We start from the raw sequence: 41,441 nt of genomic DNA on the forward strand, positions 1-41,441 counted from the left end.
ATCTGCTGCCCTGGCTTCCCTTCCTGTTCGCCGTATTCCTGCTGGCCGGCGCGGTCAAAGGAATCAGCGGCATGGGCCTGCCAACCGTGGCGATGGCCCTGCTCGCGCTGCGCATGCCGCCCGCCCAGGCGGCGAGCCTTCTGCTGCTGCCTTCGCTGCTGACGAACCTTCAGCAGGCGCGCGGCGCGGGCGGCATGGGCCCGCTGCTGCGCCGGCTGTGGCCGATGCTGCTGGCCATCGCGGTGGCCACGGCGTGCAGCGGCGGGGTGCTTGCCCACGGTGGCCAGGCCGCCCGCCTCGGGCTCGGCGCGATGCTGTTGCTGTACGCGTTGTTCGGGCTGGCGCAATGGACGCTGCCCCCACCGGGGCGCCACGCGGCGTGGCTCGGCCCGCTATGCGGCGCGCTCACCGGCCTGGCCACCGGCGCCACCGGGGTGTTCGTGCTGCCGGCGGTGCCGTACCTGGTCTCGCTGCGCCTGCCCCGCGAATCGCTGATGCAGGCGCTGGGCCTGTGCTTCAGCGTCTCGACCATCGCGCTTGCCGCGGCCCTGGGTCGCCATGGCCTGCTCGATGCGCACTCGCTTTCCGCCGCGTTGCTCGTCCTGCCCCCTACCCTGCTCGGCCTGTGGCTCGGCACGCGGTTGCGCGCGCGCCTGCCGCCGCGGCTGTTCCGGCGCGTGTTCTTTGTCACCCTCGCCGGGCTGGGCGTGGAAATCCTCTGGCACGCGCTCGGCTGATCGCGGCGCGGCGGATAAAAAAAGCCCCGCTCGCGCGGGGCTTCTTCATGGCGACGGTCGAACCGCTCAGTCGGCCCAGCGGCCCGGGGCGCTCGACTGCGGCAGCACCTGCGCCGACAGCGGGCGGTCCTGCTCGAGCAGGTTCACCGCATCGGCCAGGATCGCGGCCGACTCGTGCAGCAGCGGATCCGGACGCTTCTCGGCGGCCTTCTCGCGCGCGGTGTCCTTGGCGATGTCGCGCTCGTTGCCGGTCAGGCCGTCGTCGCTGTCCTCGGCGAGCGGATCCAGCGGCATGCCGAGCTGCTTGCGCACCGCCTGGCGCTCCTTGCGCTGGTTGTCCTGCTTCTCGCGTTCGGCGCGACGCTCACCCTCGTTGAGGGAGACGTACTTCTTCGCCTTCTCCTCGCGGAACTGGTCCACGTCCTGCTCCCACCACTGGAATTCCTTGTCCTGCGCGATGCGCGAGGCATGCAGGCCTTCCAGCTTCGGCAGCAGCGGGCCGAAATTGCCGTACTGGGTGTGCGGCACCGAGGCGATGCGCGTCCACGGCAGCGCGTTGTCGTAGGTGCTTTCACCGAACTCGGTGGCATCCACGCTCGCCGGGAAGGCGATGTCCGGCACCACGCCCTTGTGCTGCGTGCTGCTGCCGCTGACGCGGAAGAACTGCGCGATGGTCAGCTTCACCTGGCCGAAGCGCTGTTCCTCGCTGGCCGGCCAGCGGTCGAGGTCGACGATGTTCTGCACCGTGCCCTTGCCGAAGGTGGTTTCACCGATGACCAGTCCACGGCCGTAATCCTGGATGGCGCCGGCGAAGATTTCCGAAGCCGACGCCGAGCCACGGTTGATCAGCACGGCCAGCGGGCCGTCCCACGCCACCTTCTCGCTGCGGTCGCCGTTGACGGTGACGCGGCCACCGGATTCGCGCACCTGCACCACCGGGCCCTGCTCGATGAACAGGCCGGTCAGTTCGACCGCCTCGTCCAGCGAACCGCCGCCGTTGTTGCGCAGGTCGAGCACGACGCCGTCGAGCTTGTCGTTCTTGAAGCCGGCCAGCAGCTTGGCGACGTCGCGCGTGGCCGAGGCGTAATCGGCGGCATTGCGGCGGCGGCCTTCGAAATCCTGGTAGAAGCCCGGCAGCTTGATGATGCCGATGCGGCGCTGCGGCTCGCCGTCCTTCGCCGGCAGGGTGATGGTCTCGCCCTTGGCGGCCTGTTCGGCCAGGCGCACCTTCTGGCGGGTCAGGGTGACGGTACGGTGGTTGCCGTCGATGCCCGACTCGGCCGGGATGTACTCGATGCGAACCTGGGTGTCCTTCTTGCCGCGGATCTTGGCCACTACATCGTCGATGCGCCAGCCGATCACGTCTTCCATCGCGCCCGACTTGTCCTGGCCGACGCCGACGATGCGGTCGCCCGGCTTGAGCGTGGCGTCGATGGCGGCCGGGCCGCCGGCGATGATCTCGCGGATCACCACCATGTCGTCCTGTTTCTGCAGCTGCGCGCCGATGCCTTCCAGCGACAGCGACATCTGCTGGTTGAAATTCTCGGCGGTGCGCGGGGTGAAGTAATCGGTGTGCGGGTCGACGGCGTTGGTGTACGCGCTCAGGAAGACCTGGAAGATGTCCTCGCCCTTGAGTTCGTTCACCGACTTGGCGAGGTTGGCGTAGCGCTTGTCCAGCGTCTTGCGGATGTCGGCCGGCTGCTTGCCGGCAAGCTTCAGGCGCAGCCAGTCGTTCATCACCTGCTGGCGCCACAGCTTGTCGAGCTCGGCGTCATTGGCGGCCCACGGCGACTTCTCGCGGTCGTACTCGAACTTCTCGTCGGTGCCGAAATCGAAATTCTGGTTCAGCAGCTTGCGCGCGTAGCCCACGCGCTGCCCCACGCGCTGCTTGTAGACGGCGAACACGTCGAAGGCCGGGTCGAGCTGGCCGCCGCGGATCGCGTCGCCCACCTTGGCCTGCAGCGGCGCGAAGCCGTCCACGTCGGCCTGGGTGAAGTACATCTTGCTGCCGTCGAGCGACTCCAGGTAACGCTTGAACACGTCCTTGGACATCGCCTCGTCGAGCACCCGCGGGCGGTACGCGTACCGGCTGTCGGACAGCAGGCCGTAGACCAGCTTGGTGGCGGTGGACTGGTCGGCCGTGGCCGCCGGCGGCAGCGCGGTATCGGCGCGCGCCATCAGCGCCAGCGGCGTGGTCAGCGCCAGGGCCAGCAGGCCGGCGGAGATCTTCGCGGGGGCTTTGAATTTCATGGGCTTACTCTCGGCACGAAGGCCGTCATGGGGCTGCGGAGAATCATCGGACAGCACGACAGTGCCCAAAGTTGCAGCGCTTGTCATCTGTGCATTCCAGCCTAACGCGCCCGCCCGGGGTCATGCCGTGAACGACGCCTGAGGGCGCCGCTTCCGGAGCATGCTGTTCAGCAGGCAGGCGGTGCTCAGGCGTGGACGCCGGCACCGGCGGCCTGGCGGTCGGCGTGGTACGAGGAGCGCACCATCGGGCCGGAGGCGACGTGGGCGAAGCCCAGGCTGTAGCCGTAGTCTTCCAGCGCCTTGTATTCCTCGGGCGTCCAGTAGCGCATCACCGGGTGGTGGTGCGGGGTCGGCTGCAGGTACTGGCCGATGGTCACCATGTCCACGTCGTGGGCGCGCAGGTCGCGCAGGGTGGCCTGCACCTGCTCCATGGTTTCGCCCAGGCCCAGCATGATGCCGGACTTGGTGCTGACGTTCGGGTGCTGCGCCTTGAACTTCTGCAGCAGGGTCAGCGACCACTGGTAATCCGCACCGGGGCGCACGTTCGGGTACAGGTCCGGCACGGTTTCGATGTTGTGGTTGAACACGTCCGGCGGGTTGGCCGCCAGGATCTCCAGCGCGCGGTCCATGCGGCCCTTGCCGCGGAAGTCCGGGGTGAGGATCTCGATGCGGGTCTTCGGCGCCTGCTCGCGGATGGCCGCGATGCAATCGACGAAGTGCTGGGCGCCGCCGTCGCGCAGGTCGTCGCGGTCCACGCTGGTGACCACCACGTACTTCAGGCCCATGTCGGCCACGGTGGTGGCCAGGCTCTGCGGTTCCTTCGGATCCGGCGGCTTGGGCCGGCCGTGGGCGACGTCGCAGAACGAGCAGCGGCGGGTGCAGACCTCGCCGAGGATCATGAAGGTCGCGGTGCCGTGGCTGAAGCACTCGTGGATGTTCGGGCAGCTGGCCTCTTCGCACACGGTGACCAGACGGTTTTCGCGCAGCTTCGCCTTGAGGTTCTGCACGGCGTTGCCGGAGGGAATCCGCACGCGGATCCACGACGGCTTGCGCAGCACCGGGGCATCGAGGAACTGCACCGGCGAGCGGTTGATCTTGTCGCCGCCCAGCTGCTTGGCGCCGGCCTGCAGGGGCGCGGCCGGAGCGCTGTCGGTCTGGACGACCTCCAGGGGGATGGTGCGGGCAGTAGGCTGGGTCATGGCGAGGCGATGCGGTCAGGCCGCTGAAGAAAGGTCGGGCAAGGTGGGCTCGGTGCGCAGTGCCAGGCCGAACTGGCGGGCCAGCTCGTCGAGCAGCACGCGCTGCACCGCTTCCATGCCGGAAGGACCGCCCAAGTCTAGCACCGAGGTCACCTGCAGGCCTTGGTAGCCACAGGGATTGATGCGCTGGAACGGTTCCAGGTTCATGTCCACGTTGAACGCCAGGCCGTGGAAAGTGCAGCCGCGGCGCACGCGGATGCCGAGCGCGGCGATCTTCGCATCGCCCACGTACACGCCCGGCGCGCCTTCGCGGCGCACGGCGATGATGTTCCATTCCAGCAGGGTGTCGATGATCGCCTGCTCGATGCGGCACACGTATTCGCGCACGCCGATGCCGACGCGGCGCAGGTCCAGCAGCGGGTAGACGACGATCTGGCCGGGGCCGTGGTAGGTCACCTGGCCGCCGCGGTCGACGTGGACCACGGGGATGTCGCCCGGCGCCAGGACGTGCTCGTCCTTGCCGGCCTGGCCAAGGGTGAACACCGGGTCGTGCTCGACCACCCACAGCTCATCGACGGTGGAATCGGTGCGGGCGTCGGTGAAGCGCTGCATCGCGCGCCAGACCGGCTCGTACGGCTGGCGGCCAAGGAAGCGCACCACCGCCGGTTGCAGCGCCGCCGGCGTGGCCGGGGCCACCTCGCAGGCGCTTACAGCGTCCACTTCACTTCCGGGTGGTCGCGCAGGGCGGCATGGGCGGCGTCGTACTGCTCGCGGCTCTCGGCACGGAAACCGATGCGCACGGACACGTACTTGCCGTTGCTCGAATGACGCCAGCTGATGCGCTCTTCGAGCACTTCCACGCCGCTGTCGGTGAGCAGGCGCGGCAGCTCGGTCTCCAGGCCCTTGTCGGCGGTGCCCATCGCGCTGAGCTCGAAGGTGCCGGGGAACTGGAAGCCGTGATCGGGGTTGTCGGACTTGATCTCCATGGGCGCCATTATTGGGCCCCGGGCGGGCAAACCCAACCCCGGGACCGGGATGCAGCGTCGCGCATGGAAGCCCCGCCCGGTGGCGGGCGGGGCGCGTGGCTTACTTGGACAGCTCCAGCAGGGTCGAGGAGACCCAGCCCTTGTTGCCCATCTCGTCCTCGACCTCCCACATCGCCCCCTCCTTGTTGCCGGTGGGGTACAGCATCATGCCCACGTCCAGGGTGCGCACGGCGGCGCCGGTGCCCTTGGCATTGGCGAGCAGGCGCGCCGGCTTGGCCACGGTCACCGCCTGCTGGGCGTTGCTGGCCGCGGCGTTGCCGGACAGGCCGCCGAGCTGGCTGACCATGTCGGTGTAGGCCTGCAGGTAGGCCAGCGTGATGACCTGGCCAATCTCGGTGTTGGCATAGCCGCTGGCGCCGGCCGCGCCGTAGTCGTAGCCGCTGAACAGCCGGCCGCTGCCGCCCCAGCCCAGGTCGGTCTTGGTGGCATTGCCCTCGGACATGGCGACCTGCTCGGTGGAGCGGGTGTCGGTCAGGGTGAGGACCACGTCGGCGGTCTTCTTCTTCATGTTGATGCCGCCGATCACCTGGCCGGCATTGCCACCCACCAGGCCGCCGAGCAGGCCGCTGATGGCGTTGCCGCCGGCGTTGCTGTTCTGCGAGACCAGGTCGGGCACCAGCACGTAGTCGGCGGCCTTCATCTGGCCCTTGCCGACATTGGAACGGTTGCGCAGTTCGCCACTGGCGGCGAGGTCGCGTTCGGCCTTGGCGGCGTTCAGGCCGGCACCGCGGTCCACCAGGGTGAAGCAGTGCGAGCGGTTGACGAACACCTTGATCAGCTTGGACGGCGCCGGCAGCTGCTGCCCGCTCCACCAGTTGGTCGCATCCTCCGGCTCCAGCACCGAGACCGTCCCCAACGGCTTGGCGCACACCGGAATGTCGGCTTCACCCTGTTTGCGCTGGTCCTGCGCGCTGCCCTTGAAGGCGTCCTTGAAACCCGCCGAGGCGGGCTGGCTGGTCACGGCCAGGCACAGGCCGAGCATTCCCGCGGCCATGGCGGCCGGGACAGACAAGTTCTTCATGCGTCACTTCCCTCTGCATGCATCCGTTCCGCGGATGCGGTCCAAACAGTGGGAGTCCCCAAGGGGACATCCCGTTCCCCGGGAATGCTGGGCATTCCCGTGTTCATGATACGCCCGGCGCACGTCAGCCGGATGACCGGATCTGGCGAAAAAATGCGCAACGCACCGGTGCGCCGGCGGTACTGGCACGGTTGCAGGTGAAAGCGTCTAATTTCACGCGACGCTGTCTCCCCATTCACATTCCTCAACGGCCGCGCTGGCTAGCGTCCGGCCATCACACCCCCACGGCCCACTGCATGCCCCCACTTCGTCCGCTGTCCCTCCTGCTGGCCGCGGCGCTGTCCACCGCCGGCCTTTCCGCCACCGCCCGTGCCGCCGACCAGTGCGAACAAAGCACGATGGACCAGACTCCCCCGGCGGTGAATTTCCGTGTCGACAACGACCTGTTCGGCGGCGCCGACCAGGACCAGGGCTACACCAACGGCGCGGTGATCACCCTGGTGTCGCCGAACCTGGTCGACTACACCGACGACCCCTGCCTGCCGCGCCTGGCGCGCTGGGTGAACAGCCATCTCGAACGCCTGCATCCGGGCGAATTCCAGCAGCAGAACATGGTCTTCTCGTTCGGCCAGGGCATCTTCACGCCCACCGATTTCACGCGGAAGGACGTGATCCCCGACGACCGCCCGTACGCCGGCATTCTGATGGCCAGCTTCGGCTACAACGCCCGCAACGACGACCACCTGCGTACCACCCAGCTGCAGCTGGGCGTGGTCGGCCCGTGGGCGCTGGGCAAGCAGGTGCAGAATGCGGTGCACGAGGTGCTCGGCGACGAGAAATTCCAGGGCTGGGACAACCAGCTGCACAACGAACCGCTGATCGGCATCGTGCACGAGCGCATGCGCCGCTGGCCGGCGGATGCGTCGATCAACGCCGGCGGCTGGGGCTGGGACGCGATCACCCATTGGGGTGGCACGCTCGGCAACCGCGCGACCTACGCCAACATGGGCGCGGAAGTGCGCTTCGGCTGGAAGCTGCCGGACGACTTCGGCAGCACGCCGATCCGCCCGGCCGGCGAGAACACCGCGCCGAGCCTGCACGGCCGCCCCACCGGCTGGTCGGGCCACCTGTTCGTGACCACCGATGCACGCTGGGTGCTGCGCGACATCACCCTGGACGGCAACACCTTCCGCGACAGCCACAGCGTGGACAAGCGCCCGGTGGTGGCCGACATCGGCTACGGCCTGGCGATCATGCGCGGGCGCTGGAAGTTCGCGCTGGCGCGTTACCACCGCACGCGCGAGTTCGATACGCAGAAGGAACTGCCGGTGTACGGCAGCTTCACCATCAGCCGCATGCTCTGAGCGCACGCGGGATGCTGCAATGAAAAAGCCGGCTTTCGCCGGCTTTTTCGTCAACGCTTATTCCGATTCCCACCACAGCCAGAAGGCGTCCCACAGGCGCTTGAAGAAGTTGCCCTCTTCCACCGCGTTGATCGCCACCAGCGGCGCTTCGGCCACGACCTTGCCGTCGAGCTGCACCTTCACCTTGCCGACCGCCTGGCCCTGCTTGATCGGCGCGACCAGGTTCTTGGCCACCTCGATGCTCGGCTTCAGGTCGTTGTAGCGGCCACGCGGCGCCATCACCAGCAGCGGCTGCGCGACGCCCAGCTGCACCTGGTCCTGCGCGCCCTTCCACACCTTCTGCTGGGCGACGACCTTGCCCGGCTCGTACAGGCGGTGCGTCTCGAAGAAGCGGAAGCCCCAGTTGAGCAGCGCCAGGCTGTCGTCGGCGCGCTGCTTCTCGGAGCTGTCGCCCATCACCACGGCGATCAGGCGCTGGTCGCCGCGCTTGGCCGAGCTCATCAGGCAGTAGCCCGCCTCGGAGGTGTGGCCGGTCTTGATGCCATCCACGCTCGCATCGCGCCACAACAGCAGGTTGCGGTTCGGCTGGGTGATGTTGTTGACCGTGAATTCCTTGACCTTGTTGTACGCGTAGGTCTCGGGATAGTCGCGCACCATCGCCCGGCCCAGCAGCGCCAGGTCATAGGCGGTGGTGTGGTGGCCCTCGGCGCTCAGGCCGTGCGCGTTGACGAAGTGCGAGTCCTTCATGCCGATCTTGGCGGCGTAGCTGTTCATCAGCGAGGCGAAGGCCTCTTCGCTGCCGGCCACGTGCTCGGCCAGGGCGATCGCGGCATCGTTGCCGGACTGGATCGCCATGCCTTTTTCCATGTCTTCCAGGCGCGCAGTCTGGTTGACCGGGAAGCCGCTGTAGCTGCCGTCGGTGCCGGCGCCGCCCTCGCGCCAGGCGCGCTCGCTCATCATGACCTGGTCGTCGCGGGTGATCTTGCCGTTCTTCAGTTCGGCGGCCACCACGTAGGACGTCATCACCTTGGTGATGCTCGCCGGCGCCAGCTGGGTATGGACGTTGTCGCCCGCCAGGACCTGGCCGGTGTCGTAGTCCATCAGCACCCAGGCCTTGGAGACCGCCGGGGCCGGGGCGGGCGGCGTCGGGACCGCGGCCGTGGCGGCGGCAGCGGCCGGTGCCGGCTGCGGCGTGGGGGTCTGCGCGGAAACCAGGCCGACGGCCAGCGTGGCCGCGACTGCGACGGCGAAGCGGAATTTCATCGAACAACGACTCCTGCAGCCCCGGGAGGGGGGCGATGGTGGCCCGGAGGCCGGTGGGGCCCTGCGCGGGCCGGAAAAACGCATTGTAGGCCGATCAACGCCCGTCACCGCCAATGCGGCGCGGGCGCGACCCGCGTCGGCTCAGTTGGCCACGACCTGCGGGCGGCCGAATCCCAGACCGGCGATGCGGGCGGCAAGTTCCGAAGCGCTGGCGTGGTCGGGCGCATTCACGCGCAACCGCCACAGCGTGCGGCCGCCACTGACGATGTCGCTGATGCTCGCGCCGGGAATGCCGGCGGTGGAGAGCTGGCTCAGCGCGCGGTCGGCGTTCTCGCGGCTGGCGAAGCTGGCGACCTGCAGCAGGATGTTGCCCAACGCGGCCTGCGCGGGCGTGGCCGGGCGCGATTCGGGCACGGCATCGGCGACCTTGCGCACGACCGCGCTGCCGACCGCGGCAGGCACCACGGTGGCGGCAGCCACGCCGGGGGTGGAGGCGGCGACGGCCGGGGTTTCGGCGTGCGACGGCGCGGCCGACGGCTTGCCGGTGGCCACGCGCACGCCCTTGGCCTTCATCCAGGCATCGAAGTTGTCGGCATTGCCGGGCTGCGGCGCGTCGGCCACCCGGTAACGCCAGCGTTCGGATTCACTGCCGGCCGTGGTGGCCCGCGCGACGGTCGCGACCGCGGCGGCGGGCGAGGCGGTGGTAGGCGCCGGCGCCGCGGGCGTGCCAGTGCCCTGCGGCAGGCGCTTGACCAGTTCGTCGATGCGGCTCGGCTCGACCGGCTTGGCCGCCGCCACCGCCGTGACCGGCGCGGAAGCCACCTTGCCGCCATTGCGACGCGCCAGCAGGCCGGCGTTGTCGGCTTCGGTCAGGCCACGCACTTCCACCCGGCCGGTGCCACGCTGGGTGATGCCCAGCTTCACCGCGGCCGCGTAGCTGAGGTCGATCACGCGGCCATCGTGGAACGGGCCGCGGTCGTTGACGCGCACCACCACCGAATCGCCGGTGTCCAGGTTGGTGACCAGCGCGAAGCTCGGCAGCGGCAGCGTCTTGTGCGCGGCGGTGAAGGCGTACATGTCGTACACCTCCTTGTTGGAGGTCAGCCGGCCATGGAACTTGTTGCCGTAGTACGAGGCGGTGCCGGTTTCGACATAGCCCTCGGCGTCGTCGCGCACCTTGTAGCTTTTGCCGAGCACTTCATAAGGCGAGCGATTGCCGACCGCCGAATGCGCTTCGTTGGTCACCAGTGGCTCGGGGATGCAGGCCACGTTGGGCACGTAGTCCGGCGTGGTGTCCTTGACGCCCGGCTTGTAGAGGCCGCCGGCGGTGTAGTCGCCCCGCGTGGAGGGGTCTTCCTTGGCCGCCGCGTAAGGCGAGGTCGCGGGGCAACCGGTGGCGACGCGCGCCGGCCCCTTGCCTTCGACCTTGACGCCCTTGCCGGCGGAGGCGGCGAAAGGCGACTTCTTCGGCGCGCTGCTGCAGGCCGCCAGGCCCATCACCAACAGCACGGGCAACCACCAGGTGCGATGCATGTTCATGCCGGGGGCAACTCCTTTCCGGCGATGGCCTCGGACAGCTGGAACACGGCCATCGCGTACATTTTCGAGATGTTGTAGCGGGTGATCGCGTAGTAGTTCTGGAAGCCCAGCCAGTACTGCGGGCCGGCGTCGGTGTTGAGTGTGATCGGCGTAGCGAGCGTGCCGGCTTTCACCGGCGCCGAGGCGTGATAGCCACGGCGCGCCAGGTCGGCCAGCGGATAGGTCGGCGTCCAGTCGTCCGGGTTGAATTCGGCGTGGCCGGGCGCGAGCGTCGCCGGCACGGCCACCTGGCCACCGCGCACCCAGCCGCCCTTGCCGACGAAGTAGTTGGCGATCGAGGCGAACACGTCTTCGTAGGTATTGAAGAGGTCGCGATGGCCGTCGCCATTGCCATCCACCGCGAACTGGCGATAGCTGGACGGCATGAACTGGCCCATGCCCATCGCGCCGGCATAGCTGCCGATCAGCGTGGTGATGTCCAGGTTTTCTTCCTTGCCCAGCGCGAACAGCTGGCCGAGTTCGTCGCGGAAGAACAGCTCGCGACGCACTTCGCGTTCGAGCTTGGCCGGGTCGCCGCTGCGCGGATAGCGGAACGCCAGCGTGTACAACGCATCGAGCACGCGGTACTTGCCGGTGTTGGCGCCATAGCTGGTTTCCACGCCGATGATCGCCACGATCACCTGCGCCGGCACGCCGGTGGCGGCCTCCACGCGCGACAGTTCGGCGCGGTGCTGTTCCAGGAACGCGCGACCGCCATCGATGCGCGCCTGGGTGATGAACATCGGCCGGTATTCGTTCCACGGCTTGACCCGCTCGGCCGGGCGCGACATCGCGGCGATGATCGGGTCGCGGAACTGCGCCTGCGCGAGCACCGCGTCGATCTGCTGCGGGTCGATGCCGTACTTCGCGGCGGTGTCGCGCACGAAGTTGGCGCGCGCGGTTTCGAACGGCACCGGCGTGAGATCCACCGGCGGCAGTGCGACGGTTTCCGGCTTGGCTTCACTGGGGACGGCGGACTTGTCCGGCGCGGGCGTGGTGGCCGCGCGCGGCGGTTGGGCCTGGGTGGCGCACGCCCCCAGGCAAACAAGCGTCAGACAGACCAGCGCGCTACGGATCATCGGCACATCGGCAGTTTCGGGATGAATTACTCCCAATAAGACCATGAAACAAAAGAACTTTGCCACCCGTCAAGTGCGGCGGGCATGGCGCGTATTCATATGAAGGACGCGCGAAGGCCCTTTCGACGCGGGAAAACGTCAGGCGCCGCCGTGTACCGGCCGGTGCGCCTTGACCGCCATCACCACGCCCAGGCCGGCCAGCAGCGACACCGCCGACGTGCCGCCGTAGCTCATCAACGGCATCGGCACGCCCACCACCGGCAGCAGGCCGGAGATCATGCCGCCGTTGACGATCACGTAGACGAAGAACGCCAGGCCCGTGGCGCCGGCCAGCAGGCGCGAATAGGTGTCGCGCGATTGCGAGGCGATCCACAGGCAACGGCCGATCACCACCAGGTACAGCGTCAGCACGGTGGCCACGCCAAGCCAGCCGAATTCCTCGCTCAACACCGAGAAGGCGAAGTCGGTGGTCTGTTCGGGGATGAAGTTCAGGTGCGACTGCGAGCCCAGGCCCCAGCCCTTGCCGCCCAGCCCGCCCGAGCCGATGGCGATCTTGGACTGGATGATGTTCCAGCCCGCGCCAAGCGCATCGCTCTCCGGGTTGAGGAACATCATGATGCGATCCTTCTGGTAGGGCCGCAGCAGCCAGAACCACGCCACCGGCGCGGCCGCGGCCACGCCGCCCACGCCCACGCCGACCCACCACCACGGCAGCCCGGCCAGCAGCAGCACGAATATGCCGCTGGCGGCGATCAGCACGCCGGTGCCGAAGTCCGGCTGCAGCATGATCAGCGCGGTCGGCACGCCGACGATCACCATGCTCACCAGCACGGTGGGAATGCGCGGCGGCAACGGCATGCGATGCAGGTACCAGGCCACCATCATCGGCAGGCTGATCTTCAACAACTCGGCCGGCTGCAGGTAGAACAGCTTCAGGTCCAGCCACTGGCGGCCGTACTTGCCGGTGCCGAGCACGAACACCGCCAGCAGCGGCAGCATCGACAGCGCGTAGATCACCGGCGTCCACGCGCGCAGGCGCAGCACCGAGATGCGCGAGATGCCCCACATCGCGCCCATGCCGATGACGAAGCGGATGCCCTGCGCCATCACCAGGTGGTCGCCGTTGGCGGCGCCGCCGGCGCTCTTGAGCACCGCCAGGCCGATCACCATCAGGCCGGCCAGCGCCAGGCACAGGATCCAGTCCAGCGTGCGGGTGAAGCGCACGCCCAGGTCGAACAGCCAGCGCAGGAAATCACTCACTGGTCGTCCTCCGGCACTTCGTCCGGCAGGGCCGGCGCATTGCTGGGCGGCGGCGGCAGGTGCGCCGGGTCGATCGCCAGCGCGCTGCCGGCCAGGCTGATCGCCGGCACGCCCTGCAGGGCCAGCGCGGCTTCGTCGCCCAGGCGGCGCGGCTCGGGCGATTCGGCATCGAAATGGGTCATGCCGATCGCCGTGCTGCCGCGCTCCACGTCCAGCGGCAGCATGCCCTCGGGCATCTTGCCGAGCATCCAGGCATCGAAGATCTTGCGCGCGATCGGGCCGGCGGTGCTGGCGCCGTAGCCGCCGCCCTCCACCGCGATGGCGACCACGAAGGTCGGGTTGTCGGCCGGGGCGAAACCGACGAACAGCGAACGATGGCGCAGGTGCATCGGCAGCGAGCGCGGATCGACCGCCGCCACGCCCTTGCGGCTGGCTACCTGCGCGGTGCCGGTCTTGCCGCCGATCTGGTACGGCGCGCTGGCGAACAGCGTGTAGCCGGTGCCGCCCGGGCGCATGGTGTCCATCATGCCCTGCCGCACCACTTCCACGTTCTGCGGCGAAGGGCTGATCGGCTTGGGCGCCGGCTGCACGGTCGGCTGCCAGTCGCCGTCGAAACCGCTGCGCTCGGCCACCACCAGGTGCGGCTGGCGCAGCTGGCCGCTGGCCAGGCCGGAGATGCCGCGCACCAGTTGCAACGGCGTGACTTTCCAGTCGCCCTGGCCGATGGAGATGTTCACCGTATCGCCCGGATACCAGCGCTCCTTGCGCGACTTCATCTTGTACGCCGGCGAGGGCAGGATGCCGCCGATCTCGCCGGAGAGGTCGATGCCGGTCGGCGCGCCCAGGCCGTAGCCGGCCATGTAGTGGTCGAAGCGCTCGATGCCCAGGTCCAGCGCCAGCCGGTAGTAGTAGGTGTTGACCGACTGGGCGATCGACTTGCGCAGGTCGGTCCAGCCATGGCCGCCGCGGTGCGAATCGCCCCAGCCGCGGCTGGTGCCCGGCAGGTAGAACATGCCCGTGGAGAGCACCTTGTCTTCCGGCCGGCGCACGCCGCTGTCCAGGCCGGCCAGCGCGATCAACGGCTTGATGGTCGAACCCGGCGCCACGCCGCCGAGTACCAGACGGTTGAACTGCGGGCGCGAGGGGTTGTCGTTGAGCGCCTTGAAGTCGGCATGCGAGATGCCGTTGACGAACAGGTTCGGGTCGTAGCTCGGCAGGCTGACCATGCCGAGGATCTCGCCGGTGCGCGGGTCCATCGCGATCGCCGAGCCTTCGTACTGGCCGAAGGCGGCGACCATGGCGCGCTGCAGGTCGGCGTCGATGGACAGGCGCAGGTCCGCGCCGGACTGCGCCGGCACGCGGCCGACGGTGCGGATCGCGCGGCCCTGCACGTTGGTCTCGACCTGCTCGTAGCCGACCTTGCCGCGCAGTTCCTGCTCGTAATAGCGCTCCAGCCCCGATTTGCCGATGTGGGTCAGCGCGGCGTTGCCTTCGCCGAGCACTTCCAGGTCCTTCTCATCGACCCGGCCGACGTAGCCGATGATGTGCGCGAACAGGTCGCCATAGGGATAGCGACGGGTCAGGTACGGCTCCAGCTCCACGCCCGGGAAGCGCCAGCGCTCCACCGCGAAGCGCGCCATCTCCTCCTCGCTCATGCGCAGGCGCAGCGTCACCGGCAGGAAACTGCGGCGCGACTTGCGCTCGCGGTTGAAGCGTTCGAGGTCTTCCGGCGAGAGGGCGATGACCTTGCCCAGCTCGGCCAGCATCGCGTCCATGTCGGCGACCTTGTCCGGCGTGACGTCCAGCCGGAACGCGGGCACGTTCTCGGCCAGCAGGCGGCCATTGCGGTCGTAGATCATCCCGCGCCCCGGCACTACCGGGCGCGGTTTGATGCGGTTGGCTTCCGAGCGGGTGGCGTAGATCTCGTGGTCCACCACCTGCAGCTTGAAGTACCACGCGCCCAGCCCGCCCAGGCACAGCACGACGACCAGGAAGCCGAGCACGGCGCGACGCCGGAACTGCTCGGCCTCGGCGTGCGGGTTCTTGGCCTGGCGGCGCTGGTACATCGCTCAGCGCCGCTTGCCCAGGCGCACCGCGTCCAGCAGCACGAACAGCAGCGGCCACAGCAGCATGCCCAGCAGCGGCGCCCACCAGTAGCTCCACGGCAGCGTGGCCTCGCCCAGCGCCAGGTGCAGCGCGGCGGTGACGATGCGGTCGTTGAGCAGCAGGCCGCCGATCGCCAGCGCCTGCTGGGACACCGGGAAGAAGCGCAGCCGCGCGCGGAAGCGCTGCAGGATGAAGGTCATGATGACCAGCCGCAGCGGCTGCTCGCCGAGCAGGCTGCCGTAGAGCAGGTCGGCGATGACGCCGGCGATGAACACGAAGCCCAGGCCGACGCGGTCCGGCTCCTCGATCACCCAGTAGGCCAGCACCAGCGCCAGCCAGTACGGGCGCAGCGGCTGGATCACCGGCGGCAACGGCAGCAGGCCCAGCAGCAGCGCGACGATGACGCTGACCGGCAGCACCCATTGGTTGCGGCGGATCATCGGCGCGTCTCCGTCGAGGCCGGCGCGGGGTTGGCGGGCGCGGCGGACGCCGGACGCGCCGGCTCGCGCGAATCCGGGCCGCTGTCGCCGGTGGCCGGTGCTTCGCCGGCCGGCGGCGGCGGCACGCGCCACGGGCGGCTCTTGAGCAGCAGCACGTCGCGGCCGCGGTCGAGCTGGGCGGCGGGCTTGAGCTGGCCGACCAGGAAGGCGTGGCTGTCGTCCGGATGCAGTTCGGCCACCGTGCCCACCGGGAAGCCGGCGGGGAAACGACCGCCCAGGCCGGAAGTGACGATCTCGTCGCCCACCACCAGCCCCGCGCTCAGCGGCACGTCGCGCAGCTCCAGGCGGTCGCCGCGGCCATAGGCGATCAGCCGCACGCCGTTGCGCGCCACGTTCACCGGCACGGCATGGTCGGGGTCGGTCAGCAGCAGCACGGTCGAATGCGCCGGCGTGGTCGAGATCACCTGGCCCATCAGGCCGCCGGCGTCGATCACCGCCTGGCCGACATGCACGTCGTCGTCGCTGCCGGCGTCGAGCACGACGCGCTGGCGGGTCGGGTCCAGGTCGATGTCCAGGATCGGCGCCAGCTGCACGTCCAGGCCGTTGCGCTCGGCTGCGTTGAGCAGCTCGCGCAGCTGCGCGTTGTCCAGCGCGGCGGTCTGCAGGCGGGTCAGGCGCGCGTTGGCGATCAGCAGGTCGTTGCGCAGCTGGCGGGTCTCGGCCACCAGCTGGGCGTGGGTGGCGGCGTTGTCCTTGACCTGCAGGCCGATGCGTCCGGGCAGGCCGGCCAGCGACCACACCGGCTGCACCAGCACGTTGGTGCGCTCGCGCAGCTGGGAAAGCCAGCCGCCGCGGCTGTCGAGCACGATCAGTACCGCCGCCAGCGCGAGATACGCGAGCAGCCGCACGGTACTGGCGGCATCACCGGGACGGGAGGCAATGGGAGGTCCGGCGTAGGGCGGCACGAGGGGTCAGCCGGGATTCGGGAAGTCAGTGTGCAAAGGGACCGGGGACGAGGCGGTACCCCGCCCCCGGGGTCGGTGGATCATCGGGCGGGCAAACGCACCGCCGATCCCCGCGCGCCTCATTCCGGCGCGAAGAACTCGTTGCCGTGCATGTCCACCAGCTCCAGCGCGCGACCGCCACCGCGGGCCACGCAGGTCAGCGGGTCGTCGGCGACCTGCACGTGCAGGCCGGTTTCCTCGGAGATCAGGCGGTCCAGGTCGCGCAGCAGGGCGCCACCGCCGGTCAGCACGATGCCGCGCTCGGCGACGTCGGCGCACAGTTCCGGCGGGGTCTGCTCCAGCGCCAGCTTCACCGCCGAGACGATGCCCGACAGCGGCTCGTGCAGCGCCTCGAGCACCTCGTTGGAGTTGATCTTGATCATCTTCGGCACGCCCTCGGCGAGGTTGCGGCCGGAGATTTCCATCTCCTGCACCTCGGCCTGCGGGTAGGCGCAGCCGATTTCCAGCTTGATGCGCTCGGCGGTGGCCTCGCCGATCAGCATGCCGTGGTTGCGGCGCACGTAGTTGGTGATCGACTCGTCGAAGCGGTCGCCGCCCACGCGCACGGACTGCGAGTAGACGATGCCGTTGAGCGAGATCACCGCCACCTCGGTGGTGCCGCCACCGATGTCGATGACCATCGAGCCGCGCGCCTCGGTCACCGGCATGCCGGCACCGATCGCCGCGGCCATCGGCTCTTCGATCAGGTAGACGTCGCGCGCGCCGGCCTCCTCGGCCGATTCCTTGATCGCGCGGCGCTCGACCTGGGTCGAACCGGCCGGCACGCACACCAGCACGCGCGGGCTCGGGCGCAGCACGCGCGACTTGTGCACCTTCTTGATGAAGTGCTTCAGCATCGCCTCGGTGTAGGTGAAGTCGGCGATGACGCCGTCCTTCATCGGGCGGATGGTGGTGATGTGGCCCGGGGTACGGCCGAGCATCTGCTTGGCCTCGGCGCCGACCGCGGCGACCGAACGGGTGCCGCCGATGGCGCGGTCCTGGCGGACGGCCACGACCGACGGCTCGTTGAGCACGATGCCCTGACCGCGGACGTAGATCAGCGTGTTGGCCGTGCCCAGGTCGATGGACAGGTCGTTGGAGAACATGCCGCGGAGTTTCTTGAACATCGGGGGAGTCGTTCCTGAGAGGGTCGTGCCCGGGCGCCGCGCTGGCGAAAAAATGGGCAGAAAACGAAGTCGGCTAGCCTAGCAATCCCCCCGGATGCGGGCAAGGAGGAAAGCCGGTTTGGCGGCGCTTTTTTCGCCTTGCGAAAACGTGCTGCCGCGCAGGGTTCTGGCCCTGAACGGCCGCAGCCGTTAACCTTTGCGCCGCGGCGCGCCTGCCGCCCCCCAGGCCCGTCCGGCGGCCGGCGGGTTTTTCCCCATGCAAAGGCCTCTATCCCGATGTCCGCCCTGATCTGTGGTTCCCTTGCCTACGACACCATCATGGTGTTCCCGGACCAGTTCAAGAACCACATCCTGCCGGACAAGGTGCACATCCTGAACGTCTCGTTCCTGGTGCCGCGCATGCGCCGCGAGTTCGGCGGTTGCGCCGGCAACATCGCGTACAACCTGCACCTGCTCGGCGGCAAGCCGATCCCGATGGGCACGGTCGGCCAGGACTTCGGCCCGTACCGGGAATATTTCGAAGGGCTGGGCATCGACCTGTCGCGGGTCAAGGTGATCGAGGAGCTGTTCACCCCGCAGGCGTTCATCACCACCGACCACGACAACAACCAGATCACCGCCTTCCACCCGGGCGCGATGATGCGCAGCTACGAGAACCACGTGAAGGACGTGCCGGGCGTGACCCTGGGCCTGGTCGGCCCGGACGGGCGCGAGGGCATGATCCAGAACGCCGTCGAGTTCCAGCAGATGGGCGTGCCGTTCATCTTCGACCCGGGCCAGGCGATGCCGCTGTTCAACGGCCCGGAGCTGCGCACCTTCATCGAGCAGGCGGACTACGTCGTGGTCAACGACTACGAGTCCAACCTGCTGCAGGAGCGCACCGGCTGGGACGAGAAGCAGATCGTCGCCAAGGTGAAGGCCTACATCACCACCCGCGGCCCGAAGGGCGCGGTGATCCACACCCCGGAACAGAGCTACGACATCCCGCCGGCGCACGAGCGCCGCGTGGTCGACCCGACCGGCTGTGGCGACGCCTTCCGCGCCGGCCTGATCTACGGCATCCAGGGCGGCTACGACTGGCTGACCATCGGCCGCATGGGCAACCTGATGGGCGCGCTGAAGGTCGAGCACCCGGGCACCCAGAACCAGCGCTTCGACTTCTCCGAGTTCAACGACCAGTTCAAGCAGCAGTTCGGCTACTCGCTCTGAGCCACGGGCGGGGCGACCGGCTCGCCCTACCCCACATCGAGAGATTCCCCGACGAGAACCGATGCCTTGCGCATCGGTTTTTCATGGGTCACCCATGTTACCTTGCCATTACGGTGTAACACATGGAGGCCGTCATGACGGACAGCACGCTGACCTTCCGGGTCGATGAAGCATTGAAGACCGCTTTCGCCGAGGCGGCCCGCTCGCAGGACCGCAACGCCGCCCAGTTGCTGCGCGAGTACATGCGCACCGTGGTCAGGGAAAGCCGCGACAAGCGTGAGCACGAGGCCTGGTTCCGCGAACAGGTGTCCATTGGACGTCGCGCCGCCGAAAACGGCGACGTACGCTCCAGTGAAGAAGTGGAACGCCAGTTCGCGCAGCTTCGGGATGCCGCTTCCTCGACATGAGGCCTAGCCGGCGGCCGTCGCTTCCGGCCAGCAGGCCTGCCGCAGCGCCTCGCAATCGGCATACGCATGGTCGGACAGCGCCGGCCACGCGTTGGTAGCGCCGACGAACACCGTCATCGCCCCGGCCGCGCGCCCGGCTTCCAGGTCGTAGCCGTGGTCACCGACCATCACCAGTTCGCCCGGCGCCACGCCCCAGCGCGCGGCGTGCAGCAACAGCCCGGCCGGATGGGGCTTGGGCACCGCCTCGTCGCGGCCGACGATGGCCTGCGGCGGGAACAGGTCCTGCACGCCGATCTCGGCCAGCGTGAGCTGCGCCAGCGCGTGATCGTTGCGGGTGAGGATGCCGAGCTGGCAACCGGCAGCGTGCAGCGCGCGTAGCAACGCCACCGCGCCCGGCGCCGGCACCGACGCGGCGGCCAGTTCGCGTTCGTGCGCCATCAGCCAGGCGCGTTTCGCCGCCGCTTGCGCAGCCGGAAGCGCGGCCATGTGGCCGAGGATGTCCTGTTCGGCGGGTATCGCCAGTTCGCGGCGGATCAACGCGAAGTCGTGCACCGCCCGCGTCAACGTGCCATCGAGGTCGAACACCCAGTGGCGGCGGGCGGAAAGGGACCGCACCCGGCTACTCCCAGCCTGGCAGCTGCGTGGCGTCCAGGCCGCCGGTCTCGAATACCGCCGTGCGCGTGCCGCCGGCCTTCACCGGGAACTCGATGGCCAGCGTCGCCTTGGACTGCTTGGCCAGCTTGAACAGCGCGTTCTGGTCGTCGATGAACATCGCGATGGCCTCATCGGTATCGGGGCGGTGCGCGGCCATCGCCTTCGGCTTGCCGCCGTCCATGCTCACCTGCACCTTGCAGCCGCTGTAGCACTTGAAGTCGCCGGCCCGCAGCACGAGGTAGGCATGGCGCTTCCACTGCGGGTGGTCGCGAAACACCAGCTGCACGTTCTTCGCGCCGCTGCCATCCACGTCCACGCGCTCCTTGGCATCGATCATCGCCGAGCGCTGCGTACCGCCCTTCACCGCGATCTGGTTGTATTGCCACAACGCCTGCAGGCGCCGTTGGTTGCGCGCCTCGTCGCCCTTGGCCTTCACCTGCGCATACCCGGGCTCGACCCGCTTGGCCGCCTCGCTTTGCGGATACGTCTGCAGCAGGTCGGCGCCGAACGCGCGCGCCATGTCCCAGTTGCTGGACTGCACGGCCTGCTCGTAGCGTTTTTCCAGCTCGGCCGCCTTCTGCTCGTTGGCCTGCGCCATCGCCGCGGCCTGCGCCTGGCGTTCGGCCTCGCGATCGGTGCAGCCGGCCAGGGCGAGCGCGCACACGGCGATCCAGGGCAGGTATTTCATCGGGAAGGCTCCGCGGAAAGAGAAGGCACAAAGATAGCGGAAACGAAAACGGCGAGCCCGCCCGGGGCCCGCCGTTCTCGATACCTCAAAAAGCAGGCGCGAACTTACTGCTTCGCCTGCCCCGCCTCGGCCTTGGTGAGCATGTCGGCCACCGACACCGTGGTGATCGGGTGGTAACCCGGCTTGGCCTTGGCGAACGCCTCCTTGGCGAACGCCAGCCCTTCCGGCGTCTTCACCAGTTCGGCGTAGATCGGCAGGATCAGCTTGCGACGGCCCACGCGCTCGATGAACTCACCGGCCGCCGGCCACGCTTCCTGGTAACCGCTGCGGATCGCCAGCGGGTACCAGCGCATCGCGATCTCGCCATTCGCCGTGCCGGTGAAGTGGTACGCCGCGTCCAGCTGCTTGAGCTGCTCCGGCTTCAGCGTCGCGCCCATGCCGGCCAGGAAATGCGTCCACGCCTGGGTGTTCCAGTCCGAGGTCACCTGGTTGGTCGGCAGCTTGCCGCTGCCCAGCCACGCGATGCGCGCCGTATCGACGATGCTGAAGCTGCGCGAACGCGCCTTCTGCGCGAACGCCGGGATGCCCGGCTGGTTCAACCACGCATCCAGCTCCGCCGGCGTCACCGCGTTCGGGTTCTTCGGCAGCAGGTTCTTCTTCAGGTATTCGACGAACTGGTCGGTCGTCGCGCTCTGGAACGCATGGTCGTCGAACCAGCCACGCAGGAACGGATCGAACGTCTCGCGGCCGAAGCGCTGCTCCAGGAACTGCAGGAACCACGAGCCCTTCACGTAAGCCACCTGGCTCAGCGCATCATCCGGATCACGCTCGGTCAGCGGCGGCAGCGCCAGCGCCTGGTCGGCCGGGCTCATGTCCTTGATCTCGGCCAGCAGGTCGGTCTGGTCGATCTCGCGCTCTTCCTCGGCCAGCTCCGCGCCATACAGCGCCTCGGTGATGCGGCCCTGCACGTAGGTGGTGAAGCCCTCGTTGAGCCAGATGTCCTTCCACGAGGCATTGGTCACCAGGTTGCCCGACCAGCTGTGCGCCAGCTCGTGGGCCACCAGCGACACCAGCGACTTGTCGCCCACGATCACGGTCGGCGTGGCGAAGGTCAGGCGCGGGTTCTCCATGCCACCGAACGGGAACGACGGCGGCAGCACCAGCATGTCGTAGCGGCCCCAGCGGTACGGGCCGTACAGGTGCTCGGCGGCGCCGATCATCTTCTCGGTGTCCTCGAACTCCTTGGCGGCCTTGTCGACCATCGCAGGCTCGGCCCACACGCCCGAGCGCTCGGAGATCGGCTTGAACACCAGGTCGCCGGCGGCGATCGCCAGCAGGTAGGACGGGATCGGCTCGGGCATCTTGAAGCTGTAGTCGCCGTCACGCGCCGCCTTCGGGTCGTTGTCGGCGCTCATCAGCACCATCACGTCCGGGCGCGAGGCCACGTGCGCGCTGTAGGTGAAACGCACGCTCGGGGTGTCCTGCAGCGGCACCCACGAGCGCGCGTGGATCGCCTGCGACTGGCTGAACATGAAGGGCAGCTGCTTGCCCTCGGTCATCGACGGCTCCAGCCACTGCAGGCCCGAGGCGGTCGGCGCGGTGTGGTAGTCGATGCGGATCTTCGCCGGCTGGTCCGGGGTCTGGATGGTCAGCTTGCTGCCGAAGGTCTTGTCGTTGGCGGCCAGTTCGAACGGCAGCGCGGTCAGCGCGCCATCGGCCCCGACGGCCTGCACCTTCTCGATGGTCAGCTCGCGGGTGTCGAGCACCAGCTGCTTGGCGGCCTTGTCCTTCCAGTCCAGCGTGTAGACCGCGTTGCCGCCGATCTGCCTGGCGTCGAAGTCGACCTTCAGGTCGAGCGCCAGGTCCTTGATGACGACCTTTTCCGGCTCGGCATAGGAGCTTTCATCGTGGCTGCGGGCGGCGGGTTTCACGGCGGCGGCGGCGGACTTGTCTGCGGGCGCCTGCGGCGCGGGAGTGGACTGCTGCGAGCAGCCGGCGGCCAGGACCGCGGCCAGGGACAGGGTCAGGAGCGAGGAACGCATGTACGAAAACCGGGTCGGGGAAACCCCCGATTCTAGCGCCGCCAGCCCCCGCGGACAGCCGGAGGCGTTCAGGCCGGCAGGGTCTGGGTGTCCGGATCCTCGAAACCGTCGCGCACCAGGCGCCGCCCGCCGGAGAACTTGGCCCGGTACATCGCCGCGTCCGCCCGCCGGTACAGGCTGGCCGCGTCCTCGCCCGGCTGGTGGGCGGCGCTGCCGGCACTGGCGTACACGGGGGCCTGGGCCTCGTCCTGGGTTTCGAGCATGGACAGCCACTGGTTGAGCTTGAGGGTGGCCTCGTCCTCGGGCGAATGGACGCCGATCAGGAATTCGTCGCCGCCCCAGCGGCCGATCCAGTCCTGCGGGCCCAGCCAGCCATAGGCGGTTTCGACCAGCCGCACCAGCACCGCGTCGCCGGCGGCATGCCCGTGGCGGTCGTTGATCGGCTTGAGATTGTCCATGTCGATGACGAACAACACGAACGGCCAGCCCTCGTGGCCAGCGGCGATCACCGAGTTGCCCAGCGCCTGCTCGCAGCCGCGGCGGTTGAGCGATTCGGTCAGCGGGTCGAGCAGCGCATGCCGGCGTGCGTCGCGCAGGCCGGCGTCGATGCCGCGCAGGCTGCGGTTGATGCCGCGCAGCAGCCGGCCGAGCTCGTCCTCGCCCTGCTCGGGCAGCAGCGGCAGGCGCTGCTCGGCGTAGTAGACATCCAGCGCGTCGGCGGCGGCGCGCAAGGGACCGAGCATGCGGTAGAGCACGGCCAGCGTGCCGGCGGTGCCGAGCAAGGTGGCGCACAGCACCACCGCGAAGACGGTCCAGCGCTCGCGCGGATCGAGTTCGGCCAGCCCCACCAGCCACAGGATCAGCAGCAGCAGCGGCACATGGATGCCGACGAAGGCCACGGCCAGGAGCTTGGCGCTGAACGAACGCGGGAACAGGCGGGACAGGACGGATTGCAGGCGCATGCGGTGCAGTAGTGGGCAACTGGTCGCAGTTTCGCCGAAACGCGCGAGGCGCCGCCCTGACGAACGTCGCAGAAAACGGCGCGCGGCGACGCGTCAGTAGCGGCCGAGGTCGTCCGGTTCGAGGGTCTCGCGGGGACTGAAGCACAGGCGCATCCCCTCGAAATCCAGCGCGAGACGCTCGAACTTGGCGAAGAACGCGCGGCCCAGGCGCGAGTCCGCGCGGCTCTCGTGCAGGACCAGGCCATCCAGGCGCTGCGTGCCCAGCAGAACGTGGCCAATCTGGGTCATCCGCAGCGGGCCCAGATCCGCGCCGCTCACGGGATCGAGGTGCAGCGCACGGCTGGGCGCGCTGGCGATGACGGCCCCGCGGTAGTCCAGGGCCTCGTGGTCCTGCGCCGAGAGACTGCCGCTGGCGTTGAGGTCGCCGGTATCCACGAGGAACGGCGCCGCATCGCCTTTCACGTCGAGCACCACCTGCGGAATGCCCTCCGCCGAGAACAGCGGCACGCATTGCAGGCCGGCGCGCGCGGCGTCGAAATCCGCCGCGCCGTACCCGTAGCCGCGCAGTTGCCGGGCGCGGTTGTCCCAGATCCAGTTCAGGCGCGACAGGTAGCGGGTTCCGATCAGCCCATCCACGCCCAGCACCCTGAGGTGCGACATGTCGACCGCATGGACCTGGCCACCGGTATCGGTCGTCCACCCGCCCAGCGCCAGCGTCGCCGGCGCGGCATAGGGTTCCAGGGCGATATCACCCTGCAACCCGGTCGCGGTGCGCTCGTCGGGGTCAGTGGAAGGCGGCAGGGCCGTGAGCGTGCGGCGCGCCTGGTCACGGTCCAGGTAGAGGTCGCTGGCGCCCGTGTCGACCAACAGGCGGTAGGCCTGCTTGCCCAGCCGGGCATTGGCGATGACCGGGGCGTGGGGGTCGGCCGGGATGTCGAGGACAACCCGCGGGGCTTCGGCGTGGGCGACGCCGGCCAGGCAGCAGGCGAGCAGGAAAGAGACGAGGCGCGACATGACGGGAACCTGGAAGCGAGGAAGGCTGCCACCCTCGCCCTCCGGCCTCCACCGTCAAAGTGGAAATTTCCCCCGGCATTCCCGGCCCGCGCCGACCGTTCAGCCGCGCCGCGGCACCGCGTTCGCTCAGATCTTGTAGCCGGAGTGGATCGCCACGATGCCGCCGGTCAGGTTCTTGTAATGGCAGCGCGCGAAGCCGGCCTCGGTCATCATCGCCTTGAGTTCTTCCTGCGGCGGGTGCTTGCGGATGCTCTCGGCCAGGTACTGGTAGCTGTCCGCATCGCGGGCGAACAGCTGGCCCAGCTTCGGCAGCACCTTGAACGAATGGAAGTCGTAGATCGGCTTGAACCAGTCGGCGGTGACTTCGGAAAACTCCAGCACGCGCGCCTGCCCGCCCACCTTCAGCACGCGGTACATCTCGCGCAGCGCGGCGTCCTTGTCGGTGACGTTGCGCAGGCCGAAGGCAATGGTCACCAGCTCGAAGCTCTGGTCCGGGAACGGCAACGCCTCGGCATTGCACTGCACGTAGTCCAGGCCGGCCACCAAGCCGCGGTCGGTGAGACGGTCGCGGCCCACCGAGAGCATGCCGGCGTTGATGTCGCCCAGCACGATGGTGCCTTCGTCGCCCACGCGGTCGCGCAGCAGCGCGGCGATGTCGCCGGTGCCGCCGGCCAGGTCGAGCACGCGGTCGCCCGGCTTCACCTGCGCGGTGGCGGTGAAATAGCGCTTCCACACCCGGTGGATGCCCAGGCTCATCAGGTCGTTCATCAGGTCGTAGCTGCGCGCGACCGAGGTGAAGACTTCGCCGACCAGCTTCTGCTTGTCCTTGGCGGCGACGTCGCGGAAGCCGAAATGGGTGGTGCCGGTCTTGTAGGGGGATTCGCTCATGCCCGCGATTATCGCACCGCGAACGCCATCGTGACGGCCCCGTGCCACAATCGGCCGCAGTCCAACCCGGGCCTGCCTGCCGATCCGTGAGCGACAAGTACGTCCCGCGCCAATGGCAACCGCACGAGCGCCCGACCCTGCCCGGCTCGGCCTCCACCCCGCTGCACCCTGCCGGTCGCCGCATCGCCTTTGCCGCGGTGGGCATCGTGGTGGCGCTTACCGGCGGGCTCAGCAATGCGCTGGTCACCGCCAACCTGGTGTACCTGCAGGGCACGCTGGGTGCCTATGCCGCCGAAATGGCCTGGCTGCCGGCCGCCTACGTGATGACCAACATGTCGGCCAACCTGGTGCTGGTGAAGTTCCGCCAGCAGTTCGGCCTGCGGCTGTTCACCGAGATTTTCCTGGCGCTGTACGCGCTGATCGCCTTCGCCCACCTCTTCGTGCACAGCCTGGGTTCGGCGATCAGCGTGCGCGCGGCGCATGGCCTGGTCGGCGCGGCGCTGAGCTCGCTGGGTCTGTACTACATGATCCAGGCCTTCCCGGCCAAGCATCGGCTCAAGGCGGTGGTCACCGGGCTGGGCCTGACCCAGCTCGCGCTGCCGCTGGCACGGGTGTTCTCCACCGAACTGCTGCAGTTCGGCGAATGGCGCGGCCTGTACCTGTTCGAGCTCGGCCTGGCGCTGTTCGCGCTGGCCTGCGTGCTGGTGCTCAAGCTGCCGCCGGGCGATCGCTACCGCGTGTTCGAGAAACTCGATGCGGCCACCTTCGTGCTGTTCGCCGGCGGCAGCGCCGGGCTGGCGGCGGTGCTCTCGCTGGGCCGCGTGCTGTGGTGGACGAGCACGCCGTGGCTGGGCGTCGTGCTGGCGCTGTCCATCGCCCTGCTGTGCGCGGCGGTGGCCATCGAACACAACCGCCGGCGGCCGATGCTCAACACGCGGTGGCTGGCCAGTGGCGACATCCTGCGCCTGGTGCTGGCGGTGCTGCTGATCCGCCTGGTGCTCTCCGAACAGGCCACCGGCGCGGTGGGCTTCTTCCAGAACATCGGGCTGGACAACACGCAGATGCACACGCTGTTCTGGCTGATGCTGCTCGGCGCCACCTGCGGCGTGGTGGCCAGCGCGCTGCTGATCGACCCGCAGCACATCACCGAACACCTGATCACCGCGGTGGCGGCGATCGCGATCGGCTGCTTCCTGGACGCGCGCGCCACCAGCCTCACCCGCCCCGAGCAGATGTACGCCAGCCAGTTCCTGCTGGCGTTCGGCAGCACGTTCTTCGTCGCCCCGGCGATGGTGGCCGGCATCGGCCGCGTGGCCACCCAGCCCGGCAACCTCATCAGCTTCGTGGTGATGTTCGGCATGGCGCAGAACATGGGCGGCCTGCTCGGCAGCGCGTTCCTGGGCACGTTGCAGGTGGTGCGCGAGAAATTCCATGCCAGCCAGTTGATGGACCACCTGGTGCTGACCGACCCGCAGGTCGCCGCGCGCCTGCAGGCCTATGCCTCGGCCTACGCCCGCGCGCTGCCCGACGCGGCCGCGCGGCAGACCCAGGCAATGCGCACGCTCTCGGGCATCGTCACGCGCGAGGCCAACGTGTTGGCCTACAACGATGTCTTCCTGACCATCGGCCTGATCGCCATCGCCATCCTGCTGTGGTTCCTGTTCTTCCTGGTCCAGCGCAACCGCCAGCGGCAGCGCGAAGCCACGCCCACCACCCTGCCCGCCAGCGCCCGCGCATGAGCACACCCGCCCCGCCGACCGCCACCTCACCCGCCGATGCCGCCGCCCTGGCCGCGCGCCGGCGCCGCCGGGCCTGGAGCATCGCCGGCTTCACTGTGCTCGCCCTGGCCGGCGTGCTGGTGGTGCTTTACGCCTGGCGCCTGTGGCCGTTCACCAGCGCGGTGCAGAACACCGAGAACGCGATGGTGCGCGGCCAGCTGACGATCATCTCGCCGCAGGTCAGCGGCTACGTCACCGCGGTACCCGTGCAGGATTTCCAGCACGTGGAAGCCGGCCAGCTGCTGGCCCACATCGACGACCGCATCTACCACCAGCAGCTGATGCAGGCGCAGGCGCAGCTGCAGACCGCGCAGGCCAACCTGGCCAATTGGGAACAGAGCCGGCGCAGCGCGGCGGCGGTGATCGCCGAGAACCAGGCCGGCGTGGCCTCCAGCGTCGCCCAGCGCGATCGCGCCGGCGCGGCGCTGCAACGCGCGGACCGCCTCGCCGACCAGCAGCTGCTCTCCACCCAGGACCGCGACACCGCCTTCGCCACCAGCGCCCAGGCACGCGCGGCCGTGCAGCAATCGCAGGCGGCGCTGGAAGCGGCGCAGCAGAGCGCGCGCAGCGTGGAAGTCAATCGCGATGCGCTGGCCGCGGCGGTCGCCAACGCGCAGGCCGCGGTGGAACTGGCGCAGATCAACTTCGACAACACCCGCATCCTCGCCCCGCGCGCCGGCCAGCTCGGGCAGATCGGCGTGCGCCAGGGCGCCTACGTCACCAACGGCACCCAGCTGATGGCGCTGGTGCCGGACACGCTGTGGGTGATCGCCAATTTCAAGGAAACCCAGATGGCGAACGTGCGCGTCGGGCAGCCCGCGACGTTCACCGTGGACGCGCTGAACAACGCGCGCCTGCACGGCCATGTGCTGGAAATCTCGCCGGCCGCCGGCTCGGAGTTCGCGATCCTGCCGGCCGACAACGCCACCGGCAATTTCGTGAAGATCGCCCAGCGCATCCCGGTGAAGATCGGCCTCGATGCCGACCAGCCGCTGGCCGCGCGGCTGCGGCCGGGCATGTCGGTGGTGGTGGCGGTGGATACCGCCGCGACGGGCACTGCGACACCGCCGCCGCGCTGAGCGGGTTGCCAGCACACCGCGGGCTGGCCGAGACTGGCCCGCCCGTTCCGGAATCCATCGATGATCGCCACGCCCGACTACCGCGCCCTGCTCGACACCGCCATCGCCGAAGCGCGGCAAGGCCTGGCGGAGGGCGGCATCCCGATCGGCGCGGCGCTCTACCACCGCGACGGGCAGCTGCTCGGCTGCGGCCACAACCGCCGCGTGCAGGAAGGCGACCCCTCCGTGCACGGCGAAACCGACGCCTTCCGCAAGGCCGGCCGCCAGCGCCGCTACCGCGACACGATCATGGTCACCACGCTGGCGCCGTGCTGGTACTGCAGCGGCCTGGTGCGCCAGTTCAACATCGGCACCGTGGTGGTGGGTGAATCGGTCACCTTCCGCGGCGGCATCGACTGGCTGCGCGAGAACGGCGTGGAAGTGATCGATATGCAGAGCCAGGAATGCATCGACCTGCTCGGCGGCTACATCGCCGCCCATCCGGACGTGTGGAACGAGGACATCGGCGAAGACTGAGCGCGTTGACGCCGGCCAACGCCACGCGCCGACATACTGGGGATCCCACGACCGATCCCCGGGGCCGCATGCCGCCACGTCGATCCGCCGCCGCTTTTCCCGGGTGCCCGCGCCTGTCGCAGGCGTTCGCCGCATGAACGCGCCGACGCCCCTCGTGCTGGAGGTCGTGAGCCTGGCCGGGCCGATCTGGTCGGGCGAGATCCGCGAGGTCGACCTGCCCGGCAGCGCCGGCCGCTTCGGCGTGCTGGCACGGCACACGCCGCTGCTGACCACGCTGCGCGAGGGCATGCTGCGGGTGGCGCCGCTGCAGGGCGAGCCGATGGAGATCTATGTCTCGGGCGGCTTCGTCGAAGTGCAGCCGGACAAGGTGACGGTGCTGGCCGACCTGGCCGTGCGCGATGCCGACTGGGAGCACGCGCAGGCCGAAGCGGCGCGTGAGCGGGCCGCGTCCGGCATGGCGCAGGCCTTCACCGACGAGGACTACATGGCCATGCACGTGGAGCTGATCCACCGTTACTCGCTGCAGCTGCGGGGCCGGCCGCCGCGCTGAAACGCCCGCGCGGCAAGGCTTTCAGAATTCTTCATCGTCGCATCAGGCACTTCATCGGCGATCGGCGCGCAATCCGGGCTCCTTTCGATCCGGAGTTCCCATGCATCGCGCTTCCCGCCTGCTTGCCGCCGCCGTCCTCGGCGTCGCCAGCCTCCCCACCCTGGCTGCCGCGCCCCCCGTCAACACCGATGGCTGGCCGACCCCCGCCAGCGATCCCTCCATCGACCTCGCCCAGCTGCGCACGATCGAAGCCAAGGTGGCCGACGGCAGCCTGAAGCAGATCACCAGCGTGATGGTCGTCCACGAGGGCCGCCCGGTATACGAGCACTACTTCGACGGCGACGCCGACACCCTGCGCGACGTGCGCTCGGCCACCAAGAGCGTGACCGCGCTGCTGGCCGGCGTGGCCATCGACCGCGGGTTGCTGCCCGGCGTGGAGGCGCGCGTCTACGACCGCTTCCCGGAATTCACCGCCACCCATGCGGTCGACCCGCGCCTGCGCGCGATGCGCCTGTCCGACCTGCTCACCATGAGCACGCTGTGGGAGTGCGATGACCAGAACCAGTTTTCCAGCGGCAACGAAGAACGCATGTACGTCACCGAGCGCTGGCTGGACTTCGCCCTCGCCCTGCCGGTGAAGGGCTTCGCGCCGTGGATGAGCAAGCCGCAGGACAGCCCGTTCGGCCGCGCCTTCGCCTACTGCACCGCCGCCAGCTTCGTCGCCGGCGCGATGGTGGAGCGTGCCGCCGGCCAACCGCTGCCCAAGTTCGCCGAGCAGGCGCTGGAACGGCCGCTGGATATCACCCGCAGCCACTGGAATGTGTCGCCCGAAGGCATCGGGATGGGTGGTGGCGGCACCCGCTACCGCACGCGCGACCTGGCCAAGTTCGGGCAGCTGGTGGTCGACGGTGGCCGCTGGCGCGGGCGCCAGGTCGTGTCGGCCGGCTACATCCGCGCCATGACCACGCCGCAGGCCCAGGCCGATGACGACGCCGAGTACGGCTACCAGTGGTGGCGCCTGCACTTCGACGTGGATGGCCGCGACGTGGCGGTGTGGGCGATGTCCGGCAACGGCGGCAACTATGTGTTCGCGTGGCCGGAGCGTCGGCTGGTCGCGGTGGTGACGACCAACGCCTACAACCGCAGCTTCGCGCATCCGCAGTCGCGGCAGCTGTTCCGCGATTACGTGCTCGGCGCGCTGCGCTGAGTCAGGGCAGGTCGCGCGGGCGCCAGTCGGCCTGCGCGACCTGCGCGCGTTGCGCGGCAACGTCGCGGTCGATCTGCGCCAGTACCGCGGCGAAGCCCGGCGTGCGTCGCAGCTCGGCGAACAGCGGCGTGGTCGCCAGCCATGCACGGTCGCGGAAGCCGGCGGTGATGGCGGCACGCAACGCGCCCAGCGCGGCTTCGGCGTGACCGCGCTGCTGTTCCAGCAGTGCGGCTTCCAGCGCGGCATCCGGCCAGCCATAGGTGTCGCCGCGCAGGCGCTGCAAGCGTGCATCGATCCAGGCGGCATCGGGTAACGGCTCGCCATACAGCGCGGCCAGCGTGGCCGGCATCGACTGGTGCGGGCGCAGGCGTGACCCGGCGGCGAAGGCGTCGGCCGCCGCGCCGCGGTCGCCCGCCAGCAGCGCCAGCTCGCCCTGCAGCCGCCACAGTTCCGGATGCGGTGTATGACGCGCGAACGCCTGCTTCAGCGCGACGGCCGCCTCGTCGATACGGCCTTGCGAAAGCAGGAAGCGCGGCCACGCGATATTGGAGAACACGTTGTCCGGGAACAGTTCGAAATTGGTGCGATGGCGCCGTTCGGCGGCGGCGGTGAAGCCGAGCAGTTCCAGCTCGCGCGCGACCTGCACGTCGCGGAAGCGCACGCGGGAGGGATCGCGCAACGCGAAGTTGCCATGCAACGCGTCGGCCAGGCGGCCTTGTTCCTGGTAGAGATAGGCCAGCGAGGCACGGCTGTTGTCGTCGCTGGCGTCACGCCGCAGCGCCTGTTCGTAACCCTCGACCGCGCGGCGCATGTCGCCCAGGCAGTCGAACGCGTAACCCTGCGCGGCCCAGGCCTTGGCATCGTTGGGCGCCTGGCGCAGCAGCCGTTGTGCGAGCGACACGCCTTCCTGCGCTTGCGCGCCATCGCCGTTGTACAAACAGGTACGCGCACTGAGCGCGCGGCTCAGGCCAGCCAGTGCCAGCGGCGAATCGGGCGATTGCGCCAGCGCCTGCCGATACAGCGCGATGGCGCGCTCGTTGTTCTCGGCCTGGCCGATGCCCGCGTAATACGCCGCGCGCGTGAGCAGCGGCGAAGCAACGGGCGGGCGCGCCGTGCGCCACGCGAGCGCGCCTGCCACCGCGAGCCCCACCAGCGCAGCCGCGAGCGCAGCCCAGCGCCACGCGCGTTTCGGTGCGTCGTTCACCGCCGGCACCGCGAGGGCCTGTGGCGCCTCCACCAGCTGGTAACCCTGCCCGCGCACCGAACGCAGGTAACGCGGCTGGCGCGCATCGTCGCCCAGCGCCTGCCGCAGCAGCTTGACGCGCTGGGTCACGGTCTCTTCGTTGACCACCGCCGGCGCCCATACCGCCTGCATCAGCTCGTCGAACCCCACCACGCGCTGGCCCTGCGCCAGCAGGTAGGCCAGCAGCTGGAAACTCAGGCCAGCCACGTCCAATCGCCGCCCGTCGCGCGTGACGCGCTGGCGTGGCAGGTCGATATCCAGGTCGAGCAGGCGGTAGTGCGCGGTCATCCGATGGCGGCGCGGGAAGGGAGGAGCGGATGCTAGCGCAGGGTCGTGGTCCACCGCCCCTGCCAAAGGAAAGGCCCGCTTGCGCGGGCCTTCGGGGGTCGATCAGAGGATGTAGCGGCTCAGGTCCGGGTCCTGCACCAGCTCGCCGAGGTGGGCATCGACGTAGGCGCGGTCGATGGCCACGCTCTGCCCGTCGCGATCCGGCGCTTCGTAGCTGAGCGTGTCGAGCAGGCGTTCGAGCACCGTGTGCAGGCGCCGCGCGCCGATGTTCTCCTGGCGCTCGTTGACCAGGAAGGCGATCTCGGCGAGGCGGTCGATGGCATCGTCGGAGAACTGCAGCTTCACGCCCTCGGTATCGAGCAGCGCCACGTACTGCTTGGTCAGCGCGGCCTTGGGCTCGGTGAGGATGCGCACGAAATCCTCCTTGCTCAGCGCGCCCAGCTCCACGCGGATCGGGAAGCGGCCCTGCAGCTCGGGGATCAGGTCGCTCGGCTTGGCCAGGTGGAACGCACCGGAGGCAATGAACAGGATGTGGTCAGTCTTCACCGTGCCGTACTTGGTGGAGACGTTGGAGCCTTCCACCAGCGGCAGCAGGTCGCGCTGCACGCCTTCGCGGGAGACGTCGCCGCCGCCCACGTTGTCGCCACGCTTGGCGACCTTGTCGATCTCGTCGATGAACACGATGCCGTGCTGTTCGCAGGCCTCGATGGCCGCCGCGCGGATCTCTTCCTCGTTGACCAGCTTGGCGGCTTCCTCTTCGATCAACAGCGGGCGCGCGGCCTTGATCGTGAGCTTGCGCGTCTGCGACTTGCCGCCGCCCAGGTTGGAGAACATCTGCCGCAGCTGCTGGCCCATTTCCTCCATGCCCGGCGGGGTCATGATGTCCATGGCGACGTTGACCGACACGTCCAGCTCGATCTCGCGCTCGTCCAGCTCGCCGGCGCGCAGCATGCGGCGGAACTTGACGCGGGTGTCGCCGTCCTGCGCGGAGGCCTCGTTGCGCGCGGCCTCCGGGTCGAAGCCGATGCCGCCGGCACGGCGCGGCAGCAGCGCGTCGAGAATGCGGTCCTCGGCGCGCTCCTCGGCCTGGGTGCGCACGCGCACCTTGGCCTGTTCGCGGTACAGCTTCACGGCGGTATCGGCCAGGTCGCGCACGATCTGCTCGACGTCCTTGCCGACATAGCCGACTTCGGTGAAGCGCGTGGCTTCAACCTTCACGAACGGCGCGTTGGCCAGCGTGGCCAGGCGGCGCGCGATCTCGGTCTTGCCGACGCCGGTCGGGCCGATCATCAGGATGTTCTTCGGCATTACCTCGTTGCGCAGGCCCTCGGGCAGCTGCATGCGGCGCCAGCGGTTGCGCAGGGCGATGGCGACGGCGCGCTTGGCGTCGTGCTGGCCGACGATGTGTCGGTCGAGCTCCTGCACGATCTCGCGCGGCGTCATGGTCGAGGAAGTGGGCTGGGTCATGGTCACTCGTCAATCCGGGGGAAGGGGGGGCGGGCATTCGATGTCGGCGGGCGCCGCATCAAAGCTCTTCGACCACCACGTTGCGGTTGGTGTAGATGCAGATGTCGCCGGCGATGTTGATCGCCTCGGTGGCGATGGTCTTCGCATCGAGTTCGGTATGCGCGAGCAGCGCGCGCGCGGCGGACAGCGCGTAGGAGCCGCCGGAACCGATGGCGATGATGCCGTCCTCCGGCTCGATGACATCGCCGGTACCGCTGATGATCAGCGAGGTCTCGCGGTCGGCGACGGCGAGCAGCGCTTCCAGCTTGCCCAGGCGGCGCTCGGTGCGCCAATCCTTGGCCAGCTCGACGGCGGCGCGGGTGAGCTGGCCGTGCTTCTCCAGCTTGGCCTCGAACAGCTCGAACAGGGTGAAGGCGTCGGCGGCGGCACCGGCGAAGCCGGCCAGCACCTGGCCTTCGCGGCCGAGGCGGCGCACCTTGCGCGCGTTGCCCTTCATCACCGTGTGGCCGAGGGTGACCTGGCCATCGCCGGCGACGGCGACATGGCCGTTGCGGCGCACCGAGATGATGGTGGTGGCGTGGAACGTATTGGGGTTCTGGCTGGGATCCATTGCGGCCTCCGGAGGATATTTCGGAGGTGGGGACGCTGCCGGGCGGTTCAAGCCGCCCGCCATGGCGCGCGTTCAGGCCGCGCGCCCGGCACGGTCGGCGCGACAGGGCGAGCCCGCCGCCGCGCCGCGACCGATTGCCGCACGGGCGGTTTCCGGCGAGACGCGCGCGCCACGGCGGCGGACAATGCCGCCACGGATACCGCCATGCACGAAGCCACCTCCCTCCCCGATCGCCCCGCCCCGTGCTGCACGGAAGCCGAAGTCGAACGCCTCGTGCACGACTTCTACGCCGCGGTGCGCGAAGACGCGCTGCTGGGCCCGGTATTCAACACCCACGTTCACGACTGGCCCGCCCACCTCGCGCGGCTGGTGGACTTCTGGTCCTCGCTGCTGCGCGGCACGCAGCGCTACAGCGGCTCGCCGATGAGCCTGCACATGGCCATGCCGCGCCTGGACGAAGCGCTGTTCCGGCGCTGGCTGCTGCTGTTCGGCCAGACCACCGCCACGCTCGGCAACCCGGCGATGCAGCAGCTGGCCAATGCCCGCGCCACGCAGATCGCCAACCGCTTCTGGCAGCGTTACCAGGTGGAAGGACGCGACGGCAGCGGGCTGGTGCCGCTGCCGATCTCGATGATGGGCTGACGCTTCAGCCCGGCTCGGCCGGCTTGCGCCGCCTGGCGCGCGGATGCGCGGCGTCGTACACCTTGGCCAGATGCTGGAAATCCAGGTGGGTGTAGATCTGCGTGGTGGCGATATCCGAATGCCCGAGCAGTTCCTGCACGCCGCGCAAGTCGCCGGACGATTCGAGGATATGGCTGGCGAAACTGTGACGCAGCATGTGCGGGTGCACGTGCTTGAACAGCCCCTGCCGCTGCGCGAGTTGCTTGATGCGGATCTGCACGGCTCGCGCGGAAATCTGCGCGCCATGTCGGCCGGGGAACACCCTCGCCGTGGCGTCGGCCGGGCGGCTTTCGCCGCGCCATTCTTCCAGTGCGCGGCGCGCGTGCGAGCCCACCGGCACGCGCCGCTGCTTGTTGCCCTTGCCGAGCACGTTGACGAGCCCGCTGGCGACATCGAGGTCGCGCCAGCGCAGCGCGCATAGTTCGCTCAGGCGCAGGCCCGAGGAATAGAACAGCTCCAGCAACGCGCGATCGCGCAGGCCGAGCGGCGCATCGGTAGGCACTTCGACCAGCCGCACCGCTTCATCGGCGTCGAGCACCTGCGGCAGCTTGCGCGGCGCCTTGGGCGCGCGCAACTTGGCGGCCGGCGAAACCTCGATGTGCCCGTGCTTGAGCAGCCAGGCATAGAAACTGCGGCAGGCCGACAGGCGACGCTGCAGGCTCTTGGGCGATAGCCCGCGCCGGTGCTCGGCGCTGACGAAACCACGCAGCTGCTCGGCCTCCAGCTTCACCACGTCGGCCTCGCGCTCGCCCGCCCACGCGGACAGCGCCGTCAGATCGCGACGATAGGCATCGAGCGTGTGCGCCGACATGCGGCGCTCGACTTCCAGGTAGGCGAGGAAGGCGTCGATCATGGCCGCATCCCCGGCGGCAGGGCGCTCAGCGCGCGAAGCGCTGCAACGCCACCACCAGCGCCTCGCCCATCATGCGCAGGAACAGCGTGCCCATGCCGGGATAGAAGCGGTTCGGATCACGGCTGCCCACGGCCAGCAGGCCCACGCCCGGCAACGGCAGCAGCGCGGTGGACTGCACGTCCTCCACGTCTTCGCCGTACAGCACGTGCTGCTTTTCGGCCTGCAAGCGCCCGCAGATCGGCTCGCCGTCGCGCAGGCAATCGCGGAACGGCGCCAGGCGCGCGTCGTCATCGCCGATCACCTGCAGCCATTCGGCTTCCGGCTGGCCTTCGACCGGGTTGAGCAGCACGATGCGCACGCGGTCGCCGTTGAAATCCTCGGCCAGCGAGGCGGCCATCGCCTTCAGCGTGTCGGCCGCGGTGTGCTGGCGCATCAGCGCGAGCGTGAGCTGGTGCGTGCGCACGGCGAGGCGTTCGTTGACCTGCGCGTTGCCGGCCAGTTCGGCCAGGCGGCGCGAGAGTTCACGGTTCTTGTCGCGCAGCACTTCCAGCTGGTAGCTGGCGAGCGAGGCGGTGGGGCCATCGTCGCGCGGGACGACGAGCGTCAGCGCCAGGTCCGGAAACTGCTTCAGGAACCCCGGATGCCGACGCAGCCAGGCGGCGACTTCATGCGCGCCGATCTTTTCCACGGTTTCGTTCATGCGCCCCACTCCCCTTCAAATACAAACCGGGCCGGCCCGGACATCACGACCTGCGCGCCGGGCGACGGCCAACGGATGCGCAGGCTGCCACCGGGCAGCGACACCACCGCGTCGCGGTCGATGCGGCCACGCTGCATCAGCACCACTGCCGCGGCGCATGCGCCACTGCCGCAGGCCAGCGTCTCGCCGACGCCGCGCTCGTATACGCGCAGGCGGACATGCCCGCGGTCGATCACCTGGGCGAAGCCCACGTTCACCGATTCCGGGAACGCGGCGTGCTGCTGCAGCAGCGGGCCGATGCGCTCCACCGGCGCCGCGTCGACCAGGCCGACCTCCAGCACCGCATGCGGGTTGCCCATCGACACCGCGCCGAAGCGCACGCTCTCGCCCTGCACCGGCAGCAGGTATTCCTCGCGCGCGTGCATGAAGCCGACCAGCGGGATGCGCTCGGGAGTGAACTCGGGCACGCCCATCGCCACGGCGTATTCGCCGTCGTCCAGGCGCTGGATGCGATGCGCGGTGACCGGGCTGTCGATGACGAACGCATCGCCCTGCGCGGTGCCATCGCGCACCAGCCAGGCGGCGACGCAGCGCGCGCCATTGCCGCACTGCTGCGACGGCGAACCATCGGAGTTCCAAATGCGGTATGCGGCCACGGCGCCTTCACTGCGCGGCGGCTCGATGGTCAGGATCTGGTCGCAGCCCACGCCGAAGTGGCGGTCGGCCAGGCGTTCGGCCAGCGCGGCATCCGGCGGGGCGATGCCGCTGCGCAGGTCGAGCACCACGAAATCATTGCCGGCGCCCTGCATCTTGCTGAAATGCAGGGGCGCGGAGGCGGACTGCGCGTTCATGGGCGGTGGTCGTCGCCCGTATCGGCGGGCACGGTGCCGTCGATCGGCTGGGTCGCCTGCTCGGGCGTCTGCGTCGGCGGCGGGGTTTCACCGGACGGCGGCTGCGGCACCGGCTGCGCTTCCACCGGCACCGGCTTCTGCGGCATCACCAGCGGACCCTTGTTGCCACAGGCGGCCAGCAACAGCAGGCCCGCGCCAGCGGCGGCGATTCGGAACGAACGGGAAAACTTCATGCTCATGCCCCGAGTATAGCCACAAGGCGGCGAACGTCGCGCCGTGGCGGGCCTAGGCTTCAGGCGCGACGGGAGGCTCCGGGCGCAGCCATAGCCAGATCGCCACCACCGCCATGCAGCCAATGGACAGCACCTGTGCCCAGCGCGAAGGCACGCACCACAGCATGATGGCCGCGCACACCACCATCGTGCCGGTGGCCATCCACTTCGCCTTGCGGCTCACCGCGCCATGGGCCTGCCACTGCACGATGGCCGGGCCGAAACGCGGATGGTTCAGCAGCCAGTAGTGCAGGCGGTCGGAACCGCGCGACGCGGCCCAGGCGGAGATCAGCACGAACACGGTGGTCGGCAGCCCCGGCACGAAGATGCCGACGATGCCGACCCCGAGGCTGACGTAAGCCAGCAGCCACCACGCCCAGCGCCACCGCACCGGCCGCGCCGGGGGTGGCGCGACCTCGCGGGGGCCGGATTCCGGCTCGTTCATCGCCGCGCGCCGGCTCAGGGCGAGGCGGCGGGCGCGCCGGCGTCCACGCCCAGCTGGTCGAGCACGAAGGCGAACGATTCGGCCTGCTCGCGGTAGCGGCGGAAGCGCCCGGACTTGCCGCCGTGGCCGGCATCCATGTTGGTGCGGAACACGATGGGATGGCTACCGGTGTTGTCCACGCGCAGCTTGGCCACCCACTTGGCCGGCTCCCAGTACTGCACCTGCGAATCCCACAGGCCGGTGCCGACGAACAGCGCCGGGTAGGCCTGGCGGGCGACGTTGTCGTATGGCGAGTAGGTGAGCATGTAGTCGTAATACTGCTTCTGCTCGGGGTTGCCCCACTCGTCGTATTCGTTGGTGGTCAGCGGGATGGTCGGGTCGAGCATGGTGGTGACCACGTCGACGAACGGCACCTGGGCCACCATCACCCGGTAATCCTGCGGCGCCATGTTCGCCACCGCGCCCATCAGCAGGCCGCCGGCGCTGCCGCCGGACGCGGCGACGCGGTCCTTGGCGGCGTAGCCCTGCGCGACCAGCGCGCGGGTGACGTCGATGAAATCGTTGAAGGTGTTCTTCTTCTTCAGCAGCTTGCCGTCGTCATACCACTGGCGGCCCATCTCCTGGCCACCGCGGATATGGGCGATGGCGTACACCACGCCACGGTCCAGCAGGCTGACCACCGAGAGGTTGAAGCCAGGGTCCATCGAGGCGCCGTAGCTGCCGTAGCCGTACTGGTACAGCGCGGCGGTGCCGTCCTTCTTGAAGCCCTTGCGGTACACCAGCGACACCGGGACCTTCACCCCGTCGCGCGAATCCACCCATACGCGCTCGGTAACGTACTTCGACGGGTCGTAGCCGATCACCGGCTGCTGCTTGAGCAGGCGGCGCTCGCCGGTGCGCACGTTGAGTTCGTAGGTGGTGGACGGCGTGGTGAGCGAGGTATAGCCGTAGCGCAGCCACTCGGTGTCCGGCTCGGCGTTGACCGACAGGCCCATCGAATACGCCGGCTCGTCGGCCTTGACGTATTCCTGCTGGCCGTCGGCGCGCAGCAGGCGGATGCGTTCCAGGCCACCGGAGCGCTCGTCGATGGCGGTGAAGCCGTCGAACGACTCGAAGCCCTCTATGTACACGGCTTCGTCGTGCGCCACCCAATCCTTCCACTGGCTGCGCGAGGTGCCATCGCTTGGCGCGCTGACCAGCTTGAAGTTCTTCGCGCCATCGGCATTCGTGCGGATCAGCCAGTGGCCGTCGAAGTGGTCGGCGTCGTACTCGACATCGCGCTCGCGCCTGGCCAGCACGGTGAACTTCTCCGGGTTGGCGGCCGGGGCGTAGCGCAGTTCGGAGGAGACGGTGCTGTCCACGCCGATGGTGATGTACTGGTCGTCGCGGCTGCGGCCGATGCCCATGTAGAAGCTGTCGTCCTTCTCCTCGTACACCAGCTTGTCGGCGCTGGCCGGGGTGCCCAGGACGTGCTTCTTGACGCGCACGGTGAGCAGGGTTTCCGGGTCGTTCTCGACGTAGAACAGCGTGCGGTTGTCGTCGGCCCACACCAGGTTGGGCGACACGCCGGTGACGCGGTCGGCATAGACCTCGCCGGTGTCCAGGTTCTTGAAGCGGATCACGTACTGGCGGCGGCCGACATCGTCCTCGGCCCAGGCCAGCAGGCGGTTGTCGCGGCTGACTTCCGCGTCGCCGACGCTGAAGTAGTCCTTGCCGGCGGCCATCTGGTTGACGTCGAGCAGCACCTGTTCGGCGGTGAAGTCGCCGGCGTTGTTGGCCTGCTGGATGCTGCTGGCGTCCACGCCGGCGCCATCGCGGCGGCGGGCCTGGATGGGGTAATCCTTGCCGGCCTCGTAGCGGCTGTAATACCACCAGCCGCGGTCGCGGTACGGCACGCTGGCGTCGTCCTGCTTGATGCGGCCGACGATCTCCTCGTACAGGCGATCCTCCAGCGGCTTGAGCGGCGCCATCACCTGGTCGGTGTAGGCGTTCTCGGCCTTGAGGTAATCGAGCATCGCCTTGTCCTGGCGCTCGTCGTCGCGCAACCAGTAGTAGGCGTCGTCGCGCACGGCGCCGAAGGGGGTCTTGACCGGATGCGGGTGGCGCGGCGCCTGGGGCGCGGCGAGTTCGGCGGCGTGGACGGAGGTTACGGGCAGGGTCATCAGGCAGGCGGCCAGCAGCAGGACAGGCTTCATGGGTGGGGATCCTTCCTCGGGAAGCAAGGTATGTCGTGAAGGCGAGTCTGTGCGGGGCGCGCGGCGACCGCAAGCGCCAGGCGGGAGGAACCGGGGGATGGCCTATCATCGGGCGATGGATGCACGCACCGAACCCGAGGCCGGCTACAGCCGGCGCAGTCGCGAGATCGCGCCCTTCCACGTGATGTCCCTGCTGGCGCGGGCACAGGCGCTGGAACGCGAAGGGCACGATGTCATCCACCTGGAAATCGGCGAGCCGGACTTCACCACGGCCGCCCCGGTGATCGCCGCCGGGCAGGCCGCGCTGGCGGCCGGGCATACCCGCTACACCGCGGCGCGCGGCTTGCCGGCGCTGCGCGAGGCGATCGCCGGGCTCTACCGGCAGCGGCACGGGCTGGAGATCGACCCGGAACGGGTACTGGTGACGCCGGGCGGTTCGGGTGCGTTGTTGTTGGCGAGCAGCCTGCTGGTCGACCCGGGCAGGCACTGGTTGCTGGCCGACCCGGGGTATCCGTGCAACCGGCATTTCCTGCGGCTGGTGGAGGCCGGCGCGCAGTTGGTGCCGACGGGGCCGGACACGCACTACCAGCTCACGCCGGCGCACGTGGCCACGCACTGGAATGCGGACAGCGTGGGCGCGCTGGTGGCCTCGCCCGCCAACCCGACCGGCAGCGTGCTGTCGCGCGAGGAGCTGGCGGCGTTGTCGTCGTCCCTGCGTGCGCGGGGCGGGCACCTGGTGGTCGACGAGATCTACCACGGGCTCACTTACGGGCTGGATGCGCCGAGCGTGCTGGAGGTGGACGACGAGGCGTTCGTGCTAAACAGCTTCTCGAAGTATTTCGGCATGACGGGCTGGCGGCTGGGCTGGCTGGTGGCGCCGAAGCGCGCGGTGCCGGCGCTGGAGAAGCTGGCGCAGAACCTGTACATCAGCGCGCCGAGCATGGCGCAGCACGCGGCGCTGGCGTGCTTCACGCCGGCGGCAATGGCGATCTTCGAGCAGCGCCGCGGGGAGTTCCAGGCCCGACGCGATTACCTGCTGCCGGCATTGCGCGCGCTGGGGTTCCGCATCGAGATCGAACCGCAAGGGGCGTTCTATCTATACGCCGACATCAGCGGGTTCGGGGTGGATGCGCAGGTGTTCTGCCAGCATTTCCTCGAAACCGAGCATGTGGCGTTCACGCCGGGCGTGGACTTCGGAAGCTATCGCGCCGGCGAGCATGTGCGGATCGCCTATACGCAGGGGTTGCCGAGGTTGCAGGAGGCGGTGGCGCGGATTGCGCGGGGGTTGGGTTCGCTTCCTGTGCGGTGATTTTTCCGCGATCTGGGGCTGGCTGGTTTCGATCGGCTACGGCTGCCTGGGTGCGTCGC

At 69.2% G+C, this 41,441-nt stretch carries 38 protein-coding genes and 1 pseudogene (1 of these 39 cut by a window edge); 11 read left to right on the plus strand and 28 right to left on the minus strand.

What is annotated here, in order from left to right; all coding sequences use genetic code 11:
- Positions 1–737 carry the 3' portion of a sulfite exporter TauE/SafE family protein gene (locus ARC20_RS11935; RefSeq protein ID WP_057647464.1) on the plus strand. The gene continues 7 nt to the left of window position 1, outside the view, so the window shows 737 of its 744 coding nt (coding positions 8–744); the start codon falls outside the window, past its left edge; the stop codon is at positions 735–737.
- Positions 738–803: 66 nt separating this feature from the next.
- Here ARC20_RS11935 and ARC20_RS11940 read toward each other — a convergent pair whose 3' ends face one another.
- From ARC20_RS11940 to ARC20_RS11960, 5 genes are all read right to left on the minus strand, one after another.
- Positions 804–2,987 (minus strand): carboxy terminal-processing peptidase, encoded by a 2,184-nt coding sequence (locus ARC20_RS11940; RefSeq protein ID WP_057647381.1) that lies wholly within the window; start codon positions 2,985–2,987, stop codon positions 804–806.
- Positions 2,988–3,172: 185 nt separating this feature from the next.
- Positions 3,173–4,186, minus strand: a complete 1,014-nt coding sequence (gene lipA / locus ARC20_RS11945; protein ID WP_057647383.1) for a lipoyl synthase — start codon at positions 4,184–4,186, stop codon at positions 3,173–3,175.
- A gap of 15 nt (positions 4,187–4,201) precedes the next feature.
- Positions 4,202–4,906, minus strand: coding sequence for a lipoyl(octanoyl) transferase LipB (gene lipB / locus ARC20_RS11950; protein ID WP_057647385.1), 705 nt, complete (start codon positions 4,904–4,906; stop codon positions 4,202–4,204).
- The gene (locus ARC20_RS11955) at positions 4,894–5,172 is read right to left on the minus strand and encodes a YbeD family protein (RefSeq protein WP_057647387.1); all 279 of its coding nucleotides are present in this window, start codon (positions 5,170–5,172) and stop codon (positions 4,894–4,896) included. Before ARC20_RS11955 ends, lipB begins: the two co-directional genes overlap by 13 nt.
- Before the next feature lie 100 nt (positions 5,173–5,272).
- Positions 5,273–6,253 (minus strand): CsgG/HfaB family protein, encoded by a 981-nt coding sequence (locus ARC20_RS11960; protein ID WP_057647388.1) that lies wholly within the window; start codon positions 6,251–6,253, stop codon positions 5,273–5,275.
- Positions 6,254–6,549: 296 nt separating this feature from the next.
- Here ARC20_RS11960 and ARC20_RS11965 point away from each other — a divergent pair, with 296 nt between their 5' ends.
- Entirely contained in the window at positions 6,550–7,617 is a 1,068-nt protein-coding gene (locus ARC20_RS11965; protein ID WP_057647392.1) for a lipid A deacylase LpxR family protein, read from the plus strand.
- Between the two features lie 57 nt (positions 7,618–7,674).
- Here ARC20_RS11965 and ARC20_RS11970 read toward each other — a convergent pair whose 3' ends face one another.
- The 8 genes and pseudogenes from ARC20_RS11970 to ARC20_RS12005 all read right to left on the minus strand — a co-directional run bounded on the left by ARC20_RS11970 (position 7,675) and on the right by ARC20_RS12005 (position 17,474).
- On the minus strand, positions 7,675–8,880 hold the full coding sequence (locus ARC20_RS11970; protein ID WP_057647396.1) for a D-alanyl-D-alanine carboxypeptidase family protein: 1,206 nt from the start codon (positions 8,878–8,880) through the stop codon (positions 7,675–7,677).
- A gap of 141 nt (positions 8,881–9,021) precedes the next feature.
- Positions 9,022–10,419: a septal ring lytic transglycosylase RlpA family protein gene (locus tag ARC20_RS11975; RefSeq protein ID WP_057647398.1), complete on the minus strand. Its 1,398-nt coding sequence runs from the start codon at positions 10,417–10,419 to the stop codon at positions 9,022–9,024.
- Entirely contained in the window at positions 10,416–11,537 is a 1,122-nt protein-coding gene (gene mltB / locus ARC20_RS11980; RefSeq protein WP_057647400.1) for a lytic murein transglycosylase B, read from the minus strand. The genes ARC20_RS11975 and mltB overlap by 4 nt, the downstream gene beginning before the upstream one ends.
- Before the next feature lie 138 nt (positions 11,538–11,675).
- Positions 11,676–12,797, minus strand: coding sequence for a rod shape-determining protein RodA (gene rodA / locus ARC20_RS11985; protein WP_057647401.1), 1,122 nt, complete (start codon positions 12,795–12,797; stop codon positions 11,676–11,678).
- The gene (gene mrdA, locus ARC20_RS11990; RefSeq protein ID WP_057647404.1) at positions 12,794–14,863 is read right to left on the minus strand and encodes a penicillin-binding protein 2; all 2,070 of its coding nucleotides are present in this window, start codon (positions 14,861–14,863) and stop codon (positions 12,794–12,796) included. The genes rodA and mrdA overlap by 4 nt, the downstream gene beginning before the upstream one ends.
- Before the next feature lie 3 nt (positions 14,864–14,866).
- Positions 14,867–15,343 (minus strand): rod shape-determining protein MreD, encoded by a 477-nt coding sequence (mreD, locus tag ARC20_RS11995; protein ID WP_057647407.1) that lies wholly within the window; start codon positions 15,341–15,343, stop codon positions 14,867–14,869.
- A 70-nt stretch (positions 15,344–15,413) separates the two neighbouring features.
- Positions 15,414–16,308, minus strand: a pseudogene (gene mreC / locus ARC20_RS12000) (rod shape-determining protein MreC); the annotation flags it as partial.
- Between the two features lie 119 nt (positions 16,309–16,427).
- Positions 16,428–17,474, minus strand: coding sequence for a rod shape-determining protein (locus tag ARC20_RS12005; RefSeq protein WP_057647408.1), 1,047 nt, complete (start codon positions 17,472–17,474; stop codon positions 16,428–16,430).
- A gap of 276 nt (positions 17,475–17,750) precedes the next feature.
- On the opposite strand from ARC20_RS12005, the gene ARC20_RS12010 reads away from it, so the two are divergent.
- Both ARC20_RS12010 and ARC20_RS12015 read left to right on the plus strand, forming a co-directional pair.
- A complete protein-coding gene (locus tag ARC20_RS12010) occupies positions 17,751–18,683 on the plus strand; it encodes a carbohydrate kinase family protein (RefSeq protein WP_057647410.1) in 933 nt (310 codons plus the stop codon).
- A 134-nt stretch (positions 18,684–18,817) separates the two neighbouring features.
- Entirely contained in the window at positions 18,818–19,090 is a 273-nt protein-coding gene (locus ARC20_RS12015; RefSeq protein ID WP_057647412.1) for a hypothetical protein, read from the plus strand.
- A gap of 3 nt (positions 19,091–19,093) precedes the next feature.
- Here ARC20_RS12015 and ARC20_RS12020 read toward each other — a convergent pair whose 3' ends face one another.
- The 6 genes from ARC20_RS12020 to ubiE all read right to left on the minus strand — a co-directional run bounded on the left by ARC20_RS12020 (position 19,094) and on the right by ubiE (position 25,338).
- Positions 19,094–19,705, minus strand: coding sequence for an HAD family hydrolase (locus ARC20_RS12020; protein ID WP_057647414.1), 612 nt, complete (start codon positions 19,703–19,705; stop codon positions 19,094–19,096).
- A gap of 4 nt (positions 19,706–19,709) precedes the next feature.
- Positions 19,710–20,432 carry a hypothetical protein gene (locus ARC20_RS12025; RefSeq protein WP_057647416.1) on the minus strand — a complete coding sequence of 241 codons (723 nt, stop codon included), beginning with the start codon at positions 20,430–20,432 and terminating at the stop codon, positions 19,710–19,712.
- 104 nt (positions 20,433–20,536) lie between these two features.
- Entirely contained in the window at positions 20,537–22,474 is a 1,938-nt protein-coding gene (locus ARC20_RS12030; RefSeq protein ID WP_057647418.1) for a M1 family metallopeptidase, read from the minus strand.
- Between the two features lie 68 nt (positions 22,475–22,542).
- Complete coding sequence (locus tag ARC20_RS12035; protein WP_057647419.1) at positions 22,543–23,436, minus strand: GGDEF domain-containing protein; 894 nt, start codon at positions 23,434–23,436, stop codon at positions 22,543–22,545.
- A gap of 93 nt (positions 23,437–23,529) precedes the next feature.
- Positions 23,530–24,450 carry an aspartyl protease family protein gene (locus ARC20_RS12040; protein ID WP_057647421.1) on the minus strand — a complete coding sequence of 307 codons (921 nt, stop codon included), beginning with the start codon at positions 24,448–24,450 and terminating at the stop codon, positions 23,530–23,532.
- 126 nt (positions 24,451–24,576) lie between these two features.
- A complete protein-coding gene (gene ubiE / locus ARC20_RS12045) occupies positions 24,577–25,338 on the minus strand; it encodes a bifunctional demethylmenaquinone methyltransferase/2-methoxy-6-polyprenyl-1,4-benzoquinol methylase UbiE (protein WP_057647424.1) in 762 nt (253 codons plus the stop codon).
- An 86-nt stretch (positions 25,339–25,424) separates the two neighbouring features.
- On the opposite strand from ubiE, the gene ARC20_RS12050 reads away from it, so the two are divergent.
- The 5 genes from ARC20_RS12050 to ARC20_RS12070 all read left to right on the plus strand — a co-directional run bounded on the left by ARC20_RS12050 (position 25,425) and on the right by ARC20_RS12070 (position 30,468).
- The gene (locus ARC20_RS12050; RefSeq protein WP_057647426.1) at positions 25,425–27,077 is read left to right on the plus strand and encodes an MFS transporter; all 1,653 of its coding nucleotides are present in this window, start codon (positions 25,425–25,427) and stop codon (positions 27,075–27,077) included.
- Positions 27,074–28,195: an HlyD family secretion protein gene (locus ARC20_RS12055; protein WP_057647427.1), complete on the plus strand. Its 1,122-nt coding sequence runs from the start codon at positions 27,074–27,076 to the stop codon at positions 28,193–28,195. Before ARC20_RS12050 ends, ARC20_RS12055 begins: the two co-directional genes overlap by 4 nt.
- A gap of 60 nt (positions 28,196–28,255) precedes the next feature.
- Positions 28,256–28,711 (plus strand): nucleoside deaminase, encoded by a 456-nt coding sequence (locus ARC20_RS12060; protein ID WP_057647429.1) that lies wholly within the window; start codon positions 28,256–28,258, stop codon positions 28,709–28,711.
- A gap of 133 nt (positions 28,712–28,844) precedes the next feature.
- Positions 28,845–29,261 (plus strand): ATP synthase F1 subunit epsilon, encoded by a 417-nt coding sequence (gene atpC, locus ARC20_RS12065; RefSeq protein ID WP_057647431.1) that lies wholly within the window; start codon positions 28,845–28,847, stop codon positions 29,259–29,261.
- A 100-nt stretch (positions 29,262–29,361) separates the two neighbouring features.
- Positions 29,362–30,468, plus strand: coding sequence for a serine hydrolase domain-containing protein (locus tag ARC20_RS12070; RefSeq protein ID WP_057647434.1), 1,107 nt, complete (start codon positions 29,362–29,364; stop codon positions 30,466–30,468).
- A gap of 1 nt (position 30,469) precedes the next feature.
- Here the strand turns inward: ARC20_RS12070 and ARC20_RS12075 are convergent, their stop codons facing one another.
- From ARC20_RS12075 to hslV, 3 genes are all read right to left on the minus strand, one after another.
- On the minus strand, positions 30,470–31,999 hold the full coding sequence (locus tag ARC20_RS12075; protein WP_057647435.1) for a winged helix-turn-helix domain-containing protein: 1,530 nt from the start codon (positions 31,997–31,999) through the stop codon (positions 30,470–30,472).
- A gap of 102 nt (positions 32,000–32,101) precedes the next feature.
- Positions 32,102–33,466, minus strand: coding sequence for an ATP-dependent protease ATPase subunit HslU (gene hslU, locus ARC20_RS12080; RefSeq protein ID WP_057647437.1), 1,365 nt, complete (start codon positions 33,464–33,466; stop codon positions 32,102–32,104).
- Positions 33,467–33,524: 58 nt separating this feature from the next.
- On the minus strand, positions 33,525–34,076 hold the full coding sequence (hslV, locus tag ARC20_RS12085; protein ID WP_057647439.1) for an ATP-dependent protease subunit HslV: 552 nt from the start codon (positions 34,074–34,076) through the stop codon (positions 33,525–33,527).
- Between the two features lie 204 nt (positions 34,077–34,280).
- Here hslV and ARC20_RS12090 point away from each other — a divergent pair, with 204 nt between their 5' ends.
- Positions 34,281–34,718, plus strand: coding sequence for a group III truncated hemoglobin (locus ARC20_RS12090; protein WP_057647441.1), 438 nt, complete (start codon positions 34,281–34,283; stop codon positions 34,716–34,718).
- Positions 34,719–34,722: 4 nt separating this feature from the next.
- On the opposite strand, the gene xerC is transcribed toward ARC20_RS12090, so the two are convergent.
- Genes xerC through ARC20_RS12120 form a run of 6 tightly spaced genes read right to left on the minus strand, consistent with a single transcriptional unit; the run spans position 34,723 to position 40,073 of the window.
- Complete coding sequence (gene xerC / locus ARC20_RS12095; protein WP_057647443.1) at positions 34,723–35,610, minus strand: tyrosine recombinase XerC; 888 nt, start codon at positions 35,608–35,610, stop codon at positions 34,723–34,725.
- Between the two features lie 25 nt (positions 35,611–35,635).
- Positions 35,636–36,310 carry a DUF484 family protein gene (locus ARC20_RS12100; RefSeq protein ID WP_057647445.1) on the minus strand — a complete coding sequence of 225 codons (675 nt, stop codon included), beginning with the start codon at positions 36,308–36,310 and terminating at the stop codon, positions 35,636–35,638.
- The gene (gene dapF, locus ARC20_RS12105) at positions 36,307–37,161 is read right to left on the minus strand and encodes a diaminopimelate epimerase (RefSeq protein ID WP_057647447.1); all 855 of its coding nucleotides are present in this window, start codon (positions 37,159–37,161) and stop codon (positions 36,307–36,309) included. The genes ARC20_RS12100 and dapF overlap by 4 nt, the downstream gene beginning before the upstream one ends.
- The gene (gene lptM / locus ARC20_RS12110; protein WP_057647449.1) at positions 37,158–37,400 is read right to left on the minus strand and encodes an LPS translocon maturation chaperone LptM; all 243 of its coding nucleotides are present in this window, start codon (positions 37,398–37,400) and stop codon (positions 37,158–37,160) included. The genes dapF and lptM overlap by 4 nt, the downstream gene beginning before the upstream one ends.
- A gap of 46 nt (positions 37,401–37,446) precedes the next feature.
- Positions 37,447–37,878: a YbaN family protein gene (locus tag ARC20_RS12115; RefSeq protein ID WP_057647451.1), complete on the minus strand. Its 432-nt coding sequence runs from the start codon at positions 37,876–37,878 to the stop codon at positions 37,447–37,449.
- A 14-nt stretch (positions 37,879–37,892) separates the two neighbouring features.
- Entirely contained in the window at positions 37,893–40,073 is a 2,181-nt protein-coding gene (locus ARC20_RS12120) for a S9 family peptidase (protein ID WP_057647453.1), read from the minus strand.
- Positions 40,074–40,188: 115 nt separating this feature from the next.
- Here ARC20_RS12120 and ARC20_RS12125 point away from each other — a divergent pair, with 115 nt between their 5' ends.
- Positions 40,189–41,382, plus strand: a complete 1,194-nt coding sequence (locus tag ARC20_RS12125; protein WP_057647466.1) for a pyridoxal phosphate-dependent aminotransferase — start codon at positions 40,189–40,191, stop codon at positions 41,380–41,382.
- Positions 41,383–41,441: the final 59 nt, after the last annotated feature.

This window comes from Stenotrophomonas panacihumi, assembly GCF_001431645.1.
Classification (GTDB): domain Bacteria; phylum Pseudomonadota; class Gammaproteobacteria; order Xanthomonadales; family Xanthomonadaceae; genus Stenotrophomonas_A; species Stenotrophomonas_A panacihumi.

Excerpts from the sequence above, each read along its gene's own strand:
- mrdA (WP_057647404.1), bottom strand. The coding sequence starts at position 14,863 with ATGTACCAGCGCCGCCAGGCCAAGAACCCGCACGCCGAGGCCGAGCAG.
- ARC20_RS12030 (WP_057647418.1), bottom strand. The coding sequence starts at position 22,474 with ATGCGTTCCTCGCTCCTGACCCTGTCCCTGGCCGCGGTCCTGGCCGCC.
- ARC20_RS11975 (WP_057647398.1), bottom strand. The coding sequence starts at position 10,419 with ATGAACATGCATCGCACCTGGTGGTTGCCCGTGCTGTTGGTGATGGGC.
- ARC20_RS12025 (WP_057647416.1), bottom strand. The coding sequence starts at position 20,432 with ATGAAATACCTGCCCTGGATCGCCGTGTGCGCGCTCGCCCTGGCCGGC.
- lipA (WP_057647383.1), bottom strand. The coding sequence starts at position 4,186 with ATGACCCAGCCTACTGCCCGCACCATCCCCCTGGAGGTCGTCCAGACC.
- ARC20_RS12075 (WP_057647435.1), bottom strand. The coding sequence starts at position 31,999 with ATGACCGCGCACTACCGCCTGCTCGACCTGGATATCGACCTGCCACGC.
- mltB (WP_057647400.1), bottom strand. The coding sequence starts at position 11,537 with ATGATCCGTAGCGCGCTGGTCTGTCTGACGCTTGTTTGCCTGGGGGCG.
- ARC20_RS12040 (WP_057647421.1), bottom strand. The coding sequence starts at position 24,450 with ATGTCGCGCCTCGTCTCTTTCCTGCTCGCCTGCTGCCTGGCCGGCGTC.
- hslV (WP_057647439.1), bottom strand. The coding sequence starts at position 34,076 with ATGGATCCCAGCCAGAACCCCAATACGTTCCACGCCACCACCATCATC.
- ARC20_RS12115 (WP_057647451.1), bottom strand. The coding sequence starts at position 37,878 with ATGAACGAGCCGGAATCCGGCCCCCGCGAGGTCGCGCCACCCCCGGCG.
- ARC20_RS12055 (WP_057647427.1), top strand. The coding sequence starts at position 27,074 with ATGAGCACACCCGCCCCGCCGACCGCCACCTCACCCGCCGATGCCGCC.
- ARC20_RS11940 (WP_057647381.1), bottom strand. The coding sequence starts at position 2,987 with ATGAAATTCAAAGCCCCCGCGAAGATCTCCGCCGGCCTGCTGGCCCTG.
- ARC20_RS12125 (WP_057647466.1), top strand. The coding sequence starts at position 40,189 with ATGGATGCACGCACCGAACCCGAGGCCGGCTACAGCCGGCGCAGTCGC.
- ubiE (WP_057647424.1), bottom strand. The coding sequence starts at position 25,338 with ATGAGCGAATCCCCCTACAAGACCGGCACCACCCATTTCGGCTTCCGC.
- ARC20_RS11965 (WP_057647392.1), top strand. The coding sequence starts at position 6,550 with ATGCCCCCACTTCGTCCGCTGTCCCTCCTGCTGGCCGCGGCGCTGTCC.
- ARC20_RS12060 (WP_057647429.1), top strand. The coding sequence starts at position 28,256 with ATGATCGCCACGCCCGACTACCGCGCCCTGCTCGACACCGCCATCGCC.
- ARC20_RS12010 (WP_057647410.1), top strand. The coding sequence starts at position 17,751 with ATGTCCGCCCTGATCTGTGGTTCCCTTGCCTACGACACCATCATGGTG.
- dapF (WP_057647447.1), bottom strand. The coding sequence starts at position 37,161 with ATGAACGCGCAGTCCGCCTCCGCGCCCCTGCATTTCAGCAAGATGCAG.
- ARC20_RS12100 (WP_057647445.1), bottom strand. The coding sequence starts at position 36,310 with ATGAACGAAACCGTGGAAAAGATCGGCGCGCATGAAGTCGCCGCCTGG.
- ARC20_RS11960 (WP_057647388.1), bottom strand. The coding sequence starts at position 6,253 with ATGAAGAACTTGTCTGTCCCGGCCGCCATGGCCGCGGGAATGCTCGGC.
- lptM (WP_057647449.1), bottom strand. The coding sequence starts at position 37,400 with ATGAGCATGAAGTTTTCCCGTTCGTTCCGAATCGCCGCCGCTGGCGCG.
- atpC (WP_057647431.1), top strand. The coding sequence starts at position 28,845 with ATGAACGCGCCGACGCCCCTCGTGCTGGAGGTCGTGAGCCTGGCCGGG.
- hslU (WP_057647437.1), bottom strand. The coding sequence starts at position 33,466 with ATGACCCAGCCCACTTCCTCGACCATGACGCCGCGCGAGATCGTGCAG.
- ARC20_RS12120 (WP_057647453.1), bottom strand. The coding sequence starts at position 40,073 with ATGAAGCCTGTCCTGCTGCTGGCCGCCTGCCTGATGACCCTGCCCGTA.
- ARC20_RS12090 (WP_057647441.1), top strand. The coding sequence starts at position 34,281 with ATGCACGAAGCCACCTCCCTCCCCGATCGCCCCGCCCCGTGCTGCACG.
- ARC20_RS11970 (WP_057647396.1), bottom strand. The coding sequence starts at position 8,880 with ATGAAATTCCGCTTCGCCGTCGCAGTCGCGGCCACGCTGGCCGTCGGC.
- xerC (WP_057647443.1), bottom strand. The coding sequence starts at position 35,610 with ATGATCGACGCCTTCCTCGCCTACCTGGAAGTCGAGCGCCGCATGTCG.
- mreD (WP_057647407.1), bottom strand. The coding sequence starts at position 15,343 with ATGATCCGCCGCAACCAATGGGTGCTGCCGGTCAGCGTCATCGTCGCG.
- ARC20_RS12005 (WP_057647408.1), bottom strand. The coding sequence starts at position 17,474 with ATGTTCAAGAAACTCCGCGGCATGTTCTCCAACGACCTGTCCATCGAC.
- ARC20_RS12015 (WP_057647412.1), top strand. The coding sequence starts at position 18,818 with ATGACGGACAGCACGCTGACCTTCCGGGTCGATGAAGCATTGAAGACC.
- ARC20_RS12070 (WP_057647434.1), top strand. The coding sequence starts at position 29,362 with ATGCATCGCGCTTCCCGCCTGCTTGCCGCCGCCGTCCTCGGCGTCGCC.
- ARC20_RS11955 (WP_057647387.1), bottom strand. The coding sequence starts at position 5,172 with ATGGAGATCAAGTCCGACAACCCCGATCACGGCTTCCAGTTCCCCGGC.
- ARC20_RS12035 (WP_057647419.1), bottom strand. The coding sequence starts at position 23,436 with ATGCGCCTGCAATCCGTCCTGTCCCGCCTGTTCCCGCGTTCGTTCAGC.